Genomic DNA, 55,466 nt, shown 5'->3' with positions numbered 1-55,466 from the left:
GAAGGGCTCGACGTGCGGATGCCGCCGGTGGGGGTGATGATCGAAGTGCCCGCGGCGGTCTACCTGACCCGTGAACTGGCGCGCCTGGTCGACTTCATTTCGGTCGGCTCCAACGACCTGACCCAGTACCTGCTGGCCGTGGACCGCAACAACCCGCGGGTCGCCGACCTCTACGACTACCTGCATCCGGCCGTGCTGGAAGCGCTGCAGCGGGTGGTCAATGAAGCGCATGGCGAAGGCAAGCCAGTGAGCATCTGCGGCGAGATGGCCGGCGATCCGGCGGCGGCCATGCTGCTGCTGGCGATGGGCTTCGACAGCCTGTCGATGAACGCCACCAACCTGCCCAAGGTGAAATGGCTGCTGCGCCAGGTCAGCATGGATACCGCCCAGCAACTGCTGGGCCGGGTCATGCTCCTCGACAGCCCGCAGGTGATCCACAGCACCGTGCAGCTGACCCTGCGCAATCTCGGCCTGAGCAAGCTGATCAATCCTTCCGCTGCCGTCTGAGGTGCTGGGGTGCCCTCAGGCCCCCGGCGGATGGCGATAGTGCACCTCGCCCAGTGGACCTTGCGGGCCGAAGCTGCGTTCGAGAATATCCAGCGTGCCGTCGGCCCGGCGGATCAGCGCGGTGCTGGCGCGGGTGCCGTATTCCGGGCTGGCAATGAAGATGCTCGACAACCGCCGTTCCCATTCCAGCGATACCCCGGTGCGTGGCAGCTCGTGCTCGGCGGCCGGCTGCGTATCGGCGAGCAGCTCCAGCAGGTGCTCCGGATCGGGCCGGGCGAGCTGGCTGGCCAGGGCCGCGCGCGCCCGGGTCAGTTTCGGCCAGGGGGTATCCAGGCCGGCGTTGGACAGCCCATAGAGGCCGGGCGCGAGCGGTCGTGGTTCGCCGGTGTGCGAATGCAGATGCCAGAGTTGTCGGTGATCGCCGACCAGCAGATTGAATCCCGCATAGTCGGCGCAGCGTCCGGCCAGCTCGGCCAGGTAATCGCCCGGCGTCAGCTCGCCGCGCAGGTAACGCTCCGGTAGCTCGCCGCGCGAACGCAGGCCCGGCGGCTGGCCGGGCGCGCGGATGTTGGTCAGCGCGGCGAAACGTCCGCGCGCGGTGATGCCCAGCCAGGTGCCACCGGCCTGCAGGTCGCGCCCGCCGACGATCCAGGGCGCGTCCTCCCAGCAGCCCAGCGGCAGGCTGGGGCGCGCATGGAATTCATCGCGGTTGGCGGCCAGCACCAGCGGCAGTGCATGTTCCGGGCGCCAGGCGAAAACGATCAGGCACATGGGGTCGCTCGGTGGAAGGTTCGAAGCGAGAGCTTGAAGCCAACTGGCCGGCTCGGCAACCGCGTTCGGCTTCCGCCCGCTTTTTCGGCTACCATGCCGCTTTGCCTTGCGGATGGACCACATGGAGTTTCTGCTGTATCTGCTGCTGGGGAGCTTCGCCGGTGTGCTGGCCGGGCTGTTCGGCGTCGGCGGCGGAATGATCATCGTCCCGGTGCTGGTCCTGAGCTTCACCGCACACGGCTTCTCGGAGCAGGTACTGACCCATCTGGCCGTCGGCACTTCGCTGGCGACGATCGTCTTCACCTCGATCAATTCGATCCGGGCGCACCATCGCAGAGGCGCGGTGCGCTGGCCGATCGTGCTGTGGATGACCCTCGGCATTCTCGTCGGCGCCGCGCTCGGCTCGCTGACCGCGGCGGCCATCCAGGGGCCGATGCTGCAGAAGATCATCGGCGTGTTCGCCATCCTCATGGCGATCCAGATGGTGCTCGACATCAAGCCCAAGGCCTCGCGCGGCGTGCCGGGCAAGCCGGGGCTGACCGTGGCCGGCGTTGTGGTCGGCTGGGCTTCGGCAATCTTCGGCATCGGCGGTGGTTCGCTGACGGTGCCCTTTCTCAGCTGGCGCAGCGTGCCGATGCAGCAGGCGGTGGCCACTTCCGCGGCCTGCGGCCTGCCGATCGCCATCGCCGGTGCGCTGAGTTTCATGCTGGTCGGCTGGCACGATCCGCAACTGCCGGAATGGAGCTTCGGCTTCATCTACCTGCCCGCGCTGGTCGGCATTGCCATCACCAGCATGTTCTTCGCGCGTATCGGCGCGAACCTTGCGCATCGGCTGTCGGCCAGGGTCCTGAGACGGTTGTTCGCTCTGCTGCTGCTGAGCGTCGGCATCAATTTTCTTGTTTGAGGAGGCGCGGATGCTGCCCTACCCGCAGATCGATCCGGTGGCGATCGCCATCGGCCCGCTACAGATTCACTGGTACGGCCTGATGTACCTCGTCGGCATCGGCGGCGCCTGGTGGCTGGCATCGCTGCGGGTGCAGCGCTTCGCGCCGGAATGGCCGAAGGACAAGCTGTCGGACTTGGTGTTCTGGGTGGCCATGGGCGTGATCGTCGGTGGGCGCCTGGGTTACGTGCTGTTCTACGACCTGGCTGCCTACATCAATCAGCCCAGCCTGATCCTGCAGGTGTGGAAGGGCGGCATGTCGTTCCATGGCGGGCTGATCGGCGTGCTGCTGTGCTCCTGGATCTTCGCCCGGCGCAACGGCAAGAGCTTCTTCGAACTGATGGACTTCATCGCGCCCTTCGTGCCGATCGGCCTGGGTGCCGGACGCATCGGCAACTTCATCAACGCCGAGCTGTGGGGCAAGGCTTCCGACGTGCCCTGGGCGATGGTCTTCCCCACCGATCCGCAGCAGCTGGCGCGGCATCCGTCGCAGCTCTACCAGTTCGCCCTGGAAGGCGTTGCGCTGTTCGTCATCCTCTGGCTCTATTCGCGCAAGCCGCGGCCGACCATGGCGGTGTCCGGGCTGTTCGCGGTGTGCTACGGCATCTTCCGCTTCATCGTCGAATTCGTCCGCGTGCCGGACGCGCAGCTGGGTTACCTGGCGTTCGGCTGGCTGACCATGGGCCAACTGCTGTGCATCCCCATGGTGTTGCTCGGCGTCGGCATGATCGCCTGGGGTTATCGGCGCGACGCTTCCAACGCCCCGGCCTGACAGGCCGTTGCCCGGCTCGTCGCAGTGTACGCGACAAGCCGGGCCCGGCCTTTTACTATTCGCGCAGCCTTTTCCCCTCCGAGCCCATCGATGAAACAGTACCTCGACCTGATGCGCCATGTGCGCGAACACGGCACCTTCAAGAGCGATCGCACCGGCACCGGCACCTACTCGGTGTTCGGCCATCAGATGCGTTTCGACCTGGGCCAGGGCTTCCCGCTGGTGACCACCAAGAAGTGCCATCTGCGCTCGATCATCCACGAGCTGCTGTGGTTTCTCAAAGGCGACACCAACATCGCCTACCTGAAGGAAAACGGTGTCTCGATCTGGGACGAGTGGGCCGACGAGAACGGCGATCTCGGCCCGGTCTACGGCTACCAGTGGCGTTCCTGGCCGGCGCCGAACGGCGAGTCCATCGACCAGATCGCCAACCTGCTGGCGATGATCAGGAAGAACCCGGATTCGCGCCGGCTGATCGTCTCGGCCTGGAACCCGGCGCTGGTCGAGCAGATGGCGCTGCCGCCGTGCCACGCGCTGTTCCAGTTCTACGTCGCCGACGGCAAGCTCAGCTGCCAGCTCTACCAGCGCTCGGCGGACATCTTCCTCGGCGTGCCCTTCAACATCGCCAGCTACGCGCTGCTGACGCTGATGATGGCGCAGGTCTGCGACCTCGAGCCGGGCGAGTTCATCTGGAGCGGCGGCGACTGCCACCTGTACGCCAACCACCTGGAGCAGGCCGACCTGCAGCTGACCCGCGAACCGCTGCCGCTGCCGACGATGAAACTCAACCCGGCGGTGAAGGACCTGTTCGCCTTCCGCTTCGAGGATTTCGAGCTGGTCGGCTACGAGGCGCATCCGCACATCAAGGCACCCGTCGCTGTCTGACTTTGGTCGGGTTTGCCGCTGCGGATAACCTGACTGTCATGTTTGCCGTATAGACTCGACCACTCAGGGATTCTCAGGGGTCGAGTCATGCGCAGGGTCGTGTTCAATCAGAAGGGCGGGGTCGGCAAGTCGAGCATCGCCTGCAACCTGGCGGCGGTCAGCGCGTCGCAGGGCTACCGCACGCTGCTGGTGGACCTGGATGCCCAAGCCAACTCCACCCACTACCTGACCGGGCTCACCGGCGACGCGGTGCCCACCGGCATCGCCGATTTCTTCAAGCAGGTGCTGGCCGGTGGCAGCGCCGGCAAGAAGGCGCGCCCGCCGATCCTCGAGACGGCCTTCGACAACCTGCACCTGGTCAGCGCCACCGCCGAACTGGCCGACCTGCAGCCCAAGCTGGAGGCCAAGCACAAGATCAACAAGCTGCGCAAACTGCTCGACGGCCTGGCCGAGGAGTACGACCGACTCTACCTGGATACGCCGCCGGCACTGAACTTCTATACCGTTTCGGCGCTGATCGCGGCCGACCGCTGCCTGATTCCCTTCGACTGCGACAGCTTCTCGCGTCAGGCGCTGTACGGCCTGCTGGAGGAGATCGAGGAGCTGAAGGAGGACCACAACGAGACGCTCGAGGTCGAGGGCATCGTGGTCAACCAGTTCCAGCCGCGGGCGGCACTGCCACAGCAAATGATCGAGCAACTGCTCGGCGAAGGCCTGCCGGTGCTGCCGGTCAACCTGATGAACTCGGTGCGGATGCGCGAATCGCACCAGGCCTGCATGCCGCTGGTCTACTTCGACCCGCGGCACAAGCTGAGCCAACAGTTCGTCGAGCTGCACGACCTGCTCGAAGGGCAGGGTTGAGCGGGGCGCCGCCGCCGGGGATTGGCGTGGATGCAGCCCGTCGGGCTTCGGCGTTGCGCACTCCAGGCTACGCGCCACCCTTCACCGATCGATCTCGTAGGTTGGGTTGAGCGCAGCGAAGCCCAACGCATGCGGGTGGGATGTTGGGCTTCGGTGCTGCGCCCCTCAACCCAACCTACGTGTTCCATCCTGCCGCTTCGCTCTCCCCGGCCTCAATCCTCGGCGCGCCGTTCGAGCTTCTTGCCCAGCCGCGAGGCGTAGAGTTCGCCGATCATGCCGCGGCGGAATACCAGCACGCAGACCATGAAGATGATTCCGGTGACCAGCGTCACCGGCAGCTCGGAGGTAGCGAAGTAGTTGCCCAGGGTGGTCACCAGCGCCGCGCCGAAGATCGGCCCGACCAGGGTGCCGATGCCGCCGAGCAGGGTCATCAGCACCACCTCGCCGGACATCTGCCAGCTGACGTCGGTCAGCGTGGCGAACTGGAACACCAGCGCCTTCAGCCCGCCGGCCAGCCCCGCCAGCGCGGCGGACATGACGAAGGCGCCGAGCTTGTAGCGCGACACCGTGTAGCCGAGGGAGATCGCGCGGTTCTCGTTCTCGCGGATCGAGCGCAGGATCATGCCGAACGGGGAGTGGATGACGCGCCAGATCACGAACATCCCGGCGAGGAACACCGAGAGCACGAAGAAGTACATGTACAGCGGCTCCTCGAGATCGATGAAGCCGAACAGATGCCCGCGCGGAATGCCCTGGATGCCGTCCTCGCCATGGGTGAAGCCGGCCTGCAGGCAGAAGAAGAAAAACATCTGCGACAGCGCCAGGGTGATCATCGTCGAGTAGATGCCCTGCCGGCGGATCGCCAGGAAGCCGATGACCAGCCCGAGAAACGCCGCGCCGGCGACGCCGACGAGAATGCCCAGTTCCGGCGGCAGGCCCCATTCCTTCACCGCGTGGGCGGTGAAATAGGCCGAGCCGCCGAAGAACGCCGCATGGCCGAAGGAAAGGATGCCGGTGTAGCCGAGCAGCAGGTTGAAGGCGCAGGCGAACAGCGCGAAGCACAGCACCTTCATCAGGAAGATCGGGTAGAAGTAGAACGGCGCCAGGGCCAGCGCGAGGATGCCGATCAGGATCAGCACGGTTTCCAGGCGCAGCAGCGGGCGCTTGGTCGGCGTGATCGTGCCGGTGGCTTGGCTGTTCATCAGGCGTCCCTCCCCATCAGGCCGGCCGGGCGCACCAGCAGTACGATGGCCATGATCACGAAAATCACGATGTTCGATGCCTCGGGATAGAACACCTTGGTCAGCCCCTCGAGAATGCCCAGCATGTAGCCGGTGATGATCGCGCCGAGAATCGAGCCCATGCCGCCGACCACCACCACGGCGAACACCACGATGATCAGGTTCGAGCCCATCAGCGGGCTGACCTGGTAGATCGGCGCGGCGAGAATGCCGGCCAGCCCGGCCAGTGCCGCGCCCATGCCGTAGGTGAAGGTCAAGAGCAGCGGCACGTTGATGCCGAAGGTGCGCACCAGCGTCGGGTTTTCGGTGGCGGCGCGCAGGTAGGCGCCGAGCTTGGTCTTTTCGATCAACAGCCAGCTGGCGATGCAGATCGCCAGCGAGGCCAGCACCACCCAGGCGCGGTACTTGGGCAGGAACATGAAGCCCAGGTTGTAGCCGCCGGCCAGCTCCTTGGGCACCGCATAGGGTTGCCCGGATGAGCCGTAGTAGTAGCGGAAGGCACCTTCCAGGGCCAGCGCCAGGCCGAAGGTGAAGAGCAGGCTGTAGAGGTGGTCGAGGTTGTACAGCCGCGACAGTGCCACACGCTCGACCACCGCGCTGCACAGGCCGACCACGATCGGTGCGAGGATCAGCGCCGGCCAGTAGCCGATGCCCAGGGTGGCCAGCAGCAGGTAGCCGGCGAAGGCGCCGATCATGTACTGCGCGCCGTGGGCGAAGTTGATGATCTTCAGCATGCCGAAGATGATCGCCAGGCCCAGGCTGAGCATGGCGTAGAACGAGCCGTTGATCAGGCCGATGAGCAGCTGGCCGAGGAACGCCTGGATCGGCACATCGAAAATCGTCGTCATCAGACCCCCAGGACTTCGTTGAGCATGGTCATGCGGCCAGGCAGTTCGTCGACGACGAAGGTATCGATGACCTTGCCGTGATCCACCACGTAGAAGCGGTCGGCGACCTTGCTGGCGAAGCGGAAATTCTGCTCCACCAGCAGGATGGTCATGCCGCGCTGCTTGAGTGTCACCAGCACCTCGCCGATGCGCTGGATGATCACCGGCGCCAGGCCTTCGGTGGGTTCGTCGAGCAGCAGCAAGCGGGCGCCGGTGCGCAGGATGCGCGCCATCGCCAGCATCTGCTGCTCGCCGCCGGAAAGCTTGGTGCCCGGGCTCTTGCGGCGTTCCTCGAGGTTGGGGAACAGCTGGTAGATCTCCGCCAGGCTCATGCCGCCCTTGGCGATCACCGGTGGCAGGGTGAGGTTTTCCTCGACGGTAAGCGTGGAGAAGATGCCGCGCTCCTCCGGCACGTAGCCGATGCCGTGGCGCGCGGTGCGGTGCAGCGGCACGCGCAGCATGTCCTTGCCGTCGAAGCGGATGCTGCCGCTGCGCTTGCGGATGATGCCGACGATGGCGCGCAGCGCGGTGGTCTTGCCCACGCCGTTGCGCCCGAGCAGGGTCACCGTCTCGCCTTGATGAACGTCCAGGTCGATGCCGTGCAGGGCGTGGCTTTCGCCATACCAGGCGTTGAGGTCGCGTACCGACAGCAGGGGTGCGCTTTCAGTCATGTTCGGTCCCCATGTAGGCCACGCGCACGCGCTCGTCCTGGCTGACCGTGCGGTAGTCGCCGGAGGTGAGGATTTCGCCGCGTTGCAATACGGTCACCTGATGGCACAGGTCGGCGACCACCTTGAGGTTGTGCTCGACCATCAGCACGGCGCGCTGGGTGGCGACCTCGCGGATGATCTCGGCGACCACGTGCACGTCCTCATGGCCCATGCCGGCCATGGGTTCGTCGAGCAGCAGCACCTTGGGCTCCAGTGCCAGGGTGGTGGCGATTTCCAGTACGCGCTTGCGTCCGTAGGAGAGGTCGGCGGCCAGCTCGTGGCGCTTGTCGGCCAGGCCGACCGCTTCGATCAGCTGCATGGCGCGCTCGTTCAGGCGGTTGAGCGAGCGCATCGGCAGCCAGAACTGGGTGGCCAGCCCGCCCGGGCGCTGCAGGGCCACGCGCACGTTGTCCAGCACCGACAGGTGCGGGAACACCGCGGAAATCTGGAACGAACGCACCAGGCCCATCCGGGCCACCTTGGCCGGATCGGTGCGGGTGATATCGTGGTCGAGCAGGCGGATGCTGCCAGCGGTGGGCTGCAGGAACTTGGTCAGCAGGTTGAACACCGTGGTCTTGCCCGCGCCGTTGGGGCCGATCAAGGCGTGCACCCGGGCATGGCGCACGTCCAGATCGACGTTGTTGACCGCGACGAAGCCGCCGAACTCACGGCGCAGGCCGCGCGCCGAGAGCACCACGGGCGCGTCCTGCTCGACCTCGCTGGCCGGCGAACCGGCGAAGCCGGCGTGAGCTGCGGCGGCCATGCTCATTGCCCGGCCAGATCGCAGCCGCTGTCGGCCGGCTTGATGTAGGCCTCGTCGCCCGGCACGGTGGCCAGCACCTTGTAGTAGTCCCAGGCGCGCTTGCTTTCCTCGGGCTTCTTCACCTCCATCAGGTAGACGTCGCTGATCAGCCGGCCGTTGGCGCCGACCTTGGCGTTGCGCGCGAAGACGTCGTCCACCGGCATCTCGTGCATCGCCTTGGCCACCGGCTCGGTGGCATCGGTGCCGGCCTTCTCGATGGCCTTGAGGTACTGCATCACGCCCGAATAGGTGCCGGCATGGACCATGTTCGGCATGCGCCCGGTGCGCTTGAAGAAGCGTTCGCCGAACTCGCGCGACTTGTCGTCGCGGTCCCAGTAGAAGCTTTCGGTCAGGGTCAGCCCCTGCGCGGCGTCGAGGCCCAGGCCGTGCACCTCGGCGAGGGTGAAAAGCAGCGCGGCGAGGCGCTGGCCGCCGGCGACGATGCCGAATTCCGCCGCCTGCTTGATGCTGTTGGAGGTATCCAGGCCGGCGTTGGCCAGGCCGATGACCTTGGCCCCGGAGGATTGTGCCTGCAGCAGGAACGACGAATAGTCGGTGGTCGCCAGGGGGTGGCGGACCGCGCCCTTGACCTCGCCCCCCTTGGATTTGACGAACGTCGCGGTCTGCTCCTCCAGCGAATAGCCGAAGGCGTAGTCGGCGGTGAGGAAGTACCAGCTGTCGCCGCCCTGGGATACCAGTGCGCCACCGGTGCCGACTGCCAGCGCGTGGGTGTCGTAGGCCCAGTGGAAACCATAGGGCGAGCATTGCTTGCCGGTCAGCTCGGTGGTGGCGGCGCCGGTGACCAGGTCGATCTTCTTCTTGCTCTTGGAAATGCCCTGCACTGCCAGCGCCACCGAGGAGGTGGTCAGCTCCATGATCGAGTCGACCTGCTCGCGGTCGTACCACTGGCGGGCGATGTTGGAGGCGATGTCCGGCTTGTTCTGGTGGTCGGCGGTGACGATCTCGATCGGCGCGTCCAGCACCTTGCCGCCGAAATCCTCGGCCGCCATCTTCGCCGCCTCGTATGACCATTTGCCGCCGAAATCGGCATACACGCCGGACTGGTCGTTGAGGATGCCGATCTTCACCTTGCCGTCGGAAATCTCGGCCGAGGCGGGAACGGCGATAGCCGCCGTCAGGGTTGCCGCTGCAATTGCTGGAAGCTTCATGCGTATCTCCTTGCACGATGGACCGTTACAGGACAACCCCGCCCGGAGCTGTCGAGGACGGCGCGGGGTCTAGGGGAAAACGGGGCAGGTACGCGCGAACGCGGTCGCGCAGGTCAGCTCGGGGCATGCGGTGAAAGGCGCCTGCAATGCGAGCCATCCGGGCACTGTGGCCCCGCGAGCGTTGCGGTGGCGGGGGAAGCGGGATGGGGAGCGCAGCCGGAGTAGGGTCGCAGCGATGGTCATGGGCGCCTTCTTCTTATTGTTTATTGTTGTTCTAGAAACTAAACGTAGCAGGGGATTTCGCGGAAGCAACTGCGCGGCGGATGTTTCGTGTCGCGGTGGGTGGGGGCGTTTCGGGGCTGGACGCGTTGCACGTCGCTGCCGGGCCGGCCGGGAGAAGGGGGGGCGGGCGCCGTGGTTCGCGGCGCCGGTCGGGGTCAGCGCGCCACCAGCACGTCGCAAGGCGGTTGGTCTAGAAATTGCCGGGTCAGGCTGCCGAGCAGGGCGCTGCTGAGTTCGCCGCGGCTGTGTCCGCCCAGCGCCAGCAACTGCGGTTGCAGCTCGCCGATGGCGGCTTCCAGGCAATTGCTGCGCTCGCCCTGGTAGAGGCTGTAGCTGAGCCGCACGCCGCTGTCCGGCAGCCAGGCCTGGATGTCCTCGAGCAACTGGTCGAACAGCTCCTGCTGCAGGGCCAGGCCGCTCTCGTCCGGGCCGTGCACTTCGGCCACTTCATCGACGTTCAGTGCATGCAGCTCGGCGCCGGCCGGCAGCAGGCGCCAGGCGCATTGCAGGGCGCGGGTGGCGCAGGGCGAGAAGTCCAGGGCAGCCAGGGCCTGGCTGTAGGGCGTCTCTGCCGGGGCGATTGCCAGCAGCAGCGGTGCCGGGGTGGCGAGCAGGATGCGTTCCAGGGTAGTGCCGGCGAAGCCCTGGGTCGAATCGCGGTGATGGCGGCCGAGTACCAGCAGGTCCGCCTCCAGCCCGCGGGCCTGGGTCAGTACTTCCTCGACGGGGTTGCCGCGGCGAAGCCAGGGCTGCTGGTCGCCCAGCCCGTTGTGCTGCAGGCGGTTTTGCAGGAGGCTGCGTGCGGCGACCTCGTCGGCCCCGTTGTCGCGCTCGTCGAGCACGTGCAGCAGGCTCAGGCGCGCCCCGCTCTGCCGGGCCAGCTGGGCGCCGCGCTGCAGGGCCCGGTCGGCTTCCGGAGTCAGATCGTGGGCAACGAGAATGTGCTGAACCATGGCGGCCTCGGAACGCTGGCGGGAAACCGCGAGTATGCCGCGCCGGCGCGCTTCTGTCCGCTGGTGCGTCGTCGCGCTCGGCGAGGATGGCGCTGCCGTGGGTTGATTGAGCGCAACAAGTTTGCCGCTGGCGGCGACTCGCGCTTTTGTCGGGACGGTCCTGCCGCTATGCTTGCCGGCATTCGAGCAGGAGTGAAGGATGAGCAAGGTCAGTGTGCTGGTGGTGGATGACGCGCCCTTTATCCGCGACCTGGTGAAGAAGGCGCTGCGTGGCCACTTCCCGGGTATCCGCATCGAGGACGCGGTCAACGGGCGCAAGGCCCAGCAGATGCTCACGCGCGAGCGCTTCGACCTGATCCTCTGCGACTGGGAAATGCCGGAAATGTCCGGGCTCGAGCTGCTGACCTGGTGTCGTGCGCAGGATGCGCTGAAGGCCCTGCCGTTCATCATGGTCACCAGCCGCGGCGACAAGGAGAACGTGGTGCAGGCGATCCAGTCCGGCGTGTCGGACTTCATCGGCAAGCCGTTCTCCAACGAGCAGCTGACCAGCAAGGTGCGCAAGGCCCTGGGCCGCGCCGGCAAGCTCGACGCCCTGGCCGCCAGCGCGCCGGTCAGGAACATGGCCACCGGCATGGCCAACGATTCGCTGGCCGCGCTGACCGGCGGCAAGGCCGAAGTGGTGCGCCCCGCTGCGCCACCAGCCGCAGCTGCGCCGGCGCCCCTGGTGCAGGCGCCGGCCAAAGCGGCGACCACTGCCGCCGGGCGCGGCCAGGGCCAGTTGCGACTGGCTTCGGGCACCCTGGCCTGCGTGATCAAGGCCCTCAGCCTCAAGGATGCACAGCTGGTGATCAGGCGCGGCGAAACGCTGCCGCAGGTACTTGAAAGCGCCGTGCTCGACCTGGAGCAGGGCGAGGGCGGCGAAATCGCCCGTCTCAACGGCTACCTGCATGCGGTCGCGGCGTTCGAGCCCAAACCCGACAGCGAGTGGCTGCAGCTGTCCTTGCGCTTCGTCGACTGCGACCCGCAGAAGCTCGACTACCTGTCGCGGCTGATCGCCCGCGGCACGGCGCAACGGCATTTCATTCCCGGCGCCTGAGAAGCGGTTCAGCCTGAGCCGGTCCTGGGCCGTTGGCTGACCGTTCGGCGGTTGCCGCGCCACACAAGCTGATCGGCGTCACACCCCGACGGTCGGTGGCTCGCACAGGCGCAACGCCACTGCTAGGCTTGCCGCTCCAACACCCTGACCGTTAGAACTCTGCCGTTATGCTGGGGCGCCTTCTCCTGTTGCTCGGGCTGCCGCTGCTGGCCTCGCCGGCGCTGGCCCTGACCATCTACAAATACACCGATGCCAATGGCGTGGTGACCTACAGCGACCAGGCCGCCCCTGGTGCGCAGGTGTTCGTCTTCCGCGATCGCATGGTGGAAAAGACCGATACCCAGGTCAGGCTGGAGACCCGCAAGCACGCCGCCGGCGAGACGCTGCTGGTACGCAACGATCTCTACGCGCCGGTGGACATCGAACTCAAGCTGGACAACGTCGAGAACGCCGTCGGTGCGCCGGCCAAGCCGATCCGCTGGATCCTGCCGCCGCGCAGCCAGATCCGCCTGGCGACCCTGGCGCCGCGCGATGCCTCCAAGCCGCTGAAATACACGCCCAGGCTGCGCCACGCCCTGGGCGACCCGCGCCTGCTGCCCAAACCCTACAAGTATCCGCTGCCCTGGCGCGGCGGGCCGTTCCGCCTGACCCAGGGCGCCAATGGCCAGTACAGCCACTTCACTCCGAAAGGCCGTTATGCGATGGACATCGCCATGCCCGAGGGCACGCCGATCATTGCCGCGCGCGGCGGCGTGGTGGTGAAAGTGGAGAACGAACAGAGCGGGCGGGGCAACAACCCGGCCGGCAACTTCGTGCGCATCATCCACGACGACGGCACCATGGGCGTCTACCTGCACCTGATGCAGGGTTCGGTGGCCGTGCGCGAAGGCCAGCGGGTGGAAACCGGTACGCGCATCGCCCGTTCCGGCAACACCGGCAACAGCACCGGCCCGCACCTGCATTTCGTCGTGCAGCGCAACGTCGGCCTGGCCATCGAATCGATTCCCTTCGACTTCTCCCAGCCGGTCGACAGCCTGCCGAACTTCGCCGTCGGCGGGGAATAGGGAATAGATAGCTACAAGCTTCAAGTAAAAGCGGAAAAGCGCTCGTGTAGGTCGGTTCACGCTTTACCGACCCGGCGAGTGGGGGGCAGGGTGGATGTAAAAAGCGACATCCACCCTATACTCGCTTGCAGCTGCTTCACCCCTGCTTGAGCACCTTGGCCAGGACGATCTTCGGCCCGCGCATCTTCTTGATGACGATCTGCAACCCTTCGACCTGCAGCTCCTCGTTCTCCTCGGGCACTCGCTTGAGGGTTTCGTAGATCAGGCCGGCCAGGGTTTCGGCCTCGATGTGGTCGAGGTCGACGTGCAGCAGGCGCTCGACCTTGAACAGCGGCGTGTCGCCGCGCACCAGCAGCTTGCCCGGCTGGTAGGCGAGGATGCCGCGCTCGGTCTTGCGGTGCTCGTCCTGGATATCGCCGACCAGCACTTCCAGCACGTCCTCCATGGTCAGGAAGCCGATGACCTTGTGGTCGCCTTCCTCCACCAGGACGAAATGCGCACCGCCCTGGCGGAACTGCTCGAGCAGCTCGCTCAGCGGCATGTGCTTGGACACCCGTTCCAGCGGCCGCAGCAGCTCGTCGAGATCGAAATGCTCGGCCAGCCCGTCATCGCCGGCCAGCGCCAGCAGCAGGTCCTTGATGTGCAACAGGCCGACGTACTCGCCCTGTGCGCTGTCATAGACCGGATAGCGGCTGTACTTGTGGCGGCGGATCACCTCGAGGATTTCCGCCAGCGGCGCGCCGTGCTCGAGCTGCAACAGGTCCTCGCGGGAGTTGGCCCAGTCGACGACCTCCAGCTCGCTCATCTCCACCGCCGAGGCCAGCACCTGGATCTGCTGGTCGCTGGGGTCGCGTGCGCGGTTGGAATGCAGGATCAGCTTGAGTTCTTCGCGGCTGTAGTGGTGCTCGTGATCGGCGCCGGGCTCGCCCTGGCCGGCAATGCGCAGGATGGCGTTGGCGCTGGCGTTGAGTAGGTAGATCGCCGGGTACATCAGCCAGTAGAACAGATACAGCGGGGCGGCCGTCCACAGCGACAGCAGCTCGGGCTTGCGGATCGCCCAGGACTTGGGCGCCAGCTCGCCGACCACGATGTGCAGGTAGGAAATGATGAAGAACGCGGTGAAGAAGGCGATGCCGTGCACCAGCGCCGGCGACTGGATGCCGAGGGCGGCCAGCAGCGGTTCGAGCAGGTGGGCGAAGGCCGGTTCGCCGACCCAGCCGAGGCCCAGCGAAGCCAGGGTGATGCCCAGCTGGCAGGCTGACAGGTAGGCGTCGAGCTGGGTGTGCACGGTGCGCAGGATGTGCCCGCGCCAGCCGTGCTGGCTGGCGATGGCGTCCACCTTGGTGGCGCGCAGCTTGACCATGGCGAACTCGGCGGCGACGAAGAAGCCGTTGAGCAGCACGAGGAACAGGGCGAAGAGGATCAGGCCGAAATCGGCGAAGTAGGAGGAGGCGGCGTAACTGGGGGAAGGGTCCATGAATAGTTCGAAGAGCCGAAGGAGCGCACAGCATGGGGTCGGCTGGTTGGCATTTCAAGCAGACTTGCGTCGTGCGGGATGGGCGCCGGGTAGGTTGGGTTGAGCTCCGCGAAGCCCAACGAACGGAATATCCGGCCATCGCAATATCTCGGCTCCGTCGGTGCCGGGCTTCGCCGCTACGCGGTTCAACCCGACCTTCCTATGCCAGCTGCGACGGCTGGAAGTGACAGGAAAAGCGGCTGCCCTGGCCGGGAATGCTGCTGATGTCCAGCCGGCCCTGGTGGCGCAGCAGCACGTGCTTGACGATGGCCAGCCCCAGCCCGGTGCCGCCGGTGCTGCTGGCGCGGCTCGAATCGACCCGGTAGAAGCGCTCCGTCAGGCGCGGCAGGTGCTTGGGCTCGATGCCGATACCGCTGTCCTCGACGCACAGGTGCGCGCCGGTCTCGTCGCGCCACCAGCGCACGTGGATGTCGCCGCCGTCCGGGGTGTACTTCACCGCATTGAACACCAGGTTGGAAAAGGCGCTGCGCAGCTCCGCCTCGCTGCCCTTGAGCTGCAGCGCCGGGTCGGCATCGAGGCTGATGCCGTGGCCGCGCGCGCCGGACAATGCGCGGGCATCGCTGACGATCGACTGCAGCAGCAGCGCCACCGCCACCGGCGCATTGTCGGCCGGGTGGCTGGTGGCCTCCAGCTTGGCCAGCAACAGCAGGTCGTTGAGCAGGTGCTGCATGCGCCCGGCCTGCTGGTTCATCTGCTGCAGCGCGCGCAGCCAGCGCGGATTGAGCTGGTCGGTATTTTCCAGCAGGGTCTCCAGGTAGCCGGCGATCACCGTCAGCGGGGTGCGCAGTTCATGGGAGACGTTGGCGACGAAATCCTTGCGCATCTGCTCGAGCTGATGCAGCCGGGTGATGTCGCGCACCAGCAGCAGGTGCTCGCTCTTGCCGTAGCGGGTGATGTTGAACTGCAGGCGAATGCGGTCGTTCACCGGCGAGACCAGTTCCAGCGGCTGGTCGTAGTTGCCGTGCTCGAAGTATTCCTTGAATGCCGGGTGGCGCACCAGGTTGGTGATCGGGTGGCCGCTGTCCTGCGGCTTCTTCAGCCCCAGCAGGCGGTTGGCGGCGATGTTCCACCATTCCAGGTTGCCGTCGCTGTCGAGGGTGATCACGGCGTCCTTGAGCGCGGCGGTGGAACCCTGCACGCGGTCGATCACCGCCTGCAACTGGCCGCGCAGGCGCAGGTCGCGGCGTTGCAGCTGGTAGAGGTTGTCGAACACGTCGCCCCAGATGCCGGCGGAGTCCGGCGGCGGCTCGTCGGGATCGGTGCGCCGCAGCCATTTCTGCAGGCGCAGCAACTGGCGCAGCGTCCAGGCGAGGTAGCCGGCCAGGCCGAGCACCAGCATCCAGGCGTACTCGCCGGTGATCAGGCCGAGCAGCAGGCAGCCGCCGAGCAGAAGCAGCAGGCGACGTACGAGGGCTGCTTGCCAATCCTGATTCAACGGAAACGCTCCTGGAGACGGCCGCGGGCGGCACGGTAGGCGGTGAGGCCGGCGGTGGAATCCACGCTCACGTCGGGCGCTCAGCTCTTGCTGGAGAAACGATAGCCGGTGCCGCGCACCGTCTGCACGAGGTTTTCGTAGGCTTCGCCGAGCGCCTTGCGCAGGCGACGGATGTGCACGTCGACGGTGCGCTCCTCGACGTAGACGTTGCCGCCCCAGACCTGGTCGAGCAGCTGGCCGCGGGTGTAGGCGCGTTCCTGGTGGGTCATGAAGAACTGCAGCAGGCGGTATTCGGTGGGGCCCATCTCGGCCGGCTTGCCGTCGATGGTGACGCGATGGCTGATCGGGTCGAGCAGCAGCCCGCCGATCTCGATCGGCGCCTCGCTGTCGGTGGGGGCGGCGCGGCGCAGCACGGCCTTGAGGCGCGCCACCAGTTCGCGCGGGGAGAACGGCTTGGTGATGTAGTCGTCGGCGCCGACCTCCAGGCCCTGGATCTTGTTGTCCTCTTCGCCCTTGGCGGTGAGCATGATGATCGGGGTGTCGGCGGTCAGCTCGTCGCGCTTGAGCCGGCGGGCCAGTTCGATGCCGGACGTGCCGGGCAGCATCCAGTCGAGCAGGATCAGATCGGGCTTGCGATCGACGATCAGGGCATGGGCCTGCTGGGTGTTTTCCGCCTCCAGGCAGTCGTAGCCGGCCATTTCCAGGGCGACGACGATCATCTCGCGGATTGGCGCCTCGTCGTCGACGATCAGTATGCTCTTGCCATTCATGGTCAAGCCTCGGTCGTTTCTTGTCGTCCGGCATTAGATAACGGAATTATTGCAGCCATGTGACAAGCTGGCGGCAGCGCCGCGCCCGGGGGCAGGCTGCGCGCGCGGCGCGCAGGCGCTGCCATTGCCTACGCTTTCGACGCGTAGTCGAGGACGATGCCCACAAGAATGGCCAGCCCCGCCCAGTGGTTGTGGAGGAAGGCCTTGAAGCAGGTCTGCGGTTTGCGCGAGGCGGTCTTCCAGAATTCCCAGGCGAAGCAGGCGGCGGCGCCCACCAGGCCGAGGTGGAACCACTGGCCCAGCTCGAAGCGCACGCCGGCGAGCAGCAGGCAGAACAGCGCCAGGCCCTGCAGCGTGAGGATGATCACCCGGTCGGCGTCGCCGAAGAGGATGGCGGTGGACTTGATGCCGATCTTCAGGTCGTCCTCGCGGTCGGCCATGGCGTAATAGGTGTCGTAGCCCACCGTCCACAGCACGTTGGCGATGAACAGCAGCCAGGCCTCCGGCGGCAGCGTGCCGCGCGTGGCGGTGAAGCACATGAGGATGCCCCAGGAATAGGCGGCCCCGAGCACCACCTGTGGGTAGTAGGTGTAGCGCTTCATGAACGGATACAGCGAGGCTACCGCCAGTGCGCCGAAGGACAGCCAGACGGTAATGGCGTTGGTCAGCAGCACCAGGCCGAAACTCAGCGCCACCAGCACGGCGAACGTCGCCCAGGCCTCGTGTGTGCGCACTCGCCCGGTGGCCAGCGGGCGCATGTTGGTGCGCTGCACGTGGCCGTCGAAGTTGCGATCGGCGAAGTCGTTGATCGCGCAGCCGGCGGCGCGCATCAGGATCACCCCGGCAGTGAAGATGAACAGGTGCTTGGCGCTGGGCATGCCCTCGGCGGCGATCCACAGCGCCGACAGCGTCGGCCACAGCAGCAGGTAGATGCCGATGGGGCGGTCCAGGCGCATCAGCTGGATGAAGTCCCAGGCGCGTGGATGCAGGCGATTGCACGATTGCAGCAGTTTCAGATACATCGGCGGTCTCCATGCGAAAGAGGGCGATTATATAAGGTGGACCCGCACCCCAAGCTCTTAAGGTGTGACGCCCGCGGCCTGCCACAGCGCGGGCAGGAACACCTCGGCGACCAGGATGCCGAGCCGGTCCTGGCTGAAGCACGAGCGCCGGGCCCAAAGCCCATCCTGGCGGTATTCGGACGGCAGCCAGGGCGCCGGATAGTGGCAGGCCTGCAGCGCGCCGCGGGCGAATGCCGGGTCGCTGAACAGCAGCTCGCCCAGCGAACGCTCGCCGAGGTGGCGCAGGTCCAGCCCGGAGCGCTCCAGAGCCTCGCGTGCGGCGACGCTGCGGGCGAACACCCAGGGCTGGTGGTGGCCGCACAGGTAGGTCTCGCGCACCCAGCCTTCGCTGCCGGGCGCCACGCCCAGCGCCGCGCACTCGTCGGCGCGCAGCGCTTGCCAGGCCTGTTGCAGCGGGACGACGCTGAACGCGCCATCGGCCAGTTCGGTGAGGCGGCGGGTCAGCGAGCCTTTGTCGACGTACAGCCAGTCATGCAGGGCGGGATCGAGCGGGCGGGGTAGGCGGTCGGCACTCAGCCAGTCTTTGAATTCGGACACGGGCGCAGTCGGGGCGTAGCGAAAAGAGCGGCGAGTCTAGCATGGAGGGTTAAAGCAGCCTGAAGCCTGAAGCTGGAAGACGAGCTTGACGAGGCTCTGGCACCAGCCCCGCACACTGGCTTCCAGCTGCTTTTTTACGCCCACCCCTCCAACCGCATGGTGGCGCGCACCAGGCGCTGCTCCTCCTGCTCGATTTCCTTGAGGTTGTCGCGAATGCTGTGGATGTGGTCGCGTGCCGCGCGCTGGGCCTGCTCCGGCAGGCGCTCGGTGACGGCGTGGAACAGGCGCGAGTGCTGGCGGTCGATCTGCCGCTTCTGCGCCGGCCGGTGATAGAGGTTGTTCACCGAGGCGAACACGGTCGAGAGCATCAGGTCGGTCAGCGACTGCAGCGTATGCACCAGCACCGGGTTGTGCGAGGCCTCGCAGATCGCCAGGTGGAAGGCGTGATCGAGCCGTGCGTGTTCCCGGGGGTCGCCGCCTTGCTCGTCGGCGTGGGCGGCGAGCATCTCCTCGTAGCGCCGACGCAGCAGGATGAAGTCGGCATCGGTGCCGCGCAGCGCCGCCAGCCGGGCGGACTCGCCCTCGAGCAGGGCGCGCACCTCCAGCAGGTCGTAGAGCGTGCGCGGTTGCGAGTTGAACAGATGCATCAGCGGGCTGGCGTCGTGGTTGCCCGACAGCTCGGCGACGAACGAGCCGCGACCCTGCGCGGTCTCGATGATGCCGCGCCCGCGCAGTACGCGCAGCCCCTCGCGTAGCGCCGAGCGGGAGATACCGAGCTTCTCGCACAGGCGCCGCTCCGAGGGCAGCGCCTGGCCGACCTTGAGCACGCCGTCGACGATCAATCGTTCGATGCGCTCGGCCACCACATCGGCAACTTGACGACGGTCATTGTGCTTTTCGCTCAACATGCAGTCTCTCTCCAGCTGGTAGGACCAGTTGCCGGGGAGTTTAGCCTGAATGGCTGGAGAGTTGTACGCCCGCGCCCTGGGGCGGTATTTCGGTAGTGTTCCGGCTGGCCGACTACAAAAAACTGGTAGGACCAGTTCAGGTTGCGGTAGACGGCCAAGCGCGCCGACGCTAATCATGCGGCAATGCACCGCAGCGGGTCGTGCTGCCGGTGAACCACAAGAGCACTGAACCTGCCATGAACATTCTCTACGACGAACGCGTCGATGGCGCGTTGCCCAAGGTCGACAAGGCCGCGCTGCTGGCCGAGCTGCAAGCACAGCTGCCTGACCTGGAGATCCTCCACCGTCGCGAGGACCTCAAGCCCTACGAGTGCGACGGCCTGTCCGCCTACCGCACCACGCCGATGCTGGTGGTACTGCCCGAGCGCGTCGAGCAGGTCGAGCACCTGCTCAAGCTCTGCCATCGACGCGGCGTACCGGTGGTCGCCCGTGGCGCCGGCACCGGCCTGTCCGGCGGCGCGCTACCGCTGGAGCAGGGCATCCTGCTGGTGATGGCGCGCTTCAACAAGATTCTCGAAGTCGACCCGGCCGGGCGCTTCGCCCGCGTCCAGCCCGGCGTGCGCAACCTGGCGATCTCCCAGGCCGCTGCGCCCTACGAGCTGTACTACGCGCCGGACCCGTCGTCGCAGATCGCCTGCTCCATCGGCGGCAACGTCGCCGAGAATGCCGGCGGCGTGCACTGCCTGAAGTACGGCCTGACCGTGCATAACCTGCTCAAGGTGGAAATCCTCACTGTCGAAGGCGAGCGCATGACGCTCGGCTCCGACGCGCTGGATTCGCCGGGCTTCGACCTGCTGGCGCTGTTCACCGGCTCCGAGGGCATGCTCGGCATCGTCACCGAGGTGACCGTCAAACTGCTGCCCAAGCCGCAGGTGGCCAAGGTGCTGCTGGCCGCCTTCGACTCGGTGGAGAAGGCCGGGCGCGCGGTGGGCGACATCATCGCCGCCGGCATCATCCCCGGTGGCCTGGAGATGATGGACAACCTGTCGATCCGCGCCGCCGAGGACTTCATCCACGCCGGCTACCCGGTGGATGCCGAGGCGATCCTGCTCTGCGAGCTGGATGGCGTCGAAGCCGACGTGCACGACGACTGCGCGCGCGTCAGCGAGGTGCTGAAGCTGGCCGGCGCCACCGAAGTGCGCCTGGCCAAGGACGAAGCCGAGCGCGTGCGCTTCTGGGCCGGGCGCAAGAACGCCTTCCCGGCGGTCGGGCGCATCTCGCCGGACTACTACTGCATGGACGGTACCATTCCGCGCCGCGAGCTGCCGGGCGTGCTCAAGGGCATCAGCGAACTCTCCGAGCGCTTCGGCCTGCGCGTGGCCAACGTGTTCCACGCCGGCGACGGCAACATGCACCCGCTGATCCTCTTCGATGCCAACCAGCCGGGCGAGCTGGAGCGCGCCGAGGAGTTGGGCGGCAAGATCCTCGAGCTGTGCGTCGAGGTCGGCGGCAGCATCACCGGCGAGCATGGCGTCGGCCGCGAGAAGATCAACCAGATGTGCTCGCAGTTCAATGCCGACGAGCTGACCCTGTTCCACGCGGTCAAGGCAGCCTTCGACCCCAGCGGCCTGCTCAACCCCGGCAAGAACATCCCGACGCTGCATCGCTGCGCCGAGTTCGGCCGCATGCATATCCACAACGGCGAGCTGCCTTTCCCCGAACTGGAGCGCTTCTGATGTCCGTATTCGCAAACGACGCCAGCGCGCAACTGCTGGACCAGGTCAACCAGGCGCTCGCCGCGAAGACCCCGCTGCGCATCCAGGGCGGCGGCAGCAAGGCCTTTCTCGGCCGCCCGGTCGAAGGCCAGCTGCTCGACGTGCGCGAGCACCGCGGCATCGTCAGCTACGACCCCACCGAACTGGTGATCACCGTGCGCGCCGGCACTCCGCTGGCGGAGCTGGAAGCGGTGCTGGATGAAGCCGGGCAGATGCTGCCCTGCGAGCCGCCGCACTTCGGGCCCGATGCCACCGTCGGCGGCATGATCGCCGCCGGCCTGTCCGGGCCGCGCCGTCCGTGGAGCGGTTCGGTACGCGATTTCGTGCTCGGCAGCCGGATCATCACCGGCCAGGGCAAGCACCTGCGTTTCGGCGGCGAGGTGATGAAGAACGTCGCCGGCTACGACCTGTCGCGGCTGATGGCCGGCAGTTTCGGCTGCCTCGGCGTGCTCACCGAGGTCTCGCTCAAGGTACTGCCCAAGCCGCGCCTGTGCAGCAGCCTGCGCCTGGAAATCGACCAGGAGCGCGCGCTGCTCGAGCTCGCCGAATGGGGCCAGCAGCCGATTCCGATCAGCGCCGCCAGCCATGACGGCCAGGCGCTCTACCTGCGCCTGGAAGGTGGCGAGGGCTCGGTCCGGGCCGCCTGCGGGCGTATCGGTTGCGCGGAGCTCGATTCCGATTACTGGAATGCGCTGCGCGAACAGCGCCTGGCGTTCTTCGCCGATGCGCGCCCGCTGTGGCGTCTGTCGCTGCCGAACAACACGCCGGTGCTGGGGCTGCCGGGCGAGCAGCTGCTGGACTGGGCCGGTGCCCAGCGCTGGCTGAAGAGCGATGCCGATGCCGAGACGATCCGCGCCATCGCCCACGAAGTCGGCGGCCATGCCACCTGCTTCAGCGCCGGCGCCACGGCCAGCCCGTTCCAGCCGCTGCCCGCGCCGCTGCTGCGCTACCACCAGCAGCTCAAGGCGGCGCTCGATCCGCAGGGCATCTTCAATCCCGGCCGCATGTATTCCGAGGTCTGACGACGTTATGCAAACCAATCTGAGCGAAGCGGCGAAGCAGCTGCCGCGCGCCGAGGAAGCCGAGAGCATCCTGCGCTCCTGCGTGCACTGCGGCTTCTGCAATGCCACCTGCCCGACCTACCAGTTGATCGGCGACGAGCTGGACGGCCCGCGCGGGCGCATCTACCTGATGAAGCAGATGTTCGAGGGCGGCGAGGTGACCGCGAGTACCCAGCTGCACCTGGACCGCTGCCTGACCTGCCGCAACTGCGAAACCACCTGCCCGTCGGGGGTGAAGTACCACAACCTGCTGGACATCGGCCGCGACTTCATCGAACGCCAGGTGCCGCGCCCGCTGGGCGAGCGCGTGGTGCGCGGCGGCCTGCGCACGGTGATTCCGCGCCCGGGGCTGTTCAAGGCGCTGCTGGGTGCCGGCAATGCGCTCAAGCCATTGATGCCGGCCGCACTCCAGGGGCACCTGCCGCGCGAAATCCGCCCGGCCAAGCCGCGCCCACAGGTCATGCACGGCCGCCGTGTGCTGATGCTCGAAGGCTGCGTGCAGCCGAGCCTGTCGCCGAACACCAACGCCGCCGCGGCGCGCGTGCTCGACCGCCTGGGCATCAGCGTCAGCCCGGCGCGCGAAGCCGGCTGCTGTGGTGCGGTGGACTACCACCTCAACGCCCAGGAGGCCGGTCTGGAGCGCGCCCGGCGCAACATCGACGCCTGGTGGCCGGCGATCGAGGCCGGTGCCGAAGCCATCGTGCAGACCGCCAGCGGCTGTGGCGCCTTCGTCAAGGAATACGGCCACCTGCTCAAGGACGACCCGACCTACGCGGCCAAGGCTGCGTGCGTCAGCGAACTGGCCAAGGACCTGGTCGAGGTGCTGCGCGGCACCGAGCTGGAAAAGCTCAACGTATGCCCCGACAAGCGCATGGCCTTCCATTGCCCGTGCACCCTGCAGCACGCACAGAAGCTCGGCGGCGCGGTCGAAGACGTGCTCACCCGCCTGGGCTTCCAGCTCACCGCGGTGCCCGATGCGCACCTGTGCTGTGGCTCGGCGGGCAGCTACTCGATCACCCAGCCGGAGATTTCCATGCGCTTGCGCGACAACAAGCTCGAGGCCCTGGAGAGCGGCAAGCCGGAGGTGATCGTCACCGCCAACATCGGCTGCCAGACCCACCTGGACGGTGCCGGGCGTACACCGGTCAAGCACTGGATCGAAGTGGTCGAGGAATCGATGGGGTAACGGTGGAAAAGGCTGCGCCGTTTTCCACCCTACGACGAGCGAGCTGACCGTAGGGTGGAAATCTCGCCAAGCGAATTTCCACCGCCCGCCGCCCGCCAACGAACAACCGAAATACGAAGACAGGAGAATCGAGATGAAAAGCAAAGCCGTACTGAGCCAGACCGAAGTCGCCACCATCCTCGCCGCCGCCCGCGCCGAAGCGCAGAGCAACGGCTGGGCCGTGACCATCGTCGTCGCCGACGACGGCGGCCACCCGCTGGTACTCGAGCGCCTGGACGGCTGCGCGCCGATCGCCGCCTACATCGCCACCGAGAAGGCGCGCAGCGCCGCGCTGGGCCGCCGCGAGACCAAGGGCTACGAGGACATGGTCAACGGCGGCCGCAGCGCCTTCCTCTCGGCGCCGGTGGTGTGCTCGCTGGAAGGCGGCGTGCCGCTGATCGTCGACGGCCAGGTGATCGGCTCGGTGGGCGTCTCCGGCGTCACCGCCGCCCAGGATGCACAGATCGCCAAAGCCGGCGCCGCCGCCCTGGCCAACTGATTCAGGCAAGAAGGAGAACAATAGATGACCGAGCGTGTAACCCTGGGCCGCCTGCAAGTGGCGGCCAACCTGCAGCGTTTCATCGAGGACGAAGTCCTGCCGGGCACCGGCGTCGAAGCCGCGACCTTCTGGCAGGGCCTGGACGCCCTGGTCCACGATCTGGCGCCGAAGAACCGCGAACTGCTCGCCGAGCGTGATCGCCTGCAGGCCGAGCTGGACGCCTGGCACAAGGCCAATCCGGGGCCGATCGAGGATATGCCGGCCTACCGCGCCTTCCTCGAATCCATCGGCTACCTGCAGCCGGTGCCGGGCGAGGTGAAGATCGAGACCGCCAACGTCGACAGCGAGATCGCCACCCAGGCCGGCCCGCAGCTGGTGGTGCCGATCATGAATGCGCGCTATGCGCTGAACGCCGCCAACGCCCGCTGGGGCTCGCTGTACGACGCGCTGTACGGCACCGACGCGATCTCCGAAGAGGGCGGTGCGCAGAAGGGCCCGGGCTACAACGAAGTGCGTGGCGCCAAGGTCATCGCCTTCGCCCGCAATTTCCTCGATCAGGCCGCGCCGCTGGCCGAAGGCAGCCATGCCGATGCGGTCAACTACCGCGTGCAGGACGGCCAGCTGAAGGTCACCCTGGAGAACGGCAGCGTCACCGCGCTGGCGCAGCCGGAGAAGTTCGCCGGCTTCCAGGGCGACGTGCTCGAACCCCGGGCAGTGCTGTTGAAGAACAACGGCCTGCACATCGAGATCCAGATCGACCCGAACAGCCCGATCGGCCAGACCGATGCCGCCGGCATCAAGGACCTGCTGATCGAGGCCGCGGTCTCCACCATCCTCGACTGCGAAGACTCGGTCGCCGCGGTGGACGCCGATGACAAGGTGCTGGCCTACCGCAACTGGCTGGGCATCGTCCAGGGCACCCTCAGCGAGGAAGTCGCCAAGGGCAGCTCGAGCTTCGTCCGTCGTCTGAATCCGGACCGAGAGTACAGCGCGCCCAATGGCGGCGAGCTGAAACTGCACGGCCGCTCGCTGCTGTTCATCCGCAACGTCGGCCACCTGATGACCAACCCGGCGATCCTCGACGAGGCGGGGCGCGAGATTCCCGAAGGCATCATGGACGGCGTGTTCACCAGCCTGATCGCCAAGCATGATCTCAAGCGCAAGGGCAACTCGCGCACCGGCAGCTTCTACATCGTCAAGCCGAAGATGCACGGGCCCAAGGAAGTCGCCTTCGCCGACGAACTGTTCGGCCGCGTCGAGGACCTGATCGGCGTGCCGCGCTACACCCTGAAGATGGGCATCATGGACGAGGAGCGCCGCACCAGCGCCAACCTCAAGGCCTGCATCGGCGCGGCCAAGCACCGCGTGGCCTTCATCAACACCGGCTTCCTCGACCGCACCGGCGACGAGATGCACACCTGCATGGAAGCCGGCCCGGTGCTGCGCAAGGGCGACATGAAGTCCACTCCGTGGATCCAGTCCTACGAGCGCAACAACGTGCTGGTCGGCCTGGCCTGCGGCCTGCGCGGCAAGGCGCAGATCGGCAAGGGCATGTGGGCCATGCCGGACCTGATGGCGGCCATGCTCGAGCAGAAGATCGGCCACCCGAAATCCGGCGCCAACACCGCCTGGGTACCGTCGCCGACCGGCGCCACCCTGCATGCGCTGCACTACCACCAGGTAGACGTGCAGGCCGTGCAGAGCGAGCTGGAGAAAGTCGACCTGGCCGCCGAGCGCGAGCAGCTGCTCAACGACCTGCTGACCATCCCGGTGGTCGCCGAAGACACGTGGAGCGCCGAAGAGAAGCAGCAGGAACTGGACAACAACTGCCAGGGCATCCTCGGCTACGTGGTGCGCTGGGTCGAGCAGGGCGTCGGTTGCTCCAAGGTGCCGGACATCCACAACGTCGGCCTGATGGAGGACCGCGCCACCCTGCGTATCTCCAGCCAGCACGTGGCCAACTGGCTGCACCATGGCGTGGTGACCCGCGAGCAGGTGCAGGAAACCCTCGAGCGCATGGCCAAGGTGGTGGACCAGCAAAATGCGGGCGATCCGCTCTACCGCGCCATGTCCAGCGACTACACTCAGTCAATCGCGTTCCAGGCGGCGTCGGATCTGGTGTTCAAGGGCCGCGAGCAGCCGTCGGGTTACACCGAGCCTTTGCTGCATGCCTGGCGCCAGCGTTTCAAGCAGGCCAACTGAGCAACGGGAGCAATGGTCACGGCGGCTGAAGGCGATGCGCTTCTGCCGGCGTGATGGTTACAGGCCTCAGGTACCGCAAGGTGCCTGGGGCTTTCGAGCATGGGCTGCAGGTCGCCGCGCGCGGGGGCCGGCAGTCGGGGTTCCGCCCTTGTGGCGGGGTCCATGCTAGGCGCCGGGCACGCCCGGACATAACTAAAAGTGGTTCACAACAAAAAAACAGGGACCCAACAAATGAGTCAAACACTACTGTCCATCCTGGCCTTCGTGCCGCTGGTGCTGGCGGGTGTGCTGCTGATCGGCTTTCGCTGGCCGGCCAAGTATGCGATGCCGCTGGTTTTCGTCCTTACTGCACTGATCGGCCTGCTGGCCTGGGACATGACGCTCAACCGGGTCATCGCCTCGACCTTGCAGGGCCTGATTCTCACCGCGGCGATCCTCTGGATCATCTTCGGTGCGATCCTGTTGCTCAATACGCTGAAGCACTCCGGGGGGATCAGTGCGATTCGGCGTGGCTTCTCCAACATCAGCCCCGACCGTCGCGTGCAGGTGCTGATCGTCGCCTGGCTGTTCGGCTGCTTCATCGAGGGGGCTTCGGGCTTCGGTACGCCGGCCGCGGTGGCCGCGCCGCTGATGGTGGCGCTGGGCTTCCCGGCACTGGCCGCGGTGGTGATGGGGATGATGGTACAGTCCACGCCGGTTTCCTTCGGTGCGGTCGGTACGCCGATCCTGGTCGGCGTCGGCGCAGGCCTGGACCAGACTGGCATCGGCGCGCAGATGGCCGCGCTGGGCAGTAACTGGGATACCTTCTTCCACCTGATCTTCTCGCGCGTCGCGATCATCCACGCGCTGTGCGGGATTCTCATGCCGCTGATCATGATCAGCATCATGACCCGCTACTTCGGCCGCAACAAATCCTGGACCGAAGGCCTGGCCGTGGCGCCGTTCGCGGTGTTCACCGGGCTGTGCTTCGTCATCCCGTACGCCGCCGCCGGCGTGTTCCTCGGCCCGGAGTTCCCCTCGATGATCGGCGCGCTGGTGGGCCTGGCCATCGTGGTGCCGGCAGCCAAGGCCGGCTTCCTGCTGCCCAAGGACAGCTGGGACTTCGCCCCGGCCAGCGAATGGCCGGCGGAGTGGATGGGCCGGATCGAGATGAAGATCGAGGACGTGGCCGGCAAGACGCCGGTCTCCGTGCCGATGGCCTGGGCTCCCTACCTGCTGCTGGCCGCGCTGCTGGTCGCCTCGCGGGTATTCCCGCAGTTCAAGGCGTTGCTGATGTCGTTCACCTTCGGCTGGAAGGACATCCTCGGTGAAACCGGCGTCTCCGGGACCCTGGAGCCGCTGTACCTGCCGGGTGGCATCCTCTGCATGGTGGTGATCCTGACCTTCTTCCTGCACCGCATGAGTGCGCGGGAGCTGGGCGCGGCGGTCAGCGAATCGAGCCGGACCCTGCTCGGCGCCGGCTTCGTGCTGATCTTCACCATCCCGATGGTGCGCATCCTGATCAACTCCGGCGTCAACGGTTCGGACTTGGTGTCCATGCCGGTGGCCATGGCGCAACTGGTGGCCAACAGCGTGGGCGACGTGTATCCGTTCTTCGCCCCGGCGGTCGGTGCGCTGGGCGCGTTCATCGCCGGTTCCAACACCGTGTCCAATCTGATGCTCTCGCAGTTCCAGTTCAACACCGCCGGCCTACTGGGCCTCTCCGGTGCGCTGATGGTGGCGCTGCAGTCGGTCGGCGCGGCGGCGGGCAACATGATCGCCATCCACAACGTGGTGGCCGCTTCGGCGACCGTGGGGCTGCTCGGACGCGAAGGCATCACCCTGCGCAAGACCATGCTGCCGACCCTGTACTACCTCATCCTGGCCGGTAGCATCGGCCTGATCGGGTTCTACGTGATGGGTATCAGCGATCCGCTGGTGGGCGCTGCCGGCTGAGTCCGGTGCCCTGCTGACGGGCGGCTTCGGCCGCCCGTTTTCATTTGTAGACATGGTGCGACGTGGCGTTCTGGTATAGCGTGCGTCGCAATCGACGAGCATCGAGGTCTTGCATGAAGAAATGGCAATGTGTGGTGTGCGGCTACATCTATGACGAGGCCCTGGGCCTGCCGGAAGAGGGCATCGCCCCCGGCACGCGCTGGGAAGACGTACCGGAAGACTGGGTCTGCCCGGACTGCGGCGTCGGCAAGGTGGACTTCGAGATGATCGCCATCTCCTGATTGCGTGCTTCAACAGAACCAACGAGGGCAAATGACGTGACGGCACCCGTAGTGATCATCGGCACCGGCCTGGCCGGTTACAACCTGGCGCGCGAATGGCGCAAGCTCGATAGCGACACGCCGCTGCTGCTGATTACCGCGGACGACGGGCGTTCCTATTCCAAGCCGCTGCTGTCCACCGGCTTCGCCGCCAGCAAGGATGCCGAGAGCCTGGGCATGGCCAGCGCCGGCGCCATGGCCGAGCAGCTGAACGCCGAGATCCGCACGCATACCCGGGTGACCCGGCTCGACCCGGCGAACCGGCGCGTCTGGATCGGCAACGAGCCGGTGGCCTACCGCGACCTGGTGCTGGCCTGGGGCGCGCAGACGCGCAAGGTGGAGGTCGCTGGCGACGCCGATGAAGCGATCTTTCCGATCAACGATCTGCTCGACTACGGCCGCTTCCGCGCCGCCGCCGCCGGCAAGCGCCGGGTGCTGATCCTCGGCGCCGGGCTGATCGGCTGCGAGTTCGCCAACGACCTGCTGCACGGCGGCTATGAGGTCGAGCTGGTCGCGCCGAGCCAGCAGATCATGCCTGGCCTGCTGCCGCAGGAAGCCGCCCGCGCGGTACAGAACGGCCTGGAAGGGCTGGGCGCGCGTTTTCACCTCGGGCCGGTGCTGGAGCGGCTCGAGCATGGCGCCGACGGCCTGGCCGCGCAGCTGTCGGACGGCACGCGGCTGTCCTGCGATCTGGTGGTCAGCGCGGTGGGGCTGCACCCGCGCACCGAGCTGGCGGCCGCGGCGGGGCTGCACGTGGCGCGCGGCATCGTCGTCGATCGCCTGCTGCAGACCTCGCAGCCCCACGTCTACGCACTGGGTGATTGCGCCGAGGTCGAGGGCCTCAACCTGCTCTACGTGATGCCGTTGATGGCTGGCGCGCGGGCGCTGGCGAAAACCCTGTTTGGCAATCCGACCTTCGTCAGTTACGGCCCGATGCCGGTCACGGTGAAGACCCCGGCATGCCCGCTGGTGGTCTCGCCGCCGGCATTGGGAGCCGTCGGCAGCTGGACGGTGGAAGCCTCCGGAAACGACGTCAAAGCGCTCTATCTCGGGCCTGACGGCCAGCTGCTCGGCTATGCGCTGACCGGTGCGGCGGTGCAGCAGCGGCTGGCGTTGAACAAGCAGCTGCCGCCGGTGCTGGCGGAACTACCGCAAATTCTGTCGCTAAAGTCCCCGGGTTGAGGCCGACATGTACCTTGAGGGACTGGCGCAGGTGCTAGCGCCGTGCCATTCTCCAAGGGTCTGCCCCAGCCTAGAGCTGTTGCAGCGCCTTTAGCGCTGTTCTCGCGAACAGTACGGACACAACAACAAAAACGTCTCAGAGGCTCCCAATGCGTAAACCGGAACTCGCCGCCGCCATCGCCGAGAAGGCCGATCTGTCCAAGGACCAGGCCAATCGCGTACTCAACGCCGTGCTGGATGAAATCACCAACGCGCTGAACCGCAAGGACAGCGTCACCCTGGTCGGTTTCGGCACCTTCATACAGCGCCATCGTGGCGCCCGTACCGGAAAGAACCCGCAGACCGGGCAGCCGGTCACCATCAAGGCCAGCAACACCGTCGCCTTCAAGCCCGGCAAGATGCTCAAAGACGCGGTCAACTGACCTGCGCCACCCGGAGCCGTTGGGCTCCGGGTCAACCTGACCGCCGGGTCCGTCCCGGACCGCCCCGTACCCATGCTTCCCTCCGCCGACCAGGCCACTACAATGCGGCCTCTCCCTCGTACCGGTCGGACACTCCCATGAAATTCCGCTTCCTGCTTTGGATGCTGGGCCGCCTGATGGCCAAGGCCAGCCGCACCAATCCCGAGTTCCAGCAGCAGCTGGGCGACAAGGACCTGAGCTTCCAGTTGCATACGCTGGACGGCAAGATCGCCCGGCATTTCGTGGTCAAGGACCAGCGCATCACCAGCAAGCGCGGCCCGGCGAGCGAACCGGCCTTCTCCCTGGGGTTCAAGGATGCCGCCTATGGCTTCGCCACCCTGACGGCGAAGAACAAGCAGCTGGCGTTCATGCAGGGAATTCAGAACAAGGACATCCAGATTCAGGGAAACCCGGCGCTGGTGATGTGGTTTCAGGGGCTGAGCAAATACCTGAAGCCCCGCAAGAAGGCCTGAGAAGCGGCTTCAAGCTTGTGGCTGCTCTTCCCGCCACAGCCTCGCCTCATCCTTCAACCAATCGCGAAACGCCACCAGCCCTGCCGACTCCACCTTGCGCTCGGGAATCATCAGGTAGTACGCCCGCGTCTCGCTGCGATAGGCGTGCGGATGCGCCAGCACCAGCCGCCCCTCGGCCAGTTCCCGCTGGATCAGGAACGGCGGGATCAGCGCCACACCCATGCCATGCTCGGCCGCCTGCGCCAGCATGGAGAACAGCTCCAGCCGCGGACCGGTCATGTCGCGGGCGACCTTCATTCCCTGCGCGTCGAACCACTGGCGCCAGGCGTAGGGGCGGGTGGTCTGCTGCAGCAACGGCAATTCGGCCAGGGTCTGGGTCGTGAACAGCTGTCCCTCGCGCAGCAGGGCGGGGCTGCAGACTGGCTGCAGGTCCTCGGGCATCAGGTAGTGCGCCTCGGTACCGGACCAGTCGGCATCGCCGAAGTAGATGGCAGCATCGAACTCGGTGTCGGCGAAGAGGAAGGGCCGGGTGCGGTTGGTCAGGTTCACCGTGATCTCCGGATGCAGCGCCTGGAAGTGCCTGAGGCGCGGCACCAGCCACTGGGTACCGAAGGTCGGCACCACGGCCAGCTCCAGGCTCATGGCGCCCTGCTGGCCCATCACCGACAGCGTGTCGCGCTCCACCGCGTCCAGCTGCGCGGCGATGCGGCGGGCGTAGGACTGGCCGGCGGCAGTGAGCTTCACGCCGCGCCGCGAACGGCGGAACAGCGCCAGGCCGAGGAATTCCTCCAGCCCGCCGATCTGCCGGCAGATGGCGCTCTGGGTCAGCGCCAGCTCATCGGCCGCTCGGGTAAAGCTCTCGTGGCGGGCGGCGGCCTCGAAGGCGACCAGCGCGGCGGTGCTGGGAATCTTGCGGCGCATTATGCGAAGACCTCACGGAATTTTCCGATTATTGGCCGCAGAGCTTAGCTCGGAGTGAGCAACGCGCACAGGTCGGTGCGAAATCCTCGTTTGCGACGCGCCGTTGCGGCGCCTAGGATCAGCTCATCCCGCCCGCGTGCCCGCGGTGCCGAAGACAACAAGAGGAGGCCCCGAATGGCCGGCAAAGAAAGTTTCAACTGGATCGACCCGCTGCTGCTCGACCAGCAACTGACCGAAGAAGAGCGCATGGTGCGTGACAGCGCCGCGCAGTTCGCTGCCGACAAGCTGGCGCCACGGGTGCTGGAAGCTTTCCGTCATGAGCGCACCGATCCGGCGATCTTCCGCGAGATGGGCGAGACCGGCCTGCTCGGCGCGACCATCCCCGAAGCCTACGGCGGCAGCGGGCTGAACTACGTGTGCTACGGCCTGATCGCCCGCGAGGTCGAGCGCATCGATTCGGGCTACCGCTCGATGATGAGCGTGCAGTCCTCGCTGGTGATGGTGCCGATCTTCGAGTTCGGCAACGAGGCGACCAGGCAGAAGTACCTGCCCAAGCTGGCCAGCGGCGAATACATCGGCTGCTTCGGCCTCACCGAACCGAACCACGGCTCCGACCCCGGCTCGATGATCACCCGCGCCAAGAAGGTCGACGGCGGCTATCGCCTGTCCGGCAGCAAGATGTGGATCACCAACAGCCCGATCGCCGATGTCTTCGTGGTCTGGGCCAAGGATGACGCCGGCGAGATTCGCGGCTTCGTGCTGGAGAAGGGCTGGGAAGGACTGTCCGCCCCGACGATCCACGGCAAGGTCGGCCTGCGCGCCTCGATCACCGGCGAGATCGTCATGGACAACGTGTTCTGCCCGGAAGAGAACGCCTTCCCCGATGTGCGCGGGCTGAAGGGGCCGTTCACCTGCCTGAACAGTGCCCGCTACGGCATCGCCTGGGGCGCGCTGGGCGCCGCCGAGTTCTGCTGGCACACCGCACGCCAGTACACCCTGGACCGTCAGCAGTTCGGCCGGCCGCTGGCCGCCAACCAGCTGATCCAGAAAAAGCTGGCCGACATGCAGACCGAGATCACCCTGGCCCTGCAAGGCTGCCTGCGCCTGGGTCGCATGAAGGACGAAGGCACTGCTGCGGTTGAAATCACCTCGATCATGAAGCGCAACAGCTGTGGCAAATCCCTGGAGATTGCCCGCCTGGCCCGAGACATGCTCGGCGGCAATGGCATCAGCGACGAGTTCGGCGTGGCCCGGCACCTGGTCAACCTGGAGGTGGTGAACACCTACGAGGGCACCCACGATGTGCATGCGCTGATCCTCGGCCGCGCGCAGACTGGCATCCAGGCGTTCTTCTGAGGCGCCGTAGGGTGGAAAACCGCGACAGCGTTTTCCACCTTTGCTGCCCCGCCGTTACGGTCTCGTACCAATCGGTGGAAAAGACCTGCGGTCGTTTTCCACCCTACGCATGAAGGAAATCGCGATGCCCGGCGCCTTGTCGCATATCCGTGTTCTCGACCTGTCGCGCGTGCTCGCCGGGCCCTGGTGCGGGCAGATCCTCGGTGATCTCGGCGCCGAGGTTATCAAGGTCGAGCGCCCTGGCACGGGCGACGATACCCGCCACTGGGGCCCGCCCTATCTCAAGGACCCGCACGGCGAGAACACTTCGGAGGCGGCCTATTACCTGACCGCCAACCGCAACAAGCAGTCGCTGACCGTCGACTTCACCCGGCCCGAGGGCCAGCGCATCATCCGCGAGCTGGTGGCGCAATGCGATGTGCTGCTGGAGAACTTCAAGGTCGGCGGGCTGGCCGCCTACGGGCTGGATTACGAAAGTCTGAAGGCGATCAATCCGCGGCTGATCTTCTGCTCGATTACCGGTTTCGGCCAGGACGGGCCTTACGCCACACGCGCCGGCTACGACTTCATGATCCAGGGCCTCGGCGGGCTGATGAGCCTGACCGGCCGCAGCGATGCGGAGGAGGGCGCCGGGCCGGTGAAGGTCGGCGTGGCGCTGACCGATATCCTCACCGGCCTGTACGCCACCGTTGGCGTGCTCGCTGCGCTGGCACATCGCGAACGCAGCGGCGAGGGCCAGCATATCGACACGGCGCTGCTCGACGTGCAGGTCGCCTGCCTCGGCAACCAGGCGCTGAATTACCTCACCACCGGCGTGGCGCCCAGGCGCATGGGCAATGCCCATCCGAACATCGTGCCCTATCAGGATTTTCCTACTGCCGATGGCGACATCATCCTCACCGTCGGCAACGACGGTCAGTTCCGCAAGTTCTGCGAGGTGGCCGGGCGTCCCGAGTGGGCGGCCGATGATCGCTTCGCCACCAATCGCGCGCGCGTTGCCCATCGCGCCGAGCTGATTCCGCTGATCCGCCAGGTCACGGTGTTCCGCACCACGGCCGAATGGGTCAGTGCGCTGGAGCAGGCCGGCGTGCCCTGCGGGCCGATCAATGACCTGGCCCAGGTATTCGCCGACCCGCAGGTGCAGCATCGCGGGCTGAACGTCGAGATGCCGCACCCGCTGGCCGGCCGCGTGCCGCAGGTGGCCAGCCCGCTGCGGCTGTCCGCTTCGCCAGTGGCGTACCGCAACCCGCCACCACTGCTCGGCGAGCACAGCGAGGCGCTGTTGCAGCGCCTGCTGGGCATGAACGACGAGCAGATCGCCGGCCTGCGCGTGGCCGGAGTGATCTAGCCTGGAGGCTATCTAGCTCAGAAGCCTTCCAGCACGATCTTGCCCTTGGCCTTGCCGCTTTCCAGCAGGGCATGGGCGCGGCGCAGGTTGGCCGCGTTGATGGTGCCGAAGTGCTCGCCGAGGGTGGTGCGCAGCACGCCCTGATCGACCAGCTGGCTGACGCGCTGCAGCAGGTGGTGCTGCTCGATCATGTCCGGCGTCTCGAACAGTGAGCGGGTGAACATCAGCTCCCAGTGCAGCGACAAGCTCTTGCGCTTGAGCTTCATCACGTCCAGCGGCTGGGCCGGATCGTCGATCAGCGCCAGGCGGCCTTGGGGCGTCAGTGCCTCGACCAGCTGGTCGAAATGCTGATCGGTCTGGGTCAGGCTGGCGACATGGCTGACGCTGGCGAAACCGGCGCGCTGCAGCTCGGCGTGCAGCGGCTGGCTATGGTCGATGACATGCTGGGCGCCGAGTTCGCGGGCCCAGGCCTGGGTTTCCGGGCGCGAGGCGGTGGCGATCACGCTGACCTCGGTGAGCTGGCGGGCCAGCTGCAGCATGATCGAACCGACCCCGCCGGCGGCACCGACGATCAGCAGCTGCTGCCCGGCGCCCTGGCCTTCCACCAGTTGCAGGCGTTCGAACAGCAGCTCCCAGGCGGTGATGGCGGTCAGCGGCAGTGCGGCGGCCTCGGCGAAGCTCAGGCTCCGCGGCTTGCGTCCGACGATGCGCTCGTCCACCAGATGACGTTCGCTGTTGCCGCCGGCGCGGGCGATGGAGCCGGCGTAGAACACCTCGTCGCCGACCTTGAACAGGCTGACTTCGCTGCCCACCCCGACCACCACGCCGGCCACGTCCCAGCCCAGCACCTTCGGCTGACCGCCCTCGGGCTGTGTGTTGCGGCGTACCTTGGTATCCACCGGGTTGACCGAAATGGCGCGCACCTCCACCAGCAGGTCCCGCGGACCGGGTACCGGCTCGGGCAGTTCCACATCCTGCAGCGCGCGGGGATCGTCGATGGCGAGGGATTCGAAGTAGGCGACCGCTTTCATGCTGTTGCTCCGTATGGGTTCGGTAGGCGGGCATGCTCAGCTATTTGACTCGGCGGAAAAACGGGGTGATAAGCGAGGCTCTTTCAACGGAATTTTGACAATGCTGCGTATCGACGACCTCCAGCTGTTCGTCCGCACCGCCGACAGCGGTAGCCTTTCCGCGGCCGCGCGCGGGCTCGACGTGTCGCCGGCGGTGGCCAGCGCGGCCTTGAAGCGCCTGGAGGCGAGCCTGGGCGCGCGACTGTTCGCGCGCTCCACCCGCAGCCTGCGCCTGACCGCCGAGGGCGAGGCGTATCTGCTGCATGCCCGGGCGGCGCTGGCCAGCCTGCACGAGGGCGCCCAGGCACTCGCTGGCGGCCGCGAGGCGATCAGCGGCGTGCTGCAGCTGTCGGCGCCCTCGGACTTCGGTCGCAACGTCCTGCTGCCCTGGCTCGACGAATTCCAGGCGCGCCATCCGCAGTTGCAGCTGCGCCTGCTGCTGGGCGACGGGTTGACCGACCTGTTCCGGCAGCCGGTGGACCTGGTCCTGCGTTACGGCGAGCCGCAGGATTCGAGCCTGGTGGCGCTGCCGGTGGCGGCGGGCAATCGCCGGGTGCTGTGCGCTTCGCCGGCCTACCTGCAGCGCCACGGCGCGCCGCAGCGGCTGGACGAACTGGCCGGGCACAACTGCCTGCGCTTCATGCTCGCCGGGCGGGTGCACGACCGCTGGTGCTTTCAGGAGGGCCGCCGGGGGCGCACCGTGCAGGTCGTGGGCGACCGGGTCAGCGACGATGCCGACGTGGTGCGCCGCTGGGCCCTGGCCGGCGCCGGGTTGGCCTACAAGTCGTGGCTGGACATCGCCGATGACGTGACGGCCGGTCGCCTGCGGGTGCTGTTGCCGGAGTGCCTCGGCGAAGCGGCGCCGCTCAGCCTGCTCTGCGCTCATCGGGCCCAGCTGAGCAAGCCGGTACGGCTGCTCCACGAGCATCTGCAGGCGCGTTGTGCGGCCCTGTTGGCGCAGGCACCGTGGGCGCAGCCCGCGGCGAAGGGAGTTTCATCGTTGGCCTGAACTCTTGTGGCGCTTGGCTATTCTTATCTGCGTACTGGCTAACAGAATGGACAAGCGCATCATGCAAACGCAGCGTTTTCGATACACCTGGCAATTGACGGTTGTCGTTCTCATGTCCTGGCTGCTGGCCGGCTGCGGCATCAACAACATTCCGACCTACGACGAGCAGGTCAAGGCCGCCTGGTCGCAGGTGGAGAACCAGTACCAGCGGCGCGCCGACCTGATCCCCAACCTGGTCGAAACGGTCAAGGGCTTCGCCCGCCAGGAGCAGGAAACCCTTACCGCCGTGGTCGAGGCGCGGGCCAAGGCCACCTCGATCCAGGTCGATGCCAGCACCCTGGACGATCCGCAGCAACTGCAGCGCTTCCAGGAGGCGCAGAACCAGCTGACCGGCGCCCTGAGCCGGCTGATGGCGGTGTCCGAGCGCTATCCGGACCTGAAATCGAACCAGAACTTCCTCGCCCTGCAGTCGCAGCTCGAAGGCACCGAGAACCGCATCGCCGTGGCCCGGCGCGATTTCATCGCCGCGGTGGAGCGCTACAACACCGAGATCCGCACCTTCCCCGGGCGCATCTGGCACATGCTGATGTACAGCGACATGCCGATCCGCGAGAACTTCGAGGCCACCGCCGAGAACGCCGAGCAGGCGCCGCAAGTCCAGTTCCGATGATCCATGCACTCGCGCTGGCACTCGGCCTGCTGTTGTGCGCCGGCGGTACCGTCGCCCAGGAAGCCGCGCTGCCGGCGCTGAGCGGCCGGGTGGTGGATCGGGCCGAATTGCTCGACGCGCAGACCGAGGCGCGCCTGACCCGGTTGTTCGCCGCCCACGAGCAGGCGACGGGTGAGCAGGTGGTGGTGGTCACCGTGCCGGACCTGCAGGGGCGCAGCATCGAGGCGTTCGGTGTGACGTTGGGGCGTGCCTGGGGCATCGGTCAGGCGGGCGAGGACAACGGTGCGCTGCTGATCGTCGCCCGTGACGACCGCAAGGTCCGCATCGAAGTCGGCTACGGGCTGGAGGATCGGCTGACCGATGCGCAATCCTCGGTGATCATCAACCGCATCATCGTCCCGGCGTTCCAGCGCGGCGATTTCGCCGCCGGCATCAGCGAGGGGGCGTCAGCGATGATCACCGTGCTTGGCGGCGACCCGCTGCCACCGGAGCTGCGCCCGGTCATGCCGGTGGGTCAGCAGCAACCCGGCGGGCTGGGAATACTGGGCTTTTTCCTGATGCTGGTGGCGATCTTCCTCATCGGCGGCGGTGGTGGTCGTGGCGGCGGCCGTCGTGCCCTGCTGCTCGGGGCCCTGCTCGGCGGCATGGGCCGCGGTGGCGGTTTTGGCGGTGGCGGCTTCGGTGGTGGTGGTTTCGGCGGCGGTGGAGGCGGCTTCGGCGGCGGTGGCGCCTCGGGCGGCTGGTAATTCGACGATGGATGCGCAATGACCTTACTGAGCGAAAGCGAACTGCAACAGGTGGCCGCGGCGATCGAGCGGATCGAGCGTGGCACCGACGCCGAGGTGGTGACCGTGCTCGCCGCCCAGGCCGACGACTATCGCTATATCCCGCTGCTCTGGGCCAGCCTGATCGCGCTGCTGGTGCCCGGCGCCGCGCTGTTCTTCAGCGGCTGGCTGGGCGCCTGGCAGCTGCTGCTGGTGCAATGGGCGACTTTCGTCGTGCTGGCCTGGGTATTTCGCAGCCCGGCGCTGACCAGCCGGCTGATCCCGCGCGCGGTGCGCCGCTGGCGGGCCGGCAACCTGGCCCGCCGGCAGTTCATCGAACTGGGCCTGCACCACACCGATGCCGACACCGGCGTGCTGATCTTCGTCGCCGAGGCCGAGCGCTACGTGGAAATCCTCGTCGATCGCGGCGTCGCCGGCCGTATCGACAACGCCGCCTGGGAATCGATCGTCGCGACCTTCACCGAACGCGTGAGACAGGGCCAGGTGCTCGAAGGCTTCCTCGGTTGCATCGAGGCCAGCGGCGCGTTGCTGGCGCAGCACGTGCCGAAGACCCACGCACGCAACGAGCTGCCCAACCGCCTGGTGCTGCTGCCTTGAGCCTGCTGCGCCGCTAGGTTCAGGGCATGCCGGCGGAAAATGCCAGGGCGGTGAGAAAGCCCAGGGCGGTGATCAGCCCCGCGTAGTCCTGGGTATCGGCGAACGCCTCGGGGATCATGGTATCGGCCAGCATGGCGAGGATCGCGCCGGCGGCGACCGCGGTGGTGGCGGCGATCGCTTCGCCGTCGAGATCCTGGAAGGCACCGTAGCCGACCAGGGCGGCAATCCCCGAGGCCAGGGTGATGCCGCCCCAGACCCCGAAGATGTAGCGCGCCGAGCGCCCGGCCCGCCTCATGCCGGCGGCGCTCGACAACCCTTCGGGAAGGTTGGAGAGGAACACCGCGACCACCGCCGCCAGGCCCACGCCGCCGCCGTGTATCAGGCCGAGGCCGATGACGATGGACTCCGGGATGCCGTCGAGCAGTGCGCCCACGGCAATCGCCAGGCCACTGCCGCTGTCGTCCCGCTCCGAGGGCTGCAGGTCGCCCGAACGCTTGCGGTGCTTGGCGCCGGCCGTGGCGAGCAGCCGGTTGGCCGCGGTGTAGAGGGCGGCACCGCCCATGAAGCCGATCGCGCTGGCACCCAGCCCGCCGATCCGCAGGGCCTCGTCCATCAGTTCGAACGCCAGCGAGGAGATCAGTGCGCCGGCGCCGAAGGCCATGATGGCGGCGATCAGCCGCCGGGGGATCGGCAACCAGTAGCCCGCGGCCGCGCCCAGCAGCAGCGCCGAGCCAGCCAGCAGGCCCCAGAAGCCGGCCTGCAACCACAAGGGAATGGAATCCATACTCCGGCTCCGTCAGCGATAGGCGCCCAGCATATCGGCAAGGGAGCCGCAGCGACATGCGCCGTGCGCGCAGGCCTCAGGCCATTCCAGGGCCTTCCGGTTCCGCCGGTGTCTCGTGCTCACCGGCGACCATGTCGAACAGCGCGCCGGTGCTGTCGTCGAAGGCCGAGGCGGCGACCCGCTCCAGGCCCGCGCCCGCGCCGTGCAGCGGCGAGACGCCATGAGCACGGTCGGCCGGAAGCCGGGCGATGGCGGCCAGGACTTCCTCGCCGGGCACCGTCTCGCATTCGAGCAGCTGCGCGGCGATGTGATCGAGCGCCGGCTTGAGCCGCTGCAGCAGCGCGAGGCAATCCTGGTTGAGTTGCTGCAGGAGCTCGTCAGCGGCTTCCAGGGCCTCGCGCGGATCGCTGTCCAGATGGGCCTCGCGCACGGCCTGCAGGCTCAGCAGCGAGCCGCGGGGGCCCATGCCCAGCGCGCCGACCATGGACAGCGCGATCTTCGAGGCTTCCTGCAAGTCCTGCCCGGCACCGGACGAGACCTCGTGGAAGTACAGCTGTTCGGCCCCGCGCCCGGCCAGCAGCATCTGGATGCGATTGCGCAGCTCGGAATACATGTGCAGCCGCTTGTCCTCGACCGGCGTCACCAGCGTCACGCCCAGCGCCTGGCCGCGCGGCAGGATGGTGACCTTTTCGACCCGACCGACATTGAGCGCGGCGGCGACCAGCGCATGGCCGGCCTCGTGCACGGCGATGCGCTTGCGGTCGGTCGGCGACATCGGCGTCACGCCGGAGGGTTGCTCGCCGATGCGGCAGGTCTCGACGGCATCGACGAAACGCGCCATGTCGACCTGCCTGGCGCCGGTGCGGGCAGCCAGCAGGGCGGCGTGGTTGACGATGTAGGCGATGGCCGCTGGCGTCAGGCCGACGGTGTTGCGCGCCAGCTGGGCGAAATCCAGTGCCGGCGCCGCGTTGATCTTGCCGGCATACAGGCGGAACAGCGCCTCGCGATCCTCCAGGCCCGGCAGGCCGACGGCGATCGAGCGGTCGAAACGGCCCTCGCGCACCAGCGCCGGGTCGAGCGAGTTGGGGAAGTTGGTCGCGCCCAGTACCAGCACGCCGCTGGCCGGGTCGAAGCCGTCCATCTCGGCGAGAAACTGGTTGATGATGCGGTTGCTCTCGGCATCGCTGGAGCGCTGCTGCTCGGCGCGCTTGCCGATGCCGTCGATCTCGTCGATGAAGATGATGCACGGCGCCTGCTTGCGCGCGGTGTGGAACAGCGACTTGACCTTCTGGATGCCGACGCCGAAGTACATCGAGGAGAAATCGCTGCCGGTGACCTGGATGAAGCTGGCGTTGGATTCACTGGCCAGCGCCTTGGCCAGCTGGGTCTTGCCGGTGCCGGGTTCGCCGGTCAGCAGCACGCCCTTGGGCGGGCGGGCGCCGAGCCGGGCATAGGCGGCGGGATCGCGCAGGTAGGCGGTAACGTCGTGCAGCGCCTGCTTGGCCTCGGCGGCGCCGATGACATCGGCGAAGGTGATGCCGCTGCCTTTGCGCTGCACCTGGAAATGGCGGGTCTTCAGGCCGAAGTAGAGCGCCGCGGCGAGCAACAGCAGGGCGATCGGCGAGTAGGGCAGCAGTGCCTTGTAGAAGGGTTTTTCGGCATCGGTCTGGAACAGCGTCAAGGGGAACAGCTCGCCGCGGCCGTCGGCGTAGCGTTCGAGCAGCAGCGCGGCGACGCGCCCGGACTGGTCCGGTATCCAGTAGCGCCGATCACCCTCGGCGGTGATGTAGACCGCATCGGCGCCCAAGGCGGCGCTGGCGATGGCGCCGTCGCGCAGGTCGCCCATCAGCCGGGAGAGATCGCCGCGGTCGGCTTCCCAGGACTCTCGGGAGGTCTGCAACTGGGCGAGCATCGCCGCCGCCGAGCCGGCGGCAGGGGGGGCGTCCGGAGTACTGGGGTTCAACTGCCAGCCGGCCAGGGCCGTGAGCAGCAACAGCGCGAAAATGGACAGCGCAAGGCCGCGGCGACCTTGAAGCAGACGTGGTTTCTTCATTTCACATCCAATCGGGAGATCCGACGCATCGACAAAACAACCGCCTCGCAGGCGGACCACAGTTTTCGGCTACGGGCGTGAAATGGCCCGCATGCGCACCAAGGCGGAGTGCGGTCGCTGGCGATATTTGGAGGGCGTTATGGGCCAGACCGCTGGTCGGATATTGAACTGCCGACAGCGGCGAGGATACGGCAAGCGGGCCCCTGTGAATGGTCGTGCGACGAACGGCCGGCGGGTTTGCGACGAATGACCCGGGATGCCGGGAACCGCCGATCGTCGACATGCTCGGCTATCCATTGAACGAAGCGGCGGGAATTTGTGGCGATTTGGGCTGCCTTAGTGAGCGGGTGTGGATTAGCGGTGAATCCGCCCTGAGCATGTCGACTCGAGAGCCCCGATGAGCTATCTGAAAAAAAATCTGTTGCGTGCGTTGAGCGTCGTGCCGGCGATGTGGCTGCTGCCGGCTCCGGCGGAGAATCTGCCCGAACCCAGCGGGCATGTCGCCAGGGTGATGGGGGCCGCCTATGTCAGCAGTCGCGGCTATACCAATGCGGCCAAGGTCGGCCAGGCGGTGCTGCCGGGGGTGGCGCTGAGCACCGGGGCCGAAGGCGGTTTGGGGGTGATCCTCAATGACGGCAGCGTGTTGTCCTTCGGTCCGCGCAGCGAGCTGATCCTGGAGGAGTATCGCTTCGCCCCGGCGCAGGATGCGCTGCACCTGCGCGCCACGCTCACCCGCGGCACGCTGAGCCTGATTCCCGGGGACATGGCGCGCCTCGATCCGCAGGCGATTGCCATCGATACCCCGGAAGGCCTTGTCCAGGTGCGTGGTGGCCACGTGTTGCTGAAGGTGATCGAGTGAAACGGTTCTTGCGAATGATGGGTATGGCGCTGCTGGCCAGTGCGGCACTGAGCGGCTGTGCGCGGCAATCCTACGTGGCGCTGGCGGACGATCCGGGCGGGCAGGGCGGCGTGGCGCTGGGCGAGGCCGGGCAGCGCCTGCTCGAAACGCCTGGGCAGGGAATGGCCATCGGTGGCGCGGAGCGGCCATTTGCGGTCAATGAGCTGCGCCGCAAGGCGGATTTCGCTGCAGCGCTGGCGGCGCAGCCGGCATTGCCGGAGCGCTTCGTGCTGCCGATCGAGGCCACTGGCGGGCTGGGCAGCGCCGCCGAGCAGACGCTGGAGCGCATACTGCTGGCGGCGCGCCGGCGCGACTATCCGGTGGTCACGGTGATCGGCCATACCGATACCCTCGGCCAGCGTGCAGCCAACGAACAGGTCGGCTTGCGGCGCGCACAAGGCGTAGCCGAACTGCTGAGGAAAAGAGGGCTGGAGGCGATGGAACTGCGGGTGGAGTCCCACGGCGAGCGCAACCTGCTGGTGGCGACGCCGGATGCAACCGCCGAGCCGCGCAACCGGCGGGTCGAGGTCCTAGTGCGTTGAGGCCGTGTTACCGGCGCGGCGAGCCCACCGCGCCGGCGGCGGGGACGCTCAGTCGATCACCATGACCGCGTCCATTTCTACCTGCGCACCCTTGGGCAGGGCGGCGATGCCGATGGCCGCGCGGGCCGGGAACGGCAACTGGAAGTAGCGGCTCATCACCTCGTTGACGGTGGCGAAATTGCCCAGGTCGGTGAGGAAGATGTTGAGCTTGACGATGTCCTTCAGCGAGCCGCCGGCCGCTTCGGCCACCGCCTTGAGGTTCTCGAAGACCTGCACGGCTTGCGCCTCGAAGCCTTCCACCAGCTCCATGGTCCTGGGGTCCAGGGGGATCTGTCCGGACATGTAGACGGTATTGCCGGCCCGGATGGCCTGGGAATAGGTGCCGATGGCGGCGGGGGCCTTGTCGGTGTTGATCACGGTGCGGGACATGGGAATCTCCTTCTGGGATAGCGGCAAGCCTCGAGTGGCAAGCTTCAAGTGAAGAGCGAAAAGCCGAGGGAAGGATTCTAACCCGGTCTTGCACGGAAGCAGCGGCTGCGGCTTGCAACTGCCTGCTCACCAAGAGCCGTAGGGAATGCCGTGCTGTTCGATATAGGCTCTGGAGGTTTCCGAGAGGGGCCGGTGTCCTCCCTGGGAGGTTCCTTCATACGGTCCCTTGGGCTCGATTTCCGCCTGGGCGCGCAGGACTTCGATGGGCCCGCCGCAAGTGCTCATGACCCAGCCCCTGATCACGCCGCCAGGGGCGAGGCCCAAGGCGAGGGCTTCACGGTATTCGCTGGCGGGGCAGGGCGGGTCGAGCCGCTCGCTCATCAACTGTCGCGCGCGTTCGGGGATATCGAGGATGACCCGGTAGGTCTGGGGCTCGGCGAGGGATTGCCAGCGCACGTAGATGCGCCGGGGCAGGTCGGCGCCGTTGGCGTGGCGGCCTGCGCCCCAGCCGAAGCGTTCGCCCCATCCGGCCGCATTTCCTTGGCCTTCAGCAGGGGTACGAACGGCAACTATGCCGCTGCCCACATGGAAGAACCTATGTCCGCGGATATCTTCCACATCGGCGGTTTCCACCCAGGCTTCCATATAGTCCGGGGCCAGGAAGCCTAGGCGCCAGTATTTGTAAGGCAGGCTGCCGGGGTTTCTCTCGGCGCAGCCGCCGAGCAGCAGTGAGGCCAGGATGAGCGATAGGTTGCGTGCGGTCATGATCACCATGATCCGTAGGGAATACCGTGCTGTTCGATATAGGCTCTGGAGGTTTCCGAGAGGAAGTAATACTCGCCATCGGATTGCCCGCCATAAGGCCCCTTGGGCTCGATTTCCGCTTGGGCGCGCAGGACTTCGATGGGCCCGCCGCAGGTGCTCATGACCCAGCCCCTGACCACGCCGCCAGGGGCGAGACCCAAGGCGAGGGCTTCACGGTATTCGCTGGCGGGGCAGGGCGGGTCGAGCCGCTCGCTCATCAACTGTCGCGCGCGTTCGGGGATATCGAGGATGACCCGGTAGGTCTGGGGCTCGGCGAGGGATTGCCAGCGCACGTAGATGCGCCGGGGCAGGTCGGCGCCGTTGACGTGGCGGCCTGCGCCCCAGCCGAAGCGTTCGCCCCATCCGGCCGCATTTCCTTGGCCTTCAGCAGGGGTACGAACGGCAACTATGCCGCTGCCCACATGGAAGAACCTATGTCCGCGGATATCTTCCACATCGGCGGTTTCCACCCAGGCTTCCATATAGTCCGGGGCCAGGAAGCCCAGGCGCCAGTATTTGTAAGGCAGGCTGCCGGGGTTTCTCTCGGCGCAACCGCCGAGCAGCAGGAGGAACAGGACAAGCAGCGGTGCTCTCATCGCTTTTTCTCCCGCGGCCTGTCGGCATGGCGTATCCGTCCGCGCTCGGCCGGGGCATTGACGAAGACCACATCGAGCAGGCTGCCGCCGCGTCCGGCGGCGGCATTCCAGTTGGCCGACAGGTGGACGTAGCGCTGGCTCAGCAGGCGTTCCTCTTCCATATCCAGCGCACCGCTGCCGCTTCTGGCCCAGGCCAGCAGCTTGTCGCTGATGGGCATGAGCTCTTCCGGAAGCGCTAGAGCCGGGTCTTTTTCCTGGATGCGATTGAAGGGAACGCCTGCCTCCACCGCCAGCGCATGCATGACCCGCAGATACACCCGCGAAAGGTGCCCATAGACCCGGCGCTCCAGATAGGGGGCCGCCAGTACGTATTTCATCTGGTCACTACGCCCGCCGCTGAAGGGTGTGAAGTGTTCCCAGACGTCCGTTTCCAGCCGCGCGGTACGGTCATGCGGATCGAGCAGGTCGGCCTGGCGGGCATATTCGGTGTCGCGTTGCGCCTGCTGGTAGGCCAGGGTGCTGAATGGGCTGGTCGCCCGGCTGACCCAGTTACTGCGCGGGCGTATCGGGTAGAGCCGCTCGCTGTCCAGCGGCGGATAGCCGCCGCCCAGGTCCGAATGGGCGCCGGGCAGGACGATTTCCCGGTGCGGCGGGGCAACCTGGTTGAGGGCGAAATTGCGCCGGTATTCGTCGCGGGCGACCAGATGCACCACCCGGCGGGCCGCCTCGGGCGCCAGATGGAGGTCGATACCGCCGTTGACGTCATCGCTGGGATCGCCCCAGTCGTCCCAGCCGCCGAGGGCGGCCACGGTATCGAACAGGCCGATGAAGTTGATGACGACGGCGTCCCGCCAGTCGAAGCCGGGTGCCAGGCCGAGCCTGCGCCTACGGTGCAACTTGCCCAATGGTCCCTGTTCGCGCAGGAGCATCTGGTTGGCGAAATGCCGGGCCGCCGCCGCGCCGCGGCTGAAGCCGAAGATATCCAGTTCCAGCCGGGCCAGTGCGCTTTCGGGGTTTTCGTCCTTGAAGCTAACCAGCGCTTTTTCCAGCAAGGCCAGGCCTTCGTCGATCTTGGCCAGCAAGCCCGTCGCGCCGCGACCGAAGGCCTGGCCAGGAAAGCGGGTGTCCGGCTGGCCGGTGGTTGTACCGATACCGGTGACGTAAACACGTAGATTGGCGTTCTTCTTGTCCGGGGTTAATGCCTGGCCTGAATCATCCCGGTAAAGGTCATACAACCGCCAGATATTGCTTACATCGTTGGCATAGCTGCTGTCCGGGGCGAGATGATGGGCTTCGCAGCGCTGGACCATGGCCAGTGCTTCCTGCTCGCCGAGGCCGAGTGCCGGTGCGCGGCACTGGGCGCCGATGGCGCTGTTGGTGGCATTGTTGCCGGTGCCGTCGAAGAACACGCCGATGCGCAGGGTGACGGCCTGGCGCACCTGCTGCTGCGGCTGCTCGTCCAGTTCTTCCTCTTCGTCCTCTTCTTCCAGCCCCAGCGTGGCGAGGTCGCCGGGTTCCTCCCGCCAGGCGCGGGCCATGGGGGTGGCCGGCCGTTGGGGCAAGGCGGGGCTGGCCGGCATGGCACCCGCGGCGCTGGCGACATTCAGCGGCTCGGGCGGCACGAAGGGCGCCGGGGTGTGCGAGGTGCCGATGATGACGGTGCCCGAGCCGCCGATCACCACGCTGCCGTGGTCGCCGAGGCTGCCCAGGGTGGCGGCTGGTTTTCCATTGATCAGCACGTTGGGGATGAGGTTGCCCGAAAGGGCGCTGCCGCAGCCGGTGGTGTCGCCCGCGCGGGCGGCGGGCAGGCCGTCGAAGAAGACATCGGGCGAGCCGCTGGCGATGGGGTTGGTCCCATGCCCGGTCTTGGGGCAGGCGGTGGGGTCGCCCAGGCGGGCGGCGGGTTTGCCGGACATGACCAATCTCCCTATCGGTATGCGAGCCGGTACCTTGCCGCATGGGCAGTGGTGAGTGCAAATGGCGTTTGGTTTTTTATGGGCTGGTTCGCGGCTGGGCGCCGGTTGCGCCAGAACTTGCACGATAGCGGAGTGTAAAAAAGCCCCGCACGGTCTTCACCGGCGGGGCTTTTCTTGCAGGTTGCAGCCGCGGTTACGCCTTGACCCGGGTGATCCGCGTCACGCCCTTGATCGCCCGCAGCTTCTTGATCACCCGCGCCAGATGCACGCGGTCGTGCACGCTGACCACCAGCTGGACTACGCTGATGCGCCCGTCGCGCTCGTCCATGCCGATCTTCTCGATGTTGCCGTCGGCGGCGTTGACGCTGCCGGCGAGCAGGGCGATCAGGCCGCGCTGGTGTTCCAGCTCGACGCGCAGTTCGACGTTGAACTCGCCGGTGACATCCTTGGACCAGGACAGCTGGATGCACTTGTCCGGGTTGTGGCGGATCTCGCTGATGTTCCGGCAGCTTTCCAGGTGCACCACCATGCCCTTGCCGGCGGACAGATGGCCGACGATCGGGTCGCCGGGAATCGGCGTGCAGCACTTGGCGTAGTTGAGCACCAGCCCCTCGGTGCCGCGGATCGCCAGCGGGCCTTCGAGCGCCGGCGCCTGCTCGCCATCACGCGAGACCAGGCGGCGGGCGATGACGTAGGCCATGCGGTTGCCCAGGCCGATGTCCTCCAGCAGGTCCTCGACGTATTCCATGTGGTATTCGGTGAGGACCTGGCGGATACGTTCGGGGTCGATCTTCTCGAGGCTGGTCTCGAAGCCGCTGAGCGCCTTGCTCAGCAGGCGCTCGCCGAGGTTGATCGACTCCGAGCGGCGCTGCAGCTTGAGCGCGTGGCGGATGTGCGTGCGTGCCTTGCCGGTGACGACGAAGTTGAGCCAGGCCGGGTTCGGCCGGGCGCCCGGCGCGGTGACGATCTCCACCGTCGAGCCGCTTTCCAGCGGCTGCGACAGCGGCGCCAGGCGGCGGTTGACGCGACAGGCGATGCAGGTATTGCCGACGTCGGTGTGCACCGCGTAGGCGAAATCGACGGCGGTCGAGCCCTTGGGCATCTCCATGATGCGGCCCTTGGGAGTGAAGACGTAGACCTCGTCGGGGAACAGGTCGATCTTGACGCTCTCGATGAATTCCAGCGAATTGCCGGCGCGTTGCTGCAGTTCCAGCACGCCCTTGACCCACTGGCGTGCGCGAGCGTGGGTGCCCTTGGGCACCTCGTCTTCTTCGGACTTGTACAGCCAGTGCGCGGCGATACCGTTGTTGGCCATCTCTTCCATTTCGCGGGTGCGGATCTGGATTTCGATGGGCACGCCGTGCATGCCGAACAGCGTGGTGTGCAGCGACTGGTAGCCGTTGGCCTTGGGAATCGCGATGTAGTCCTTGAAGCGGCCCGGCAGCGGCTTGTACAGGCTGTGCACGGCGCCGAGCACGCGATAGCAGGTGTCGGCCTTGTCCACCACGATGCGGAAGGCATAGACGTCCATGATCTCGTTGAACGCCTTGCGCTTGCCGCGCATCTTCTTGTAGATGCTGTACAGGTGTTTCTCGCGGCCCATCACCTCGCCTTCGAGGCCTTCGCGCTCGAGGCAGTGGATCAGCGACTGCTCGATCTTCTCGACGATCTCGTTGCGGTTGCCGCGCGCACGCCGCACCGCGGCGCGGATGCGCTCGGAGCGCATCGGATACATCGCCTTGAAGCCCAGGTCCTCGAATTCCACGCGCATCGAGTGCATGCCCAGGCGGTTGGCGATGGGCGCGTAGATTTCCAGGGTTTCCTTGGCGATACGCCGGCGCTTCTCGCCGGCCAGTACTTCCAGGGTGCGCATGTTGTGCAGGCGGTCGGCGAGCTTGACCAGGATCACGCGGATATCGCGGGCCATGGCCATGGCCATCTTCTGGAAGTTCTCGGCCTGGGCCTCGGCCTTGGTCTCGAAGTTCATCTGGGTCAGCTTGCTGACCCCGTCGACCAGCTCGGCAACGGTTTCGCCGAACTGCGCGATCAGTGCGTCCTTGGGAATGCCGGTGTCCTCGATGACGTCATGCAGCATCGCGGCCATCAGGCTCTGATGGTCCATGTGCATGTCGGCGAGGATGTTGGCGACTGCCAGGGGGTGGGTGACGTAGGCTTCGCCGCTGCGCCGGCGCTGGCCGTCATGGGCCTGCTCGGCGTAGAAATAGGCACGGCGGACCAGGTTGACCTGGTCGGGGCCGAGGTAGGTCGACAGGCGATCCGCAAGAGCGTCTATGGCTGGCAAGGTAGCGCTCCTTGCCGGCGGGCTTCGATGTTCGCGGTTCGACTTCGACCTGGCATTTAGTTAGATGGCCTCGTTCGGCTCTTCCTCGTACTGGGTGAAGAGCGGTTCGTCATCGACGATTTCGTCCTGGGCAATGACATCGTAGTCGACCAGCCCGGAAGCGATTTCACGCAGCGCGACGACGGTCGGCTTGTCGTTTTCCCAGCCCACTTTCGGCTCCTTGCCGCCGGTAGCCAGCTGGCGCGCGCGCTTGGTGGCGAGCATGACCAGCTCGAAGCGGTTATCGACGTTGTCCAGGCAGTCTTCAACGGTAACGCGGGCCATGGTGTTCCTCTGATTCAATAGCGATGGAGCATGCCCGGATGGGCGAGCGGACGGATTAGTTTAAAAAATCACCAGCCTTAATGGAAGCGCTGTTTCTTCGCGGCGCGTGGTCGGTTGAGCGTAGGTTGGGTTGAGCGTAGCGAAGCCCAACACGACGACTCCCAGGCGTTGCCGGTTGCATGCTCATGTTGGGCTTCGTCGCTTCGCTCCTCAACCCAACCTACGCCAGCAACTCGCCGAGCAGGCGGGCGTGGCGCTGCTGCTGGGTACGCTGCTTGAGCTGGTTGGCGCGGAAGATCGACTGCAGGTCGATCAGCGCGTGGGCGAAATCGTCGTTGATCACCAGGTAGTCGTACTCGACGTAGTGGCTCATCTCGCTGACCGCCTCGCGCATGCGTTTCTCGATGATCTCGTCGCTGTCCTGGCCGCGGTTGTTGAGGCGCTGGCGCAGGGCTTCCTGGGTCGGCGGCAGGATGAAGATCGACTTGGCGTGGGGCATCAGCCGGCGCACTTGCTGGGCACCCTGCCAGTCGATCTCCAGGATCAGGTCGTAACCCTCGGCCAGGGTTTCTTCCAGCCAGCGCTGCGAGGTGCCGTAGAGGTTGCCGAACACCTCGGCATGCTCGAGAAATTCGTCGCGTTCCAGGCGCTGGAGAAAATCCTCGCGGCTGACGAAGTGGTAGTTGACCCCGTCGACCTCGCCCGGGCGCATGGCGCGCGTGGTGTGCGAAACCGAGACCCGCACCTGCGGTTGTGCATCGATCAGGGCCTTGACCAGGCTGGTCTTGCCGGCCCCGGAAGGTGCGGAAACGATATAGAGCGTACCGGTGGTGGCGGACATTACGGGTTCCTGGAAGCGCTGTGGTTGCTGATTAGAGAAGGTAGACCAGCCGCTCGTGCGGCCGGCGGTTATTCGATGTTCTGCACCTGTTCGCGCATCTGCTCGATCAGTACCTTGAGATTGACCGCCGCCTGCGTGCTGCGTGGGTCGAAGGCCTTCGAGCCGAGCGTGTTGGCTTCGCGGTTGAGTTCCTGCATGAGGAAGTCGAGACGGCGCCCGGCGGCGCCGCCGGCCTTGAGCACGCGGCGCACCTCGGTCACGTGGGTGCTCAGGCGGTCGAGTTCCTCGGCGACGTCGCTTTTCTGCGCCAGCAGCACCATTTCCTGTTCCAGGCGCTGCGGGTCGAGTTCGGCCCGTATCTCGGCGAAGCGATCGATGAGCTTCTGGCGCTGGGCGGCCAGCATCTGCGGAACCTGTTCGCGCAGCGTGGCGACTTCCTGGAGGATGCTGTCCAGGCGCTCGCCGAGCAGCTTGGCCAGCTCGTCGCCTTCGCGCCGGCGGCCGTCCTTGAGCTGCTCGAGGGCTTGGTGGAACAGCTCCAGCGCGCTCTGGTTGAGTGCCTGCGGATCGACCGCGTCGCCCACCAGCACACCGGGCCAGCCGAGCACCTGCAGTGGATCGATCGGCGCCGGCTGCGCGATCAATGCGGCGATGCTCTCGGCGGCGGCGATCAACTGGCTGGCGCGATCATGGTCGACCTGCAGCGTGGTGCGCTCGTTGGCTTCGGCGAAGCGCAGGGTGCACTCCACCTTGCCGCGCGACAGGCCTTTGCGCAGGGCGTCGCGCACCGCGCCCTCGAGGTCGCGGAACGCTTCCGGCAGGCGCAGGTGCGGCTCCAGGTAGCGGTGGTTGACCGAGCGGATTTCCCAGCTGAGGGTGCCATGGGTGCCGGCCTGTTCGCTGCGGGCAAAGGCCGTCATGCTGTGGACCATCGGGGATACCTCTCGGTGCGGTTGCGAAAGGCGGAGGATTGTAAAGGAAAAGGGCTCCGGCTGCAGGCGGCCGCCGGCCAATGTCGGTCGAGCGCGCGCTGAGAGCGCGCCATGCGCGCGACGCGTGGACGCGGCTGGCTCCCGCATGGCTCCCGGCCGGATGCCCGTATTCGGTGAGCGGTATCGGCCCGGCCGGCCCCTTTTCCGCCCGGGGCCTCTATAATGCCGGGCAACTCTCTTCTCAAGCAGGACGTTCACCCCATGAAACGACCCAGTGGCCGTGCCGCCGATCAGCTGCGCCCGATCCGGATCACCCGCAACTACACCAAGCATGCCGAGGGATCGGTGCTGGTCGAGTTCGGCGATACCAAGGTGATCTGCACCGCCAGCATCGAAACCGGTGTGCCGCGCTTCCTCAAGGGCCAGGGCCAGGGCTGGCTGACTGCGGAATACGGCATGCTGCCGCGCGCTACCGGCGAGCGTAACCAGCGCGAGGCGACCCGCGGCAAGCAAGGCGGACGGACCCTGGAGATCCAGCGGCTGATCGGCCGTTCGCTGCGTGCGGCGCTGGATATGAGCAAGCTCGGCGAGAACACGCTGTTCATCGATTGCGACGTGATCCAGGCCGACGGCGGTACCCGCACGGCTTCCATCACCGGCGCGATGGTCGCGCTGGTCGATGCCCTGAAGCTGCTGAAGAAGCGCGGCGGTCTCAAGGCTGGCGATCCGGTCAAGCAGATGGTGGCGGCGGTTTCCGTCGGCATCTACCAGGGTGAACCGGTACTGGACCTGGATTACCTGGAGGATTCGGCCGCCGAGACCGACCTCAACGTGGTGATGACCGATGCTGGCGGCTTCATCGAGGTGCAGGGCACTGCCGAAGGCGCGCCGTTCCATCCCGACGAGCTCAACGCCATGCTGGCCCTGGCGCACGATGGCGTGCGCCAGTTGTTCGAACTGCAGCGTGCGGCGCTAGCCGACTGAGCGGGGGCGCGCATGAGTGATCAGCAGCTGGCCCCGTTGCCCGGCCGCGAGGCGCGCCAGTGGGCCATGTTCTGCCACTATTCGGCGTTCTTCTGGTTCCTTGCGCCGATGATCGGCAATGTCATCGGCCCGCTGATCGTCTGGCAGCTGAAGAAGGACCTCGATCCTTTCGTCGATCAGCAGGGCAAGGAGGCGCTGAATTTCCAGATCACCTTCAGCATCCTGATGATGATCTGCGGCGTGCTCGCCTGGATTCTCATCGGCTTTCCGCTGATGGTGCTGATCAGCCTGGTGGCGCTGGTGCTGGTGGTGATCGCCGGCATCCGTGCCAACGAGGGCAAGCCTTACCGCTATCCGTTCTGCTGGCGGCTGGTCAAATAGGGCGGCTTCGATCTTCGGTCGATAGCTGAGCGGCGGCCGGCGATGTTCGCGCCGGCCGCCGTTGCGAACCGCTGATTTACAGGCTCAGCGTCCAGTCGTAATCCACGATCAGCGGCGCATGTTGCGAGAAGCGCGGCTGGCGTGGCAGGCGGGCGCCGCGCACGAAACGGCGCAGGCCGGAGGTGAGGATCTGGTAGTCGAAGCGCCAGCCGAGATTGAGCATTTCCGCCTGCTCGGTGTCTGGCCACCAGCTGAACAGGTCCCCCTCGCGGTTGACTTCGCGCAGTGCGTCGACGTAGCCCATGTTGCCGAAGATCTCGTCCAGCCAGGCACGCTCCGGCGCCAGGAAGCCCGGGTCCTGCTGGCAATCGCGCCAGTTCTTCACATCCAGCTTCTGATGGGCGACGTACAGCGAGCCGCAGTACACGTACTCGCGGCGCTTGCGGCGCTGCTTGTCCAGGTAGTGGGCGAAATCGTCCATGAACTTGAGCTTCTGGTTCAGGTTGGCGTCGCCGCCCTGGCCGGAGGGCAGCAGCAGGCTGGCGATGCTGACCTTGTCGAAGTCCGCCTGTAGATAGCGCCCGTAGCGATCTGCCGTCTCGAAGCCCAGCCCGGCGATCACGGCTTTCGGCTGCAGCCTGGAATAGAGCGCCACACCGCCCTGTTCGGGGATTTCGGCGTCGCAGGCATAGAGGAAGTAGCCGTCCAGCTGATAGGCGGGCTCGTCGAGTTCCAAGGCAGAGGCGCGGGTATCCTGCAGGCAGATGACATCGGCATTCTGCGCTTGCAGCCAGCTGAGCAATCCTCGCTGTGCCGCCGCTTGAATGCCATTCACGTTGACGCTGATGATCCGCATAAATGGCCCCTAAAAACACGTGCGTGTATGATAACCCAAGCTCTTCGCAATTAGCTAAATCCGTGCCTTTCCGGGAAATTTCTTCATGCAGGCGTACCAGCGCGAGTTCATTCGCTTCGCCATCGAGCGCGGGGTTCTGCGCTTCGGTGAGTTCACTCTGAAATCCGGGCGTACCAGTCCGTACTTCTTCAATGCCGGCCTGTTCAACAGCGGCAGCGCCCTGGCCCAATTGGGCCGCTTCTATGCCGCGGCCGTGGTGGAAAGCGGTCTCGATTTCGAGGTCATCTTCGGCCCCGCCTACAAGGGCATCCCACTCGCCGCGGCGACCGCCATCGCCTTGGCCGAACGGCACCAGCGCGACCTGCCCTGGTGCTTCAACCGCAAGGAGGCCAAGGACCATGGCGAGGGCGGCACCCTGGTGGGGGCGCCGCTGGCCGGGCGGGTGCTGATCGTCGACGATGTGATCACCGCCGGTACCGCGATCCGCGAGGTGATGCAGATCATCCAGGCGCAGAACGCCGAGGCGGCGGGGGTGCTGATCGCGCTCAATCGCCAGGAACGTGGCCAGGGCGAGCTGTCGGCGATCCAGGAAGTTGAACGTGATTATCGAATGCCGGTAATCAGTATTGTGTCCCTCGAGCAAGTGCTGGAATATCTCGCCGACGATATTCAACTGAAGCAGTACCTGCCCGCGGTGCAAGCCTACCGCGAGCAATATGGAATCTGACCCGGGATAGGTGTTCCGCCATGCGCAAATCGGCAGCCATTCGAACGATGTTCATGCTGGGCGTCCTGCTCCCGGGCGTGGCCATGGCTGCCGAGTTGTATCGCTACGTCGACGATCGCGGCGTAGTGGTGCTCGACCGCCATGGCGTACCGCCGCAGCACATCGGTCGCGGCTACCAGGTGCTCAACGAGCAAGGGCGCGTCATCCGCGAAGTCCCGCCGGCACCGACCGCCGAGGAGTTCGAACGGCTGCAGGCGCAGAAACGCCGTGCCGCCTCGGATGCCCAGTTGCTTCGGCTGTACACCAGTGTCGAGGATGTGGAACGGGCCGAGGCGCGCAAGCTCGCCGAGCTGGACAGCGTGATCGGCCTGGCGCAGGGCAACCTGCAAGCGTTGCGCAACCAGCGCGACGCTTTGCAGAAGCAGGCCGCCAACCACGAAAGGGCGGGGCGCCAGGTTCCGGATAACCTGCTGGCGCAGATCGCCAACCTCGAAAGGGAGCAGGCCAGCCTGCTGCGGGACCTCAAGCGCTACGAGAAGGCGCGGGCCGACGCCGAGGTCAGTTTCGCCGGGGATCGCCAGCGGATCGCCGAGCTGCTCGGGCGAACGGAATAGTCCGATCCGTTGCCACCCCTTCACTTGCCTTCCGATGGCCACGCCCAGCCCTGGGGCGTCGTGTTGGCGTTAATGCATAGCTTGCTTGCTATCACAAAGACCGCTCTAACTCAATAGTTTCAAGGTAGTGATGAGTTGTCGCAGGTCAGTCTGTACCGTGGCGCGAATTTTTTGGGTATGGCTGATCGTCATGAATGGTAGGGACCTACGCAGTTACCAGGAGCTTCACAAGCCAAAGGGAGATTTCGCGACTCGCTCGGATTATCTCGAGCATGAACTGGAGATCATGGCGCCGAAACGCTGGGGGGTGAACCTGCCGTTTCGCGACTACCGCTTCGAATACGAGGACTGGGTGCCGGCGATGGCGGCGACCATCGGCAAGATCGTCATGGTGGCGGCTGTCGTCGCCGCTTTCGCCGGGCCGATGGGGTTATCCAACGAGTTCGTCATCGAGAACGCCCGCTACGAGATGCTGATCGCCGCGCTGCTGTTCGTGGTGGTGTTTTCCGGCTTCCTCAATCCGACCGCCAACCTCGCCGGCACCCATGGGCCGTTGATTCCGTTGATTCCGCTGATCGTCGCTTCGGGCGGGCACCCGATGGCGCTGGGGATCATGGTCGGCGTGCTGGGCTTCACCCTCGGCGTGTTCAAGGGTGGCAGCCTGCTGGCGCGCCTGACCAGCGACGGGGTGTGCGGGGGCTTGCTGCTCTACCTGGGCTTCATCGGCGTCACGTCGCAGATCAAGAAGCTGTTCGGCTGGGCCGATGGCTTCGACATGGGCTACATCGCCTTCGTCGTGGTATTCGCCACCATCGTGATGTATGCCTACCTGGAACATATCCGCATGCGCTGGCTGGCGATACCGCTGGGGTCCGGACTGGCCGCGCTGATCGCCTTCCTGATGGGCGCCCCGTTCGAGTTCAACACCGAGCCGGGCATCCCCAACCTCAACCCGATGTACTGGTGGGGCGAGACCACCGGCTGGCAGCTCGGCCTGCCGGAGCTGCATCACTTCATCGCTGTCGCGCCGTTCGCCGTGCTGGCGGTGGCGATGTGGTCGCCGGACTTTCTCGGCCACCGGGTATTCCAGCAGCTGAACTATCCGCCGAAAGCGAAGAAAGTGCTGATGAACATCGACGACACCATGTGCATCGCGGCTGCGCGGCAGATCGTCGGTACCTCGCTGGGGGGCGGCAACCTGGCTTCGTCCTGGGGGACCTTCATGGTGCCGGCGGCGATCGCCAAGCGGCCGATTCCGGCGGGCGCGCTGCTGACCGGACTGCTCTGCGTGGTGGCGGCGCTGTGGGGCTACCCGATGGACCTGGCTATCTGGCCGCCGGTGCTCAGTGTGGCGCTGATGGTCGGGGTGTTCCTGCCGTTGC

The 55,466-nt window shown here is 66.5% G+C and carries 56 protein-coding genes (2 of these 56 cut by a window edge); 30 read left to right on the top strand and 26 right to left on the bottom strand.

What is annotated here, in order from left to right; all coding sequences use genetic code 11:
* Positions 1-507, top strand: the 3' portion of a protein-coding gene (ptsP, locus tag CXK94_RS01055) for a phosphoenolpyruvate--protein phosphotransferase (protein ID WP_102892942.1). It extends 1,767 nt beyond the left edge of the window; the window shows 507 of its 2,274 coding nt (coding positions 1,768-2,274); the start codon falls outside the window, past its left edge; it ends in the stop codon at positions 505-507.
* Positions 508-522: 15 nt separating this feature from the next.
* Here the strand turns inward: ptsP and CXK94_RS01050 are convergent, their stop codons facing one another.
* Positions 523-1,278, bottom strand: coding sequence for an NRDE family protein (locus tag CXK94_RS01050; protein WP_102892941.1), 756 nt, complete (start codon positions 1,276-1,278; stop codon positions 523-525).
* Between the two features lie 121 nt (positions 1,279-1,399).
* Between CXK94_RS01050 and CXK94_RS01045 the strand changes: the two genes are divergently transcribed.
* The 4 genes from CXK94_RS01045 to CXK94_RS01030 all read left to right on the top strand — a co-directional run bounded on the left by CXK94_RS01045 (position 1,400) and on the right by CXK94_RS01030 (position 4,739).
* Positions 1,400-2,182: a sulfite exporter TauE/SafE family protein gene (locus CXK94_RS01045; protein ID WP_037043176.1), complete on the top strand. Its 783-nt coding sequence runs from the start codon at positions 1,400-1,402 to the stop codon at positions 2,180-2,182.
* A 10-nt stretch (positions 2,183-2,192) separates the two neighbouring features.
* Entirely contained in the window at positions 2,193-2,993 is an 801-nt protein-coding gene (lgt, locus tag CXK94_RS01040) for a prolipoprotein diacylglyceryl transferase (protein WP_037043178.1), read from the top strand.
* Positions 2,994-3,083: 90 nt separating this feature from the next.
* Complete coding sequence (locus CXK94_RS01035; RefSeq protein ID WP_102892940.1) at positions 3,084-3,878, top strand: thymidylate synthase; 795 nt, start codon at positions 3,084-3,086, stop codon at positions 3,876-3,878.
* Between the two features lie 87 nt (positions 3,879-3,965).
* Positions 3,966-4,739, top strand: a complete 774-nt coding sequence (locus tag CXK94_RS01030; protein WP_102892939.1) for a ParA family protein — start codon at positions 3,966-3,968, stop codon at positions 4,737-4,739.
* 212 nt (positions 4,740-4,951) lie between these two features.
* On the opposite strand, the gene CXK94_RS01025 is transcribed toward CXK94_RS01030, so the two are convergent.
* From CXK94_RS01025 to CXK94_RS01000, 6 genes are all read right to left on the bottom strand, one after another.
* Positions 4,952-5,941, bottom strand: a complete 990-nt coding sequence (locus tag CXK94_RS01025; protein ID WP_102892938.1) for a branched-chain amino acid ABC transporter permease — start codon at positions 5,939-5,941, stop codon at positions 4,952-4,954.
* The gene (locus tag CXK94_RS01020; RefSeq protein ID WP_037043187.1) at positions 5,941-6,828 is read right to left on the bottom strand and encodes a branched-chain amino acid ABC transporter permease; all 888 of its coding nucleotides are present in this window, start codon (positions 6,826-6,828) and stop codon (positions 5,941-5,943) included. The genes CXK94_RS01025 and CXK94_RS01020 overlap by 1 nt, the downstream gene beginning before the upstream one ends.
* Positions 6,828-7,538: an ABC transporter ATP-binding protein gene (locus CXK94_RS01015; RefSeq protein WP_102892937.1), complete on the bottom strand. Its 711-nt coding sequence runs from the start codon at positions 7,536-7,538 to the stop codon at positions 6,828-6,830. Before CXK94_RS01015 ends, CXK94_RS01020 begins: the two co-directional genes overlap by 1 nt.
* Complete coding sequence (locus tag CXK94_RS01010; protein ID WP_102892936.1) at positions 7,531-8,340, bottom strand: ABC transporter ATP-binding protein; 810 nt, start codon at positions 8,338-8,340, stop codon at positions 7,531-7,533. The genes CXK94_RS01015 and CXK94_RS01010 overlap by 8 nt, the downstream gene beginning before the upstream one ends.
* A 2-nt stretch (positions 8,341-8,342) precedes the next feature.
* Entirely contained in the window at positions 8,343-9,548 is a 1,206-nt protein-coding gene (locus tag CXK94_RS01005; protein WP_037043198.1) for an ABC transporter substrate-binding protein, read from the bottom strand.
* Between the two features lie 437 nt (positions 9,549-9,985).
* Positions 9,986-10,783 (bottom strand): universal stress protein, encoded by a 798-nt coding sequence (locus tag CXK94_RS01000; protein WP_102892935.1) that lies wholly within the window; start codon positions 10,781-10,783, stop codon positions 9,986-9,988.
* Between the two features lie 199 nt (positions 10,784-10,982).
* Between CXK94_RS01000 and CXK94_RS00995 the strand changes: the two genes are divergently transcribed.
* A complete protein-coding gene (locus tag CXK94_RS00995; protein ID WP_102892934.1) occupies positions 10,983-11,879 on the top strand; it encodes a response regulator in 897 nt (298 codons plus the stop codon).
* Between the two features lie 167 nt (positions 11,880-12,046).
* Positions 12,047-12,943, top strand: coding sequence for a peptidoglycan DD-metalloendopeptidase family protein (locus tag CXK94_RS00990; protein WP_102892933.1), 897 nt, complete (start codon positions 12,047-12,049; stop codon positions 12,941-12,943).
* 136 nt (positions 12,944-13,079) lie between these two features.
* On the opposite strand, the gene CXK94_RS00985 is transcribed toward CXK94_RS00990, so the two are convergent.
* The 6 genes from CXK94_RS00985 to glcC form a co-directional block, all read right to left on the bottom strand.
* The gene (locus tag CXK94_RS00985) at positions 13,080-14,420 is read right to left on the bottom strand and encodes a hemolysin family protein (protein WP_102892932.1); all 1,341 of its coding nucleotides are present in this window, start codon (positions 14,418-14,420) and stop codon (positions 13,080-13,082) included.
* A gap of 199 nt (positions 14,421-14,619) precedes the next feature.
* Positions 14,620-15,915, bottom strand: a complete 1,296-nt coding sequence (gene phoR / locus CXK94_RS00980; RefSeq protein WP_102892931.1) for a phosphate regulon sensor histidine kinase PhoR — start codon at positions 15,913-15,915, stop codon at positions 14,620-14,622.
* An 80-nt stretch (positions 15,916-15,995) separates the two neighbouring features.
* Positions 15,996-16,685, bottom strand: a complete 690-nt coding sequence (gene phoB / locus CXK94_RS00975; RefSeq protein ID WP_102892930.1) for a phosphate regulon transcriptional regulator PhoB — start codon at positions 16,683-16,685, stop codon at positions 15,996-15,998.
* Between the two features lie 128 nt (positions 16,686-16,813).
* Positions 16,814-17,707 carry a 4-hydroxybenzoate octaprenyltransferase gene (gene ubiA, locus CXK94_RS00970; protein ID WP_102892929.1) on the bottom strand — a complete coding sequence of 298 codons (894 nt, stop codon included), beginning with the start codon at positions 17,705-17,707 and terminating at the stop codon, positions 16,814-16,816.
* 57 nt (positions 17,708-17,764) lie between these two features.
* Complete coding sequence (locus CXK94_RS00965) at positions 17,765-18,304, bottom strand: chorismate--pyruvate lyase family protein (protein WP_102892928.1); 540 nt, start codon at positions 18,302-18,304, stop codon at positions 17,765-17,767.
* 134 nt (positions 18,305-18,438) lie between these two features.
* Entirely contained in the window at positions 18,439-19,212 is a 774-nt protein-coding gene (gene glcC, locus CXK94_RS00960) for a transcriptional regulator GlcC (RefSeq protein WP_037043053.1), read from the bottom strand.
* 236 nt (positions 19,213-19,448) lie between these two features.
* On the opposite strand from glcC, the gene glcD reads away from it, so the two are divergent.
* The 10 genes from glcD (at position 19,449) to CXK94_RS00910 (ending at position 30,345) form a co-directional block, all read left to right on the top strand.
* Positions 19,449-20,948: a glycolate oxidase subunit GlcD gene (glcD, locus tag CXK94_RS00955; protein ID WP_037043055.1), complete on the top strand. Its 1,500-nt coding sequence runs from the start codon at positions 19,449-19,451 to the stop codon at positions 20,946-20,948.
* Positions 20,948-22,009 carry a glycolate oxidase subunit GlcE gene (gene glcE, locus CXK94_RS00950; protein WP_037043057.1) on the top strand — a complete coding sequence of 354 codons (1,062 nt, stop codon included), beginning with the start codon at positions 20,948-20,950 and terminating at the stop codon, positions 22,007-22,009. The genes glcD and glcE overlap by 1 nt, the downstream gene beginning before the upstream one ends.
* A gap of 7 nt (positions 22,010-22,016) precedes the next feature.
* A complete protein-coding gene (glcF, locus tag CXK94_RS00945; protein ID WP_102892927.1) occupies positions 22,017-23,234 on the top strand; it encodes a glycolate oxidase subunit GlcF in 1,218 nt (405 codons plus the stop codon).
* 133 nt (positions 23,235-23,367) lie between these two features.
* Positions 23,368-23,772: a heme-binding protein gene (locus CXK94_RS00940; RefSeq protein WP_037043061.1), complete on the top strand. Its 405-nt coding sequence runs from the start codon at positions 23,368-23,370 to the stop codon at positions 23,770-23,772.
* A 24-nt stretch (positions 23,773-23,796) separates the two neighbouring features.
* On the top strand, positions 23,797-25,974 hold the full coding sequence (locus tag CXK94_RS00935; protein WP_102892926.1) for a malate synthase G: 2,178 nt from the start codon (positions 23,797-23,799) through the stop codon (positions 25,972-25,974).
* 231 nt (positions 25,975-26,205) lie between these two features.
* Positions 26,206-27,909 carry an L-lactate permease gene (locus CXK94_RS00930; protein WP_102892925.1) on the top strand — a complete coding sequence of 568 codons (1,704 nt, stop codon included), beginning with the start codon at positions 26,206-26,208 and terminating at the stop codon, positions 27,907-27,909.
* A gap of 113 nt (positions 27,910-28,022) precedes the next feature.
* Positions 28,023-28,190: a rubredoxin gene (locus CXK94_RS00925; RefSeq protein WP_037043062.1), complete on the top strand. Its 168-nt coding sequence runs from the start codon at positions 28,023-28,025 to the stop codon at positions 28,188-28,190.
* 36 nt (positions 28,191-28,226) lie between these two features.
* Positions 28,227-29,411 carry an NAD(P)/FAD-dependent oxidoreductase gene (locus CXK94_RS00920; RefSeq protein WP_102892924.1) on the top strand — a complete coding sequence of 395 codons (1,185 nt, stop codon included), beginning with the start codon at positions 28,227-28,229 and terminating at the stop codon, positions 29,409-29,411.
* Positions 29,412-29,560: 149 nt separating this feature from the next.
* Positions 29,561-29,833, top strand: a complete 273-nt coding sequence (locus CXK94_RS00915; protein ID WP_037043064.1) for an HU family DNA-binding protein — start codon at positions 29,561-29,563, stop codon at positions 29,831-29,833.
* 137 nt (positions 29,834-29,970) lie between these two features.
* Positions 29,971-30,345, top strand: coding sequence for an SCP2 sterol-binding domain-containing protein (locus CXK94_RS00910; RefSeq protein WP_102892923.1), 375 nt, complete (start codon positions 29,971-29,973; stop codon positions 30,343-30,345).
* Positions 30,346-30,354: 9 nt separating this feature from the next.
* On the opposite strand, the gene CXK94_RS00905 is transcribed toward CXK94_RS00910, so the two are convergent.
* Positions 30,355-31,266, bottom strand: a complete 912-nt coding sequence (locus tag CXK94_RS00905) for a LysR family transcriptional regulator (RefSeq protein ID WP_102892922.1) — start codon at positions 31,264-31,266, stop codon at positions 30,355-30,357.
* A 174-nt stretch (positions 31,267-31,440) separates the two neighbouring features.
* Between CXK94_RS00905 and CXK94_RS00900 the strand changes: the two genes are divergently transcribed.
* On the top strand, positions 31,441-32,622 hold the full coding sequence (locus tag CXK94_RS00900) for an acyl-CoA dehydrogenase (RefSeq protein ID WP_102892921.1): 1,182 nt from the start codon (positions 31,441-31,443) through the stop codon (positions 32,620-32,622).
* Positions 32,623-32,746: 124 nt separating this feature from the next.
* Positions 32,747-33,970, top strand: a complete 1,224-nt coding sequence (locus CXK94_RS00895) for a CaiB/BaiF CoA transferase family protein (RefSeq protein WP_102892920.1) — start codon at positions 32,747-32,749, stop codon at positions 33,968-33,970.
* 17 nt (positions 33,971-33,987) lie between these two features.
* On the opposite strand, the gene CXK94_RS00890 is transcribed toward CXK94_RS00895, so the two are convergent.
* The gene (locus tag CXK94_RS00890) at positions 33,988-35,001 is read right to left on the bottom strand and encodes a zinc-binding alcohol dehydrogenase family protein (protein WP_037043071.1); all 1,014 of its coding nucleotides are present in this window, start codon (positions 34,999-35,001) and stop codon (positions 33,988-33,990) included.
* A 100-nt stretch (positions 35,002-35,101) separates the two neighbouring features.
* Between CXK94_RS00890 and CXK94_RS00885 the strand changes: the two genes are divergently transcribed.
* The 4 genes from CXK94_RS00885 to CXK94_RS00870 are packed head-to-tail and all read left to right on the top strand — an operon-like array spanning position 35,102 to position 38,101.
* Positions 35,102-36,049, top strand: a complete 948-nt coding sequence (locus CXK94_RS00885; RefSeq protein WP_102892919.1) for a LysR family transcriptional regulator — start codon at positions 35,102-35,104, stop codon at positions 36,047-36,049.
* A 46-nt stretch (positions 36,050-36,095) separates the two neighbouring features.
* Entirely contained in the window at positions 36,096-36,719 is a 624-nt protein-coding gene (locus tag CXK94_RS00880; protein WP_180984372.1) for a LemA family protein, read from the top strand.
* The gene (locus tag CXK94_RS00875) at positions 36,716-37,465 is read left to right on the top strand and encodes a TPM domain-containing protein (protein WP_102892918.1); all 750 of its coding nucleotides are present in this window, start codon (positions 36,716-36,718) and stop codon (positions 37,463-37,465) included. Before CXK94_RS00880 ends, CXK94_RS00875 begins: the two co-directional genes overlap by 4 nt.
* A gap of 18 nt (positions 37,466-37,483) precedes the next feature.
* Positions 37,484-38,101 (top strand): TPM domain-containing protein, encoded by a 618-nt coding sequence (locus CXK94_RS00870; RefSeq protein WP_102892917.1) that lies wholly within the window; start codon positions 37,484-37,486, stop codon positions 38,099-38,101.
* 19 nt (positions 38,102-38,120) lie between these two features.
* On the opposite strand, the gene CXK94_RS00865 is transcribed toward CXK94_RS00870, so the two are convergent.
* On the bottom strand, positions 38,121-38,885 hold the full coding sequence (locus CXK94_RS00865; RefSeq protein ID WP_102892916.1) for a ZIP family metal transporter: 765 nt from the start codon (positions 38,883-38,885) through the stop codon (positions 38,121-38,123).
* A 76-nt stretch (positions 38,886-38,961) separates the two neighbouring features.
* Positions 38,962-40,938 (bottom strand): AAA family ATPase, encoded by a 1,977-nt coding sequence (locus CXK94_RS00860; RefSeq protein ID WP_102892915.1) that lies wholly within the window; start codon positions 40,936-40,938, stop codon positions 38,962-38,964.
* 397 nt (positions 40,939-41,335) lie between these two features.
* On the opposite strand from CXK94_RS00860, the gene CXK94_RS00855 reads away from it, so the two are divergent.
* Together CXK94_RS00855 and CXK94_RS00850 are read left to right on the top strand one after the other, a co-directional pair.
* Positions 41,336-41,797, top strand: a complete 462-nt coding sequence (locus tag CXK94_RS00855) for a FecR domain-containing protein (RefSeq protein WP_037040956.1) — start codon at positions 41,336-41,338, stop codon at positions 41,795-41,797.
* Between the two features lie 14 nt (positions 41,798-41,811).
* Complete coding sequence (locus CXK94_RS00850; RefSeq protein WP_102892914.1) at positions 41,812-42,378, top strand: OmpA family protein; 567 nt, start codon at positions 41,812-41,814, stop codon at positions 42,376-42,378.
* Positions 42,379-42,426: 48 nt separating this feature from the next.
* Here the strand turns inward: CXK94_RS00850 and CXK94_RS00845 are convergent, their stop codons facing one another.
* The 8 genes from CXK94_RS00845 to CXK94_RS00810 all read right to left on the bottom strand — a co-directional run bounded on the left by CXK94_RS00845 (position 42,427) and on the right by CXK94_RS00810 (position 50,522).
* The gene (locus CXK94_RS00845; protein ID WP_037040962.1) at positions 42,427-42,807 is read right to left on the bottom strand and encodes a RidA family protein; all 381 of its coding nucleotides are present in this window, start codon (positions 42,805-42,807) and stop codon (positions 42,427-42,429) included.
* Positions 42,808-42,933: 126 nt separating this feature from the next.
* A complete protein-coding gene (locus tag CXK94_RS00840; protein WP_258005835.1) occupies positions 42,934-43,581 on the bottom strand; it encodes a DUF2931 family protein in 648 nt (215 codons plus the stop codon).
* Positions 43,575-44,207: a DUF2931 family protein gene (locus tag CXK94_RS00835; RefSeq protein ID WP_102892913.1), complete on the bottom strand. Its 633-nt coding sequence runs from the start codon at positions 44,205-44,207 to the stop codon at positions 43,575-43,577. The genes CXK94_RS00840 and CXK94_RS00835 overlap by 7 nt, the downstream gene beginning before the upstream one ends.
* Positions 44,204-46,123, bottom strand: coding sequence for a PAAR domain-containing protein (locus CXK94_RS00830; RefSeq protein ID WP_102892912.1), 1,920 nt, complete (start codon positions 46,121-46,123; stop codon positions 44,204-44,206). Before CXK94_RS00830 ends, CXK94_RS00835 begins: the two co-directional genes overlap by 4 nt.
* 193 nt (positions 46,124-46,316) lie before the next feature.
* The gene (gene spoT, locus CXK94_RS00825; protein ID WP_102892911.1) at positions 46,317-48,425 is read right to left on the bottom strand and encodes a bifunctional GTP diphosphokinase/guanosine-3',5'-bis pyrophosphate 3'-pyrophosphohydrolase; all 2,109 of its coding nucleotides are present in this window, start codon (positions 48,423-48,425) and stop codon (positions 46,317-46,319) included.
* 60 nt (positions 48,426-48,485) lie between these two features.
* The gene (gene rpoZ, locus CXK94_RS00820; protein ID WP_037040973.1) at positions 48,486-48,749 is read right to left on the bottom strand and encodes a DNA-directed RNA polymerase subunit omega; all 264 of its coding nucleotides are present in this window, start codon (positions 48,747-48,749) and stop codon (positions 48,486-48,488) included.
* Between the two features lie 220 nt (positions 48,750-48,969).
* Entirely contained in the window at positions 48,970-49,590 is a 621-nt protein-coding gene (gmk, locus tag CXK94_RS00815; RefSeq protein WP_037040976.1) for a guanylate kinase, read from the bottom strand.
* 68 nt (positions 49,591-49,658) lie between these two features.
* Positions 49,659-50,522 (bottom strand): YicC/YloC family endoribonuclease, encoded by an 864-nt coding sequence (locus CXK94_RS00810; RefSeq protein ID WP_102892910.1) that lies wholly within the window; start codon positions 50,520-50,522, stop codon positions 49,659-49,661.
* 261 nt (positions 50,523-50,783) lie between these two features.
* On the opposite strand from CXK94_RS00810, the gene rph reads away from it, so the two are divergent.
* Both rph and CXK94_RS00800 read left to right on the top strand, forming a co-directional pair.
* Positions 50,784-51,506 carry a ribonuclease PH gene (gene rph, locus CXK94_RS00805; protein WP_037040978.1) on the top strand — a complete coding sequence of 241 codons (723 nt, stop codon included), beginning with the start codon at positions 50,784-50,786 and terminating at the stop codon, positions 51,504-51,506.
* A 12-nt stretch (positions 51,507-51,518) separates the two neighbouring features.
* Complete coding sequence (locus CXK94_RS00800) at positions 51,519-51,887, top strand: DUF4870 domain-containing protein (protein WP_037040980.1); 369 nt, start codon at positions 51,519-51,521, stop codon at positions 51,885-51,887.
* Between the two features lie 76 nt (positions 51,888-51,963).
* Here the strand turns inward: CXK94_RS00800 and CXK94_RS00795 are convergent, their stop codons facing one another.
* Positions 51,964-52,743, bottom strand: a complete 780-nt coding sequence (locus tag CXK94_RS00795; protein WP_037040982.1) for an exodeoxyribonuclease III — start codon at positions 52,741-52,743, stop codon at positions 51,964-51,966.
* An 85-nt stretch (positions 52,744-52,828) separates the two neighbouring features.
* Between CXK94_RS00795 and pyrE the strand changes: the two genes are divergently transcribed.
* The 3 genes from pyrE to CXK94_RS00780 all read left to right on the top strand — a co-directional run.
* Positions 52,829-53,470: an orotate phosphoribosyltransferase gene (gene pyrE, locus CXK94_RS00790; RefSeq protein WP_037040984.1), complete on the top strand. Its 642-nt coding sequence runs from the start codon at positions 52,829-52,831 to the stop codon at positions 53,468-53,470.
* Between the two features lie 47 nt (positions 53,471-53,517).
* Entirely contained in the window at positions 53,518-54,084 is a 567-nt protein-coding gene (locus CXK94_RS00785; protein ID WP_102893324.1) for a DUF4124 domain-containing protein, read from the top strand.
* A gap of 190 nt (positions 54,085-54,274) precedes the next feature.
* A protein-coding gene (locus CXK94_RS00780) for a DUF3360 family protein (protein WP_102892909.1) crosses the window boundary here: on the top strand, positions 54,275-55,466 show its 5' portion. The gene runs 284 nt beyond the window's last position; the window shows 1,192 of its 1,476 coding nt (coding positions 1-1,192); its start codon is at positions 54,275-54,277; the stop codon falls past the right edge of the window.

It is taken from the genome of Stutzerimonas stutzeri, assembly GCF_002890915.1.
Classification (GTDB): Bacteria; Pseudomonadota; Gammaproteobacteria; order Pseudomonadales; family Pseudomonadaceae; genus Stutzerimonas; species Stutzerimonas stutzeri_AF.
Note: the sequence above shows the minus strand (reverse complement) of the source record. Positions and strands in the feature narration are given on the sequence as shown.

Coding starts and splice junctions, on each gene's coding strand:
- CXK94_RS00895 (WP_102892920.1), top strand. CDS start 32,747: ATGCCCGGCGCCTTGTCGCATATCCGTGTTCTCGACCTGTCGCGCGTG.
- CXK94_RS01020 (WP_037043187.1), bottom strand. CDS start 6,828: ATGACGACGATTTTCGATGTGCCGATCCAGGCGTTCCTCGGCCAGCTG.
- CXK94_RS00910 (WP_102892923.1), top strand. CDS start 29,971: ATGAAATTCCGCTTCCTGCTTTGGATGCTGGGCCGCCTGATGGCCAAG.
- CXK94_RS00990 (WP_102892933.1), top strand. CDS start 12,047: ATGCTGGGGCGCCTTCTCCTGTTGCTCGGGCTGCCGCTGCTGGCCTCG.
- CXK94_RS00885 (WP_102892919.1), top strand. CDS start 35,102: ATGCTGCGTATCGACGACCTCCAGCTGTTCGTCCGCACCGCCGACAGC.
- CXK94_RS00830 (WP_102892912.1), bottom strand. CDS start 46,123: ATGTCCGGCAAACCCGCCGCCCGCCTGGGCGACCCCACCGCCTGCCCC.
- pyrE (WP_037040984.1), top strand. CDS start 52,829: ATGCAGGCGTACCAGCGCGAGTTCATTCGCTTCGCCATCGAGCGCGGG.
- CXK94_RS00865 (WP_102892916.1), bottom strand. CDS start 38,885: ATGGATTCCATTCCCTTGTGGTTGCAGGCCGGCTTCTGGGGCCTGCTG.
- CXK94_RS00785 (WP_102893324.1), top strand. CDS start 53,518: ATGTTCATGCTGGGCGTCCTGCTCCCGGGCGTGGCCATGGCTGCCGAG.
- CXK94_RS00855 (WP_037040956.1), top strand. CDS start 41,336: ATGAGCTATCTGAAAAAAAATCTGTTGCGTGCGTTGAGCGTCGTGCCG.
- CXK94_RS00900 (WP_102892921.1), top strand. CDS start 31,441: ATGGCCGGCAAAGAAAGTTTCAACTGGATCGACCCGCTGCTGCTCGAC.
- CXK94_RS00875 (WP_102892918.1), top strand. CDS start 36,716: ATGATCCATGCACTCGCGCTGGCACTCGGCCTGCTGTTGTGCGCCGGC.
- glcE (WP_037043057.1), top strand. CDS start 20,948: ATGTCCGTATTCGCAAACGACGCCAGCGCGCAACTGCTGGACCAGGTC.
- phoB (WP_102892930.1), bottom strand. CDS start 16,685: ATGAATGGCAAGAGCATACTGATCGTCGACGACGAGGCGCCAATCCGC.
- CXK94_RS00800 (WP_037040980.1), top strand. CDS start 51,519: ATGAGTGATCAGCAGCTGGCCCCGTTGCCCGGCCGCGAGGCGCGCCAG.
- CXK94_RS00930 (WP_102892925.1), top strand. CDS start 26,206: ATGAGTCAAACACTACTGTCCATCCTGGCCTTCGTGCCGCTGGTGCTG.
- CXK94_RS00810 (WP_102892910.1), bottom strand. CDS start 50,522: ATGGTCCACAGCATGACGGCCTTTGCCCGCAGCGAACAGGCCGGCACC.
- CXK94_RS00850 (WP_102892914.1), top strand. CDS start 41,812: ATGATGGGTATGGCGCTGCTGGCCAGTGCGGCACTGAGCGGCTGTGCG.
- CXK94_RS01050 (WP_102892941.1), bottom strand. CDS start 1,278: ATGTGCCTGATCGTTTTCGCCTGGCGCCCGGAACATGCACTGCCGCTG.
- CXK94_RS01015 (WP_102892937.1), bottom strand. CDS start 7,538: ATGACTGAAAGCGCACCCCTGCTGTCGGTACGCGACCTCAACGCCTGG.
- CXK94_RS01005 (WP_037043198.1), bottom strand. CDS start 9,548: ATGAAGCTTCCAGCAATTGCAGCGGCAACCCTGACGGCGGCTATCGCC.
- CXK94_RS01025 (WP_102892938.1), bottom strand. CDS start 5,941: ATGAACAGCCAAGCCACCGGCACGATCACGCCGACCAAGCGCCCGCTG.
- CXK94_RS00795 (WP_037040982.1), bottom strand. CDS start 52,743: ATGCGGATCATCAGCGTCAACGTGAATGGCATTCAAGCGGCGGCACAG.
- gmk (WP_037040976.1), bottom strand. CDS start 49,590: ATGTCCGCCACCACCGGTACGCTCTATATCGTTTCCGCACCTTCCGGG.
- glcF (WP_102892927.1), top strand. CDS start 22,017: ATGCAAACCAATCTGAGCGAAGCGGCGAAGCAGCTGCCGCGCGCCGAG.
- CXK94_RS00880 (WP_180984372.1), top strand. CDS start 36,096: ATGGACAAGCGCATCATGCAAACGCAGCGTTTTCGATACACCTGGCAA.
- ubiA (WP_102892929.1), bottom strand. CDS start 17,707: ATGTATCTGAAACTGCTGCAATCGTGCAATCGCCTGCATCCACGCGCC.
- CXK94_RS01035 (WP_102892940.1), top strand. CDS start 3,084: ATGAAACAGTACCTCGACCTGATGCGCCATGTGCGCGAACACGGCACC.
- CXK94_RS00995 (WP_102892934.1), top strand. CDS start 10,983: ATGAGCAAGGTCAGTGTGCTGGTGGTGGATGACGCGCCCTTTATCCGC.
- glcD (WP_037043055.1), top strand. CDS start 19,449: ATGAACATTCTCTACGACGAACGCGTCGATGGCGCGTTGCCCAAGGTC.
- CXK94_RS01000 (WP_102892935.1), bottom strand. CDS start 10,783: ATGGTTCAGCACATTCTCGTTGCCCACGATCTGACTCCGGAAGCCGAC.
- lgt (WP_037043178.1), top strand. CDS start 2,193: ATGCTGCCCTACCCGCAGATCGATCCGGTGGCGATCGCCATCGGCCCG.
- CXK94_RS01010 (WP_102892936.1), bottom strand. CDS start 8,340: ATGGCCGCCGCAGCTCACGCCGGCTTCGCCGGTTCGCCGGCCAGCGAG.
- CXK94_RS00905 (WP_102892922.1), bottom strand. CDS start 31,266: ATGCGCCGCAAGATTCCCAGCACCGCCGCGCTGGTCGCCTTCGAGGCC.
- CXK94_RS00985 (WP_102892932.1), bottom strand. CDS start 14,420: ATGGACCCTTCCCCCAGTTACGCCGCCTCCTCCTACTTCGCCGATTTC.
- CXK94_RS00840 (WP_258005835.1), bottom strand. CDS start 43,581: ATGGTGATCATGACCGCACGCAACCTATCGCTCATCCTGGCCTCACTG.
- rph (WP_037040978.1), top strand. CDS start 50,784: ATGAAACGACCCAGTGGCCGTGCCGCCGATCAGCTGCGCCCGATCCGG.
- CXK94_RS00870 (WP_102892917.1), top strand. CDS start 37,484: ATGACCTTACTGAGCGAAAGCGAACTGCAACAGGTGGCCGCGGCGATC.
- glcC (WP_037043053.1), bottom strand. CDS start 19,212: ATGTTGAGCGAAAAGCACAATGACCGTCGTCAAGTTGCCGATGTGGTG.
- CXK94_RS00845 (WP_037040962.1), bottom strand. CDS start 42,807: ATGTCCCGCACCGTGATCAACACCGACAAGGCCCCCGCCGCCATCGGC.
- CXK94_RS00925 (WP_037043062.1), top strand. CDS start 28,023: ATGAAGAAATGGCAATGTGTGGTGTGCGGCTACATCTATGACGAGGCC.
- CXK94_RS00835 (WP_102892913.1), bottom strand. CDS start 44,207: ATGAGAGCACCGCTGCTTGTCCTGTTCCTCCTGCTGCTCGGCGGTTGC.
- CXK94_RS00940 (WP_037043061.1), top strand. CDS start 23,368: ATGAAAAGCAAAGCCGTACTGAGCCAGACCGAAGTCGCCACCATCCTC.
- CXK94_RS00890 (WP_037043071.1), bottom strand. CDS start 35,001: ATGAAAGCGGTCGCCTACTTCGAATCCCTCGCCATCGACGATCCCCGC.
- rpoZ (WP_037040973.1), bottom strand. CDS start 48,749: ATGGCCCGCGTTACCGTTGAAGACTGCCTGGACAACGTCGATAACCGC.
- CXK94_RS01030 (WP_102892939.1), top strand. CDS start 3,966: ATGCGCAGGGTCGTGTTCAATCAGAAGGGCGGGGTCGGCAAGTCGAGC.
- CXK94_RS01045 (WP_037043176.1), top strand. CDS start 1,400: ATGGAGTTTCTGCTGTATCTGCTGCTGGGGAGCTTCGCCGGTGTGCTG.
- CXK94_RS00915 (WP_037043064.1), top strand. CDS start 29,561: ATGCGTAAACCGGAACTCGCCGCCGCCATCGCCGAGAAGGCCGATCTG.
- CXK94_RS00860 (WP_102892915.1), bottom strand. CDS start 40,938: ATGAAGAAACCACGTCTGCTTCAAGGTCGCCGCGGCCTTGCGCTGTCC.
- CXK94_RS00935 (WP_102892926.1), top strand. CDS start 23,797: ATGACCGAGCGTGTAACCCTGGGCCGCCTGCAAGTGGCGGCCAACCTG.